This is a genomic window from Pseudomonas sp. H1_A03 (assembly GCF_054685145.1).
In genome coordinates this window covers 2635981-2693193 of the sequence record NZ_CP162829.1, presented here as the reverse complement: position 1 = coordinate 2693193, position 57213 = coordinate 2635981, and the positions used below count along the sequence as shown (strand labels likewise).

The 57213-nt window shown below is 60.0% G+C and carries 50 protein-coding genes and 1 pseudogene (2 of these 51 cut by a window edge); 17 read left to right on the top strand and 34 right to left on the bottom strand.

Annotation, left to right across the window (positions count from 1 at the left end; all coding sequences use genetic code 11):
- The 3 genes in view from ispF to AB4O35_RS12370 are tightly spaced (at most 54 nt apart) and all read right to left on the bottom strand, a layout consistent with a single transcriptional unit that may run on beyond the window.
- Nucleotides 1–143, bottom strand: partial view of a 2-C-methyl-D-erythritol 2,4-cyclodiphosphate synthase gene (ispF, locus tag AB4O35_RS12380; RefSeq protein ID WP_025855145.1) — the start only. It extends 331 nt beyond the left edge of the window; only the first 143 of its 474 coding nucleotides appear in the window; its start codon is at nucleotides 141–143; the stop codon falls past the left edge of the window.
- 54 nt (nucleotides 144–197) lie between these two features.
- Nucleotides 198–1043: an S-formylglutathione hydrolase gene (gene fghA, locus AB4O35_RS12375; RefSeq protein ID WP_065880065.1), complete on the bottom strand. Its 846-nt coding sequence runs from the start codon at nucleotides 1041–1043 to the stop codon at nucleotides 198–200.
- An 8-nt stretch (nucleotides 1044–1051) separates the two neighbouring features.
- A complete protein-coding gene (locus AB4O35_RS12370) occupies nucleotides 1052–2164 on the bottom strand; it encodes an S-(hydroxymethyl)glutathione dehydrogenase/class III alcohol dehydrogenase (protein ID WP_065945381.1) in 1113 nt (370 codons plus the stop codon).
- 109 nt (nucleotides 2165–2273) lie between these two features.
- Here AB4O35_RS12370 and AB4O35_RS12365 point away from each other — a divergent pair, with 109 nt between their 5' ends.
- Complete coding sequence (locus tag AB4O35_RS12365; protein WP_065880067.1) at nucleotides 2274–3170, top strand: LysR substrate-binding domain-containing protein; 897 nt, start codon at nucleotides 2274–2276, stop codon at nucleotides 3168–3170.
- A 129-nt stretch (nucleotides 3171–3299) separates the two neighbouring features.
- Here the strand turns inward: AB4O35_RS12365 and ispD are convergent, their stop codons facing one another.
- The 23 genes and pseudogenes from ispD to rpsB form a co-directional block, all read right to left on the bottom strand.
- Nucleotides 3300–4007, bottom strand: coding sequence for a 2-C-methyl-D-erythritol 4-phosphate cytidylyltransferase (ispD, locus tag AB4O35_RS12360; protein ID WP_065890107.1), 708 nt, complete (start codon nucleotides 4005–4007; stop codon nucleotides 3300–3302).
- Nucleotides 4004–4282, bottom strand: a complete 279-nt coding sequence (gene ftsB / locus AB4O35_RS12355; RefSeq protein WP_460149606.1) for a cell division protein FtsB — start codon at nucleotides 4280–4282, stop codon at nucleotides 4004–4006. The genes ispD and ftsB overlap by 4 nt, the downstream gene beginning before the upstream one ends.
- A gap of 183 nt (nucleotides 4283–4465) precedes the next feature.
- Nucleotides 4466–5755 (bottom strand): phosphopyruvate hydratase, encoded by a 1290-nt coding sequence (gene eno, locus AB4O35_RS12350; RefSeq protein ID WP_065880069.1) that lies wholly within the window; start codon nucleotides 5753–5755, stop codon nucleotides 4466–4468.
- Nucleotides 5756–5912: 157 nt separating this feature from the next.
- Entirely contained in the window at nucleotides 5913–6758 is an 846-nt protein-coding gene (gene kdsA, locus AB4O35_RS12345) for a 3-deoxy-8-phosphooctulonate synthase (RefSeq protein WP_065945380.1), read from the bottom strand.
- Between the two features lie 5 nt (nucleotides 6759–6763).
- Complete coding sequence (locus AB4O35_RS12340; RefSeq protein WP_065880071.1) at nucleotides 6764–8395, bottom strand: CTP synthase; 1632 nt, start codon at nucleotides 8393–8395, stop codon at nucleotides 6764–6766.
- Between the two features lie 273 nt (nucleotides 8396–8668).
- Nucleotides 8669–9988, bottom strand: a complete 1320-nt coding sequence (gene tilS, locus AB4O35_RS12335) for a tRNA lysidine(34) synthetase TilS (protein WP_065945379.1) — start codon at nucleotides 9986–9988, stop codon at nucleotides 8669–8671.
- Between the two features lie 178 nt (nucleotides 9989–10166).
- On the bottom strand, nucleotides 10167–11114 hold the full coding sequence (locus tag AB4O35_RS12330; protein ID WP_065880073.1) for an acetyl-CoA carboxylase carboxyltransferase subunit alpha: 948 nt from the start codon (nucleotides 11112–11114) through the stop codon (nucleotides 10167–10169).
- Between the two features lie 138 nt (nucleotides 11115–11252).
- Entirely contained in the window at nucleotides 11253–14774 is a 3522-nt protein-coding gene (gene dnaE / locus AB4O35_RS12325) for a DNA polymerase III subunit alpha (protein WP_065872437.1), read from the bottom strand.
- Nucleotides 14775–14850: 76 nt separating this feature from the next.
- Nucleotides 14851–15483 carry a ribonuclease HII gene (gene rnhB / locus AB4O35_RS12320; RefSeq protein ID WP_065872438.1) on the bottom strand — a complete coding sequence of 211 codons (633 nt, stop codon included), beginning with the start codon at nucleotides 15481–15483 and terminating at the stop codon, nucleotides 14851–14853.
- Complete coding sequence (gene lpxB, locus AB4O35_RS12315; RefSeq protein WP_065945378.1) at nucleotides 15480–16619, bottom strand: lipid-A-disaccharide synthase; 1140 nt, start codon at nucleotides 16617–16619, stop codon at nucleotides 15480–15482. Before lpxB ends, rnhB begins: the two co-directional genes overlap by 4 nt.
- A gap of 2 nt (nucleotides 16620–16621) precedes the next feature.
- Nucleotides 16622–17398, bottom strand: a complete 777-nt coding sequence (gene lpxA, locus AB4O35_RS12310) for an acyl-ACP--UDP-N-acetylglucosamine O-acyltransferase (RefSeq protein WP_065872440.1) — start codon at nucleotides 17396–17398, stop codon at nucleotides 16622–16624.
- On the bottom strand, nucleotides 17395–17835 hold the full coding sequence (gene fabZ, locus AB4O35_RS12305; RefSeq protein ID WP_003172281.1) for a 3-hydroxyacyl-ACP dehydratase FabZ: 441 nt from the start codon (nucleotides 17833–17835) through the stop codon (nucleotides 17395–17397). The genes lpxA and fabZ overlap by 4 nt, the downstream gene beginning before the upstream one ends.
- Nucleotides 17836–17946: 111 nt before the next feature.
- Nucleotides 17947–19001: pseudogene (gene lpxD / locus AB4O35_RS12300) on the bottom strand (UDP-3-O-(3-hydroxymyristoyl)glucosamine N-acyltransferase).
- Nucleotides 19002–19004: 3 nt separating this feature from the next.
- The gene (locus AB4O35_RS12295) at nucleotides 19005–19508 is read right to left on the bottom strand and encodes an OmpH/Skp family outer membrane protein (RefSeq protein WP_033902788.1); all 504 of its coding nucleotides are present in this window, start codon (nucleotides 19506–19508) and stop codon (nucleotides 19005–19007) included.
- A gap of 45 nt (nucleotides 19509–19553) precedes the next feature.
- The gene (gene bamA, locus AB4O35_RS12290; RefSeq protein WP_049709662.1) at nucleotides 19554–21941 is read right to left on the bottom strand and encodes an outer membrane protein assembly factor BamA; all 2388 of its coding nucleotides are present in this window, start codon (nucleotides 21939–21941) and stop codon (nucleotides 19554–19556) included.
- Between the two features lie 74 nt (nucleotides 21942–22015).
- Nucleotides 22016–23368 carry a sigma E protease regulator RseP gene (rseP, locus tag AB4O35_RS12285; protein WP_065872442.1) on the bottom strand — a complete coding sequence of 451 codons (1353 nt, stop codon included), beginning with the start codon at nucleotides 23366–23368 and terminating at the stop codon, nucleotides 22016–22018.
- Nucleotides 23369–23421: 53 nt separating this feature from the next.
- The gene (gene ispC / locus AB4O35_RS12280; RefSeq protein WP_065872571.1) at nucleotides 23422–24612 is read right to left on the bottom strand and encodes a 1-deoxy-D-xylulose-5-phosphate reductoisomerase; all 1191 of its coding nucleotides are present in this window, start codon (nucleotides 24610–24612) and stop codon (nucleotides 23422–23424) included.
- Nucleotides 24609–25415 (bottom strand): phosphatidate cytidylyltransferase, encoded by an 807-nt coding sequence (locus AB4O35_RS12275; protein ID WP_065872443.1) that lies wholly within the window; start codon nucleotides 25413–25415, stop codon nucleotides 24609–24611. Before AB4O35_RS12275 ends, ispC begins: the two co-directional genes overlap by 4 nt.
- On the bottom strand, nucleotides 25416–26171 hold the full coding sequence (gene uppS / locus AB4O35_RS12270) for a polyprenyl diphosphate synthase (protein ID WP_065872444.1): 756 nt from the start codon (nucleotides 26169–26171) through the stop codon (nucleotides 25416–25418).
- Nucleotides 26172–26188: 17 nt separating this feature from the next.
- Nucleotides 26189–26746, bottom strand: a complete 558-nt coding sequence (frr, locus tag AB4O35_RS12265; RefSeq protein ID WP_049709667.1) for a ribosome recycling factor — start codon at nucleotides 26744–26746, stop codon at nucleotides 26189–26191.
- Nucleotides 26743–27486: a UMP kinase gene (gene pyrH / locus AB4O35_RS12260; protein ID WP_003172271.1), complete on the bottom strand. Its 744-nt coding sequence runs from the start codon at nucleotides 27484–27486 to the stop codon at nucleotides 26743–26745. The genes frr and pyrH overlap by 4 nt, the downstream gene beginning before the upstream one ends.
- Nucleotides 27487–27696: 210 nt before the next feature.
- Nucleotides 27697–28560, bottom strand: a complete 864-nt coding sequence (gene tsf / locus AB4O35_RS12255; RefSeq protein ID WP_065890112.1) for a translation elongation factor Ts — start codon at nucleotides 28558–28560, stop codon at nucleotides 27697–27699.
- Between the two features lie 192 nt (nucleotides 28561–28752).
- Complete coding sequence (gene rpsB, locus AB4O35_RS12250) at nucleotides 28753–29490, bottom strand: 30S ribosomal protein S2 (RefSeq protein WP_049709669.1); 738 nt, start codon at nucleotides 29488–29490, stop codon at nucleotides 28753–28755.
- A 387-nt stretch (nucleotides 29491–29877) separates the two neighbouring features.
- Between rpsB and map the strand changes: the two genes are divergently transcribed.
- From map to dapC, 3 genes are all read left to right on the top strand, one after another.
- On the top strand, nucleotides 29878–30672 hold the full coding sequence (gene map / locus AB4O35_RS12245; RefSeq protein ID WP_065872446.1) for a type I methionyl aminopeptidase: 795 nt from the start codon (nucleotides 29878–29880) through the stop codon (nucleotides 30670–30672).
- Nucleotides 30673–30736: 64 nt separating this feature from the next.
- The gene (locus AB4O35_RS12240; protein ID WP_065945377.1) at nucleotides 30737–33439 is read left to right on the top strand and encodes a [protein-PII] uridylyltransferase; all 2703 of its coding nucleotides are present in this window, start codon (nucleotides 30737–30739) and stop codon (nucleotides 33437–33439) included.
- Between the two features lie 143 nt (nucleotides 33440–33582).
- Nucleotides 33583–34782, top strand: a complete 1200-nt coding sequence (gene dapC / locus AB4O35_RS12235) for a succinyldiaminopimelate transaminase (protein ID WP_065872448.1) — start codon at nucleotides 33583–33585, stop codon at nucleotides 34780–34782.
- Nucleotides 34783–34794: 12 nt separating this feature from the next.
- On the opposite strand, the gene AB4O35_RS12230 is transcribed toward dapC, so the two are convergent.
- Complete coding sequence (locus AB4O35_RS12230; protein ID WP_065880076.1) at nucleotides 34795–36438, bottom strand: Na+/H+ antiporter; 1644 nt, start codon at nucleotides 36436–36438, stop codon at nucleotides 34795–34797.
- Nucleotides 36439–36691: 253 nt separating this feature from the next.
- On the opposite strand from AB4O35_RS12230, the gene AB4O35_RS12225 reads away from it, so the two are divergent.
- The 4 genes from AB4O35_RS12225 to AB4O35_RS12210 all read left to right on the top strand — a co-directional run bounded on the left by AB4O35_RS12225 (nucleotide 36692) and on the right by AB4O35_RS12210 (nucleotide 39747).
- Entirely contained in the window at nucleotides 36692–37000 is a 309-nt protein-coding gene (locus AB4O35_RS12225; protein ID WP_231984831.1) for an arsenate reductase, read from the top strand.
- A 32-nt stretch (nucleotides 37001–37032) separates the two neighbouring features.
- On the top strand, nucleotides 37033–38067 hold the full coding sequence (gene dapD, locus AB4O35_RS12220) for a 2,3,4,5-tetrahydropyridine-2,6-dicarboxylate N-succinyltransferase (RefSeq protein WP_065872450.1): 1035 nt from the start codon (nucleotides 37033–37035) through the stop codon (nucleotides 38065–38067).
- A 64-nt stretch (nucleotides 38068–38131) separates the two neighbouring features.
- Nucleotides 38132–39337: an aminotransferase class V-fold PLP-dependent enzyme gene (locus tag AB4O35_RS12215; protein ID WP_065880077.1), complete on the top strand. Its 1206-nt coding sequence runs from the start codon at nucleotides 38132–38134 to the stop codon at nucleotides 39335–39337.
- Complete coding sequence (locus tag AB4O35_RS12210) at nucleotides 39334–39747, top strand: SufE family protein (protein WP_065872452.1); 414 nt, start codon at nucleotides 39334–39336, stop codon at nucleotides 39745–39747. Before AB4O35_RS12215 ends, AB4O35_RS12210 begins: the two co-directional genes overlap by 4 nt.
- Nucleotides 39748–39791: 44 nt before the next feature.
- Here the strand turns inward: AB4O35_RS12210 and tcdA are convergent, their stop codons facing one another.
- Complete coding sequence (gene tcdA, locus AB4O35_RS12205; protein ID WP_371905336.1) at nucleotides 39792–40601, bottom strand: tRNA cyclic N6-threonylcarbamoyladenosine(37) synthase TcdA; 810 nt, start codon at nucleotides 40599–40601, stop codon at nucleotides 39792–39794.
- Between the two features lie 217 nt (nucleotides 40602–40818).
- On the opposite strand from tcdA, the gene AB4O35_RS12200 reads away from it, so the two are divergent.
- The 4 genes from AB4O35_RS12200 to AB4O35_RS12185 all read left to right on the top strand — a co-directional run bounded on the left by AB4O35_RS12200 (nucleotide 40819) and on the right by AB4O35_RS12185 (nucleotide 46044).
- Nucleotides 40819–43410, top strand: a complete 2592-nt coding sequence (locus AB4O35_RS12200) for a glycosyltransferase (protein WP_065872454.1) — start codon at nucleotides 40819–40821, stop codon at nucleotides 43408–43410.
- A 247-nt stretch (nucleotides 43411–43657) separates the two neighbouring features.
- Nucleotides 43658–44809: a succinyl-diaminopimelate desuccinylase gene (gene dapE, locus AB4O35_RS12195; RefSeq protein ID WP_065872455.1), complete on the top strand. Its 1152-nt coding sequence runs from the start codon at nucleotides 43658–43660 to the stop codon at nucleotides 44807–44809.
- Nucleotides 44809–45618, top strand: a complete 810-nt coding sequence (locus AB4O35_RS12190; RefSeq protein ID WP_065945376.1) for a putative RNA methyltransferase — start codon at nucleotides 44809–44811, stop codon at nucleotides 45616–45618. Before dapE ends, AB4O35_RS12190 begins: the two co-directional genes overlap by 1 nt.
- Nucleotides 45619–45666: 48 nt before the next feature.
- Nucleotides 45667–46044, top strand: a complete 378-nt coding sequence (locus tag AB4O35_RS12185; protein WP_065890114.1) for a hypothetical protein — start codon at nucleotides 45667–45669, stop codon at nucleotides 46042–46044.
- A gap of 144 nt (nucleotides 46045–46188) precedes the next feature.
- Here the strand turns inward: AB4O35_RS12185 and AB4O35_RS12180 are convergent, their stop codons facing one another.
- Entirely contained in the window at nucleotides 46189–46398 is a 210-nt protein-coding gene (locus AB4O35_RS12180) for a cold-shock protein (RefSeq protein WP_032891681.1), read from the bottom strand.
- Nucleotides 46399–46580: 182 nt separating this feature from the next.
- Here AB4O35_RS12180 and plsB point away from each other — a divergent pair, with 182 nt between their 5' ends.
- Genes plsB through AB4O35_RS12165 form a run of 3 tightly spaced genes read left to right on the top strand, consistent with a single transcriptional unit; the run spans nucleotide 46581 to nucleotide 50268 of the window.
- The gene (plsB, locus tag AB4O35_RS12175; protein ID WP_065945375.1) at nucleotides 46581–49100 is read left to right on the top strand and encodes a glycerol-3-phosphate 1-O-acyltransferase PlsB; all 2520 of its coding nucleotides are present in this window, start codon (nucleotides 46581–46583) and stop codon (nucleotides 49098–49100) included.
- A gap of 51 nt (nucleotides 49101–49151) precedes the next feature.
- The gene (locus AB4O35_RS12170; RefSeq protein ID WP_065872459.1) at nucleotides 49152–49553 is read left to right on the top strand and encodes a YbaY family lipoprotein; all 402 of its coding nucleotides are present in this window, start codon (nucleotides 49152–49154) and stop codon (nucleotides 49551–49553) included.
- Between the two features lie 25 nt (nucleotides 49554–49578).
- Entirely contained in the window at nucleotides 49579–50268 is a 690-nt protein-coding gene (locus AB4O35_RS12165; protein ID WP_065945406.1) for a DUF4197 domain-containing protein, read from the top strand.
- Between the two features lie 66 nt (nucleotides 50269–50334).
- On the opposite strand, the gene AB4O35_RS12160 is transcribed toward AB4O35_RS12165, so the two are convergent.
- The 3 genes from AB4O35_RS12160 to AB4O35_RS12150 all read right to left on the bottom strand — a co-directional run bounded on the left by AB4O35_RS12160 (nucleotide 50335) and on the right by AB4O35_RS12150 (nucleotide 54868).
- Nucleotides 50335–50541 (bottom strand): hypothetical protein, encoded by a 207-nt coding sequence (locus AB4O35_RS12160; RefSeq protein ID WP_049709685.1) that lies wholly within the window; start codon nucleotides 50539–50541, stop codon nucleotides 50335–50337.
- Nucleotides 50542–50695: 154 nt separating this feature from the next.
- Entirely contained in the window at nucleotides 50696–53761 is a 3066-nt protein-coding gene (locus AB4O35_RS12155) for an efflux RND transporter permease subunit (protein WP_065890118.1), read from the bottom strand.
- Nucleotides 53762–53767: 6 nt separating this feature from the next.
- On the bottom strand, nucleotides 53768–54868 hold the full coding sequence (locus tag AB4O35_RS12150; RefSeq protein WP_065880084.1) for an efflux RND transporter periplasmic adaptor subunit: 1101 nt from the start codon (nucleotides 54866–54868) through the stop codon (nucleotides 53768–53770).
- Nucleotides 54869–54961: 93 nt separating this feature from the next.
- Between AB4O35_RS12150 and AB4O35_RS12145 the strand changes: the two genes are divergently transcribed.
- Complete coding sequence (locus AB4O35_RS12145) at nucleotides 54962–55597, top strand: TetR/AcrR family transcriptional regulator (RefSeq protein WP_065872463.1); 636 nt, start codon at nucleotides 54962–54964, stop codon at nucleotides 55595–55597.
- 43 nt (nucleotides 55598–55640) lie between these two features.
- Here the strand turns inward: AB4O35_RS12145 and AB4O35_RS12140 are convergent, their stop codons facing one another.
- The gene (locus AB4O35_RS12140; RefSeq protein WP_065945374.1) at nucleotides 55641–56423 is read right to left on the bottom strand and encodes a class I SAM-dependent methyltransferase; all 783 of its coding nucleotides are present in this window, start codon (nucleotides 56421–56423) and stop codon (nucleotides 55641–55643) included.
- A 96-nt stretch (nucleotides 56424–56519) separates the two neighbouring features.
- Here AB4O35_RS12140 and AB4O35_RS12135 point away from each other — a divergent pair, with 96 nt between their 5' ends.
- Nucleotides 56520–57140 carry an energy transducer TonB gene (locus AB4O35_RS12135; protein WP_065872465.1) on the top strand — a complete coding sequence of 207 codons (621 nt, stop codon included), beginning with the start codon at nucleotides 56520–56522 and terminating at the stop codon, nucleotides 57138–57140.
- A 3-nt stretch (nucleotides 57141–57143) separates the two neighbouring features.
- On the opposite strand, the gene AB4O35_RS12130 is transcribed toward AB4O35_RS12135, so the two are convergent.
- Nucleotides 57144–57213: the final stretch of an extensin-like domain-containing protein gene (locus tag AB4O35_RS12130; protein WP_065945373.1), read on the bottom strand. Its footprint extends 629 nt past the window's final position; only the last 70 of its 699 coding nucleotides appear in the window; its start codon lies off the right edge, out of view; its stop codon occupies nucleotides 57144–57146.

Sequence of the window (57213 nt, the reverse complement as noted above, 5' to 3'; positions counted from 1 at the left end):
AAGGCATCGCTCAAGGCATGCAACACAACGTCGCCGTCGGAATGAGCCAGCAACCCATGGTGATGTGCAATGCGCACGCCGCCCAAGGTGATGAAATCGCCTTCAGCGAAACGGTGCACATCGTAGCCGTGGCCAATACGCATAAAAAAACGCCCCGATTTAATTCAGGGCGTGATTCTACCTACTTTTGCCTCACATTAACCGAGCAAAGCACGACCATGGTGTCGCAAATGGTCTTCGATGAAGCTGGCGATAAAGAAGTAGCTGTGGTCGTAGCCAGGTTGCAGCCGCAGTTCCAACGGATGGTTGGCCGCCTTCGCCGCTTGCTGCAAGGCTTCAGGCTTGAGTTGCACGGCAAGGAAATCGTCGCGGTCACCTTGGTCCACCAGCAGCGGCAGCTTTTCCGCGGCTTCGCTGATCAACACGCAGGCGTCCCACTCACGCCATTTCGAACGCTCTTCGCCCAGGTAGCGGGAAAAGGCCTTCTGACCCCATGGGCAGTCCATCGGGTTACTGATGGGCGAAAACGCCGACACCGACAGGTAACGCCCGGGATTGCGCAACGCACACACCAGTGCACCGTGGCCGCCCATGGAGTGACCGCTGATGCCACGTTTATCTGAAGCCGGGAAATGCGCTTCAACCAACGCAGGCAATTCCTTCACCACGTAGTCATGCATCCGATAGTGCTTGGCCCAGGGCTCCTGCGTGGCATTCAGATAGAAGCCGGCGCCAAGGCCAAAATCCCACGCGTTATCGGGATCACCCGGAACACCCGGCCCACGAGGGCTGGTGTCCGGCGCCACGATGATCAACCCCAGCTCGGCGGCCATGCGCTGCGCGCCGGCCTTCTGCATGAAGTTCTCATCAGTGCAGGTGAGACCGGACAGCCAGTACAACACCGGCAACTTGCCGCCCTGCTCCGCTTGCGGCGGCAGGTAGACGGCGAAGGTCATGTCGCAGCCGAGCACATCGGAGTGATGCTTGTAGCGTTTGTGCCAGCCGCCGAAGCTCTTCTGGCACGACAGGTTTTCCAGACTCATGGCCGACCTCAGAAGTGGATGACGGTACGAATGCTTTTGCCTTCATGCATCAGGTCAAACGCTTTGTTGATGTCTTCCAGGCCCATGGTATGGGTGATGAAGGTCTCCAGCGGGATCTCGCCGGTCTGGGCCATTTCCACGTAGCTTGGCAGCTCAGTACGACCGCGCACGCCACCGAAGGCCGAACCGCGCCAGACGCGACCGGTCACCAGTTGGAAGGGACGCGTGGCAATTTCCTGACCGGCACCGGCCACGCCGATGATCACCGACTCACCCCAACCTTTGTGGCAGCACTCGAGGGCAGCGCGCATCAGCTGAACGTTGCCGATGCATTCAAAAGAGAAGTCCACGCCGCCATCGGTCAGGTCGACAATCACGTCCTGGATCGGGCGGTCGTAGTCTTTCGGGTTGATGCAGTCAGTCGCACCCAGCTGCTTGGCGATTTCAAATTTGGCAGGGTTGATGTCGATGGCAATGATGCGCCCAGCCTTGGCCTTGACTGCACCGATGACGGCCGACAGGCCGATACCGCCGAGACCGAAGATGGCCACGGTGTCGCCCGGCTTGACCTTGGCAGTGTTGATCACTGCACCAATGCCGGTGGTGACGCCGCAACCCAACAGGCAGACTTTTTCCAGTGGCGCTTCTTTAGGAATCTTGGCCACGGAAATTTCCGGCAACACGGTGTATTCGGAGAAGGTCGAGGTGCCCATGTAGTGGAAAATTGGCTGGCCCTTGCAGGAAAACCGAGTGGTGCCATCCGGCATCAAGCCTTTGCCCTGAGTGGAGCGAATGGCCTGGCACAGGTTGGTCTTGCCCGACAGGCAGAATTTGCACTGGCCGCATTCCGGGGTGTACAGCGGGATCACATGATCGCCAACGGCGACCGAAGTCACGCCTTCGCCGATCGCTTCAACCACTGCACCGCCTTCATGGCCGAGGATCGACGGAAAGATACCTTCCGGGTCAGCGCCCGACAGCGTGTAAGCGTCGGTATGGCATACACCGGACGCGACCACGCGCAACAGCACCTCGCCAGCCTTGGGCATGGCGACATCCACTTCAACGATCTCAAGGGGCTTCTTGGCTTCGAAGGCTACGGCGGCGCGGGACTTGATCATCCGGGTTTCTCCAGGGAATTGAATACTGAGGCAGTGAGTGTAAAACATGGCTGATTGATTAATAATCCAAGCGAAAGCAAAACTTTATTGCTGTACAGGGACAATCACCGTGCTTGAAAACCGCTGGGAAGGCATTGATGAATTTGTCGCGGTGGCCGAATGCAGCCAATTCACTGCGGCAGCGGAACGCCTGGGCGTTTCTTCGTCGCATATCAGCCGGCAGGTGGCGCGCCTGGAAGAACGCCTGCAAACGCGGCTGCTGTATCGCAGCACGCGCAAGGTTACCTTGACGGAAGCCGGCCAGACCTTTCTGCAACATTGCCAACGTTTACAGGACGGTCGCGAAGAAGCCCTGCGTGCGGTGGGTGACCTCACCAGCGAACCCAAAGGCATGTTGCGCATGACCTGTGCCGTGGCCTACGGCGAGCGGTTTATCGTGCCGCTGGTAACGCGGTTCATGGGCCTCTACCCGCAGTTGCGCGTGGATATCGAGCTGAGCAACCGTCAACTGGACCTCGTGCACGAAGGCCTGGATCTGGCGATTCGCCTGGGGCGCTTACAGGATTCACGCATGGTCGCCAGCAGGCTGGCACCGAGGCGCATGTACCTGTGCGCGTCGCCGTCCTACCTGGCGCGGTATGGTCGGCCACATAGTTTGTCGGAGTTGAGCCGGCATAACTGCCTGATTGGTAGCTCGGATATCTGGCAACTGGCCCAGGACGGACGCGAGTTTTCCCAGCGGGTGCAGGGAAACTGGCGCTGCAACAGTGGGCAAGCGGTGCTGGATGCGGCGTTGCAGGGCGTCGGGTTGTGCCAGTTGCCGGATTATTACGTGCTGGAGCATTTGCACAGTGGCGCGCTGGTGTCGCTGCTGGAGGCGCATCAGCCGCCGAATACGGCGGTGTGGGCGCTGTATCCGCAGCAGCGGCACTTGTCGCCGAAGGTCAGGAAGTTGGTGGATTTTTTGAAGGTGGGGTTGGCTGAGAGGCCGGAGTACAGCCAGTAATTATTGGCTGTTTGTGCCGGCCTCTTCGCAGGCAAGCCAGCTCCCACCTTTAACCGCGTTTATCCTGTAGTAACGCGTTTAAAGGTGGGAGCTGGCTTGCTCGCGAAGGGGTCGACTCGGTGCAACTGACTACCGCCGATTCGCCCACCGCAACCTGAGCCACTCAAGATCCTCCGGCCGCGTCACCTTGATATTGTCCGACCGCCCTTCGATCAGCCGCGGCGCCTGGCCGGACCATTCCATGGCAGAAGCCTCATCAGTGATGACGGCGTCCGCCACCAGGCTGTCAGCCAAAGCACGATGCAGCGGACCCAGGCGGAACATCTGCGGCGTGTAGGCTTGCCAGATCAGGCTACGGTCGACGGTTTCGACGACACGCCCGTGCTTATCGACGCGCTTGAGGGTGTCGCGTGCCGGCACGGCCAGCAGACCGCCCACCGGGTCGTCCGCCAGTTCAGTCAGCAGTTTGTCGAGGTCATCGCGACTCAGGTTCGGCCGCGCCGCATCATGCACCAGTACCCAATCATCATCACTGGCCCCCAAAGCGTTCAGCTGCAACAGTGCGTTGAGCACCGACCCGGAACGTTCCGAACCGCCGTCCGCACGGTGAATGCGCGGGTCCATGGCACACGCCAAGTCAGGCCAATAAGGATCATCAGAAGCAAGGCTGACCACCAGGCCTTTAAGCGAGGGGTGGTCGAGAAAACAGCCAAGGCTGTGTTCGAGAATGGTGCGTCCGCCCAGTTGCAGGTATTGCTTGGGACGGTCCGCGGCCATGCGGGCACCAATGCCCGCGGCAGGAATCACGGCCCAGAAGGCCGGCAAGCTGTTGCTCATTGGGCCAACTGGTAGAGGGTTTCGCCCTTCTTGACCATGCCCAACTCATGCCGAGCCCGTTCTTCAACGGTCTCGGTACCCTTTTTCAGCTCAAGCACTTCCGCATCAAGGACTCGGTTGCGCTCCAGCAGGACCTCGTTTTCGGCGTGCTGTGCAGCGATTTGCTCGGTCAGGTCTTTTACCTGCGCAAAGCTGCCATTACCGACCCATAGGCGGTACTGCAGGCCAGCCAGCAACAAGAGCAAGACGAGAAACAACCAATTGGGACTGCGCATCGAAATCCGGGTATCCAGTGAAAAAAGACAGCCATGCGAAACTTTTAAAGTAACTGATAGCACGAAGCCTGGAAAAACCAGGCTTGTGCTTGATAGCCATCAGATTAGCGTCGAAACCCACACTATCGTGAGTTTTCCGACGCAATCCGTCGACTTTTTACCATGCCTTACCATCAAGAGCGATCAGCCGCGAAACTCGCCGCGACCGTTGTACTTGGCTTTGCCGGCCAGTTGCTCTTCGATACGCAGCAATTGGTTGTACTTGGAAACGCGGTCGGAACGGCACAGGGAACCGGTCTTGATCTGGCCAGCCGAAGTGCCCACGGCCAGGTCGGCAATGGTCGAATCTTCGGTTTCGCCGGAGCGGTGCGAGATCACGGCGGTGTAGCCCGCAGCCTTGGCCATCTGGATGGCTTCCAGGGTTTCGGTCAGGGTACCGATCTGGTTGAACTTGATCAGGATCGAGTTGGCGATCTTTTTATCGATGCCTTCTTTCAGGATCTTGGTGTTGGTGACGAACAGGTCGTCGCCCACCAGCTGGATTTTCTCGCCGATCTTGTCGGTGAGGATTTTCCAGCCATCCCAGTCGGACTCGTCCAGGCCGTCTTCGATCGAGATGATCGGGTAACGCTCGGTCAAGCCTTTGAGGTAGTCAGCAAAACCTTCGGAGTTGAACACTTGGCCTTCGCCGGACAGGTTGTATTTACCGTCCTCGTAGAACTCGCTGGCCGCGCAGTCCAGGGCCAGGGTCACGTCGGTGCCCAGCTTGTAGCCAGCGTTGGCTACGGCTTCGGAGATCACTTTGAGTGCATCTTCGTTGGACGCCAGGTTCGGTGCGAAACCACCTTCGTCACCCACCGCAGTGCTCAGGCCACGGGCCTTCAGCACAGCCTTGAGGTGATGGAAAATCTCGGTGCCCATGCGCAGGCCTTCGGAGAAGGTCTTGGCGCCGACCGGCTGTACCATGAATTCCTGGATGTCGACGTTGTTATCGGCGTGCTCGCCACCGTTGATGATGTTCATCATCGGGACCGGCATCGAGTACACACCCGGGGTGCCGTTCAGGTTGGCAATGTGTGCGTACAGCGGCAGGTCCTGATCCTGGGCAGCAGCCTTGGCAGCAGCCAGGGACACGGCGAGGATGGCGTTGGCGCCCAGGCTGCCTTTGTTTTCGGTGCCGTCGAGCTTGATCATCGCGTGGTCCAGGGCTTTCTGGTCCAGCGGGTCTTTGCCCAGCAACAGGTCACGGATCGGGCCGTTGATGTTGGCTACAGCCTTGAGTACACCCTTGCCCAGGTAACGGCTCTTGTCGCCATCACGCAGTTCCAGCGCTTCGCGCGAACCTGTGGAAGCACCGGACGGCGCACAGGCGCTGCCGATGATGCCGTTATCGAGAAGCACGTCGGCTTCGACGGTGGGGTTGCCACGGGAGTCGAGAACTTCACGACCTTTGATGTCGACGATTTTTGCCATTGTTGTAAACACTCCAAAGTTGACGAAAACGACGCAGCTGAAGGAAATCTTTTGACCGACCGCAAGGGTGGAACAACGGGGCAGGCTTGCAGGCGACATGGCTCAGGCCCGTAGGCCTGAGCGTAAAGCGTGGGAAAGTCTACCGGAGAAATGGCGCTTACGCGGTCTCTACCGTCGGAAAACTCTTGACCAGTTCGTCCAACTGCTTGAGCTGGGCCAGGAATGGCTCCAGTTTGTCCAGGCGCAGGGCGCACGGACCGTCGCATTTGGCGTTGTCCGGGTCCGGGTGGGCTTCGAGGAACAGGCCCGCCAAAGACTGGCTGATGCCGGCCTTGGCCAGGTCCAGCACCTGGGCACGCCGCCCGCCCGCGGAATCGGCGCGACCACCGGGCATTTGCAGCGCGTGGGTCACGTCGAAGAACACCGGGTATTCGAACTGTTTCATGATGCCGAAACCGAGCATGTCCACCACGAGGTTGTTATAGCCGAAGCTCGAACCGCGCTCGCAGAGGATCAACTGGTCGTTACCCGCTTCCACGCACTTGTTCAGGATGTGTTTCATCTCCTGGGGCGCGAGGAACTGGGCTTTCTTGATATTGATCACAGCGCCGGTCTTGGCCATCGCGACAACCAGGTCGGTCTGGCGCGACAGGAAGGCCGGCAACTGGATGATGTCGCACACCTCGGCGACCACGGCAGCCTGTTCAGGCTCGTGGACGTCGGTGATGATCGGCACGCCGAAGGCTTGCTTGATGTCCTGGAAGATCCGCATGCCGTCTTCAAGGCCCGGGCCGCGATAGGAGGTCACGGACGAACGGTTGGCCTTGTCGAAGCTGGCCTTGAACACGTAAGGGATACCCAGTTTCTGGGTCACCTTCACGTACGCTTCACAGACCTGCATCGCCATGTCGCGGCTTTCCAGCACGTTCATGCCGCCAAACAGCACCATGGGCTTGTCGTTGGCAATCTCGATGTCGCCTACGCGAATGATCTTCTGGGCCATCAGGGTTACGCCTTCTTCTGATGTTGCGTCAGTGCTGCTTTAACGAAACCGCTGAACAACGGGTGACCGTCGCGCGGCGTCGAGGTGAACTCAGGGTGGAACTGGCACGCCACGAACCATGGATGATCCGGTGCCTCGACCACTTCAACCAGCGCGCCATCACCGGAGCGACCGGAGATTTTCAGGCCGGCCTCTTTGATTTGCGGCAGCAGGTTGTTGTTCACTTCGTAGCGGTGACGGTGACGCTCGACGATCACATCCTTGCCGTAGCAATCGTGGACCAGCGAACCCGGCTCCAGCAGGCAGTCCTGCGCGCCAAGGCGCATGGTGCCGCCAAGGTCGGAGGCTTCGGTACGGGTCTCGACGGCACCAGTGGCATCTTCCCACTCGGTGATCAGGCCCACGACCGGGTGACCGCTCTTGCCGTCGAACTCGGTGGAGTTGGCGTCTTTCCAGCCCAGCACGTTACGGGCGAACTCGATAACGGCCACTTGCATGCCCAGGCAGATACCCAAGTACGGAACCTTGTTCTCGCGAGCGTATTGCACGGCCGTGATCTTGCCTTCCACGCCACGCAGGCCGAAACCGCCCGGTACGAGGATCGCGTCGACACCTTCGAGCAGCGCAGTGCCCTGGTTCTCGATGTCTTCGGAATCGATGTAGCGCAGGTTGACCTTGGTACGGTTGCTGATGCCGGCGTGACTCATCGCTTCGATCAGCGACTTGTACGCGTCCAGCAGCTCCATGTACTTGCCGACCATGGCGATGGTGACTTCGTGCTCAGGGTTGAGCTTGGCGTCGACCACGGCTTCCCACTCGGACAGGTCCGCGCCGTTGCATTGCAGGCCGAAACGCTCGACCACAAAATCGTCCAGGCCTTGCGAGTGCAGGATGCCCGGGATCTTGTAGATGGTGTCGGCGTCTTCCAGCGCGATCACCGCACGTTCTTCAACGTTGGTGAATTGCGCGATCTTGCGACGCGAGGAAATGTCGATCGGGTGATCGGAGCGGCACACCAGCACATCCGGCTGCAGGCCGATGGAACGCAGTTCCTTGACCGAGTGCTGGGTAGGCTTGGTTTTGGTTTCGCCGGCGGTGGCGATGTACGGCACCAGGGTCAGGTGCATCAGCATCGCACGCTTGGCGCCGACTTCGAAACGCAGCTGGCGGATGGCTTCGAGGAACGGTTGGGACTCGATGTCACCGACGGTGCCACCAATCTCGACCATCGCCACGTCGGCATCGCCTGCACCCTTGATGATGCGGCGCTTGATTTCGTCGGTGATGTGCGGGATCACCTGGATGGTTGCACCCAGGTAGTCACCACGGCGCTCCTTGCGCAGCACGTGTTCGTAGACACGGCCGGTGGTGAAGTTGTTGTTCTGGGTCATGGTCGTGCGGATGAACCGCTCGTAGTGGCCCAGGTCCAGGTCGGTCTCGGCGCCGTCGTGAGTGACGAACACTTCACCGTGCTGGAACGGGCTCATGGTGCCCGGGTCGACGTTGATGTACGGGTCCAGCTTGAGCATGGTGACCTTAAGTCCCCGCGCCTCCAGGATGGCCGCCAATGAAGCGGAGGCAATGCCTTTCCCCAATGAAGAAACAACACCGCCCGTGACGAATATGTAGCGCGTCATGAAAAACCCTAGAAGTCTGCGTTAAAGCGGTCCGAGCCGCCGGGGAGAGCGAAGAGAGGCCGAAGCCCCCGATCACCTGCATTAATCACAGTGCACCTTTCAAAAAAACCGCCGCGTGATGACAGACCGGCACTGAAACACCAGTACGTTGATCGCTACACATTTTTTGGAATCGCCCAGCAAAGACTGCTTGGTAATCGGCAACTGCTGCGATTCAGGCGAATCCACAGAAGTTGTATCAAGAAGGGAGCGTAGTCTACCGGAAAGGCGCTATCAGCTCAAACCTTGATCGCAGGTCTGTGGCATCCAATCTAATTGCCAGTCGCCCGGCCCTGTGTTCCACAGTCCCGCCAGGCTAGGCACCCCCAGCAATTGCTCACCCTGATACAGCAGCGGCAATCTGCCACGGACGAAGCTCGGAAGCCCGCTTTCATTAAGCAGGCGCTTCAAGTCACGCCGTCCGCGACCTGGCACTTCGACGATTTCACCGCCCTTGCGGTAACGGATCACCAACGGGCCTGCAGGCGCTTTGCCAGTGAGTTTCAACCGACCATTGCCGGGTAACTCTAGTGGATTTTGCGGATCGGACCAGCTCAGCGATGCGTCAGAAAATTCTGACCATGTGGAGGGCAGCCACCAAAGGCGATCGCCGCTACGGTGCAGGTCGCCGTCGGCCAGGCGCCATAAGGGCTGTGCGTCGCCCTTGGCATCACGCAGGGCATGCCAACTGGCCCAGTGGTCGCTGTCGGGTAGACGGGTCAGTGGGGCCAGCCAATGGCGCAGGGCGTTACGCTGGCGTGCGTCGGAAAGTTCGCGCAGCGGCGCGAGAGCCAAGGACGGCAGGTGCAGCCAGGGAAAAGGTGCAGGCTGATCGGCGGCTTGCAGGTCCATTTGCGCCAATTCATCGAGCAGGCCCTGGGCTTCACTCAGGTGCTCGGCAGTGCGGGCAAGGCTCGTGACAGCTTGAGGCCAGCGCTCCGTGAGCGCTGGGAACACGTGATGGCGCAGGTAATTGCGTGAGAACCTTGGGTCGGCGTTGGACGGGTCTTCGATCCACGTGAGCTGATGCTCGTGGGCGTAGGCTTCCAACTCACCCCTCGTTACATCCAATAACGGCCGAACCAGATAACCAGCCGCCAACGGGCGCTGTGCAGGCATTGCCGACAGCCCGCGCACGCCTGCGCCACGTAACAGGCGGAATAACAGGGTTTCGGCCTGATCGTCGCGATGCTGGCCTGTCAGCAGCACCTCCCCTGCTCCGATCACCTCGGTGAACGCCTGGTAACGCGCGTCACGGGCAGCCCGCTCAAGACTGGCGCCGGGTTGTACCCGCACGCGCATGACGCGCAGGGGGATGCCCAAGCTGTCGCATATCGACTGGCAATGGCTTGGCCAGGCGTCGGCGGCGGCTTGCAGGCCATGGTGGACATGGATTGCGCCGAGGGGTGGGAGCGTTTCGGTTTCTGGCAGGGAGGCCAGGAGATGGAGCAGGACGGTGGAATCCAGTCCGCCAGAGAAAGCGATATGCCAGGCCGGGGCATTTTGCCACGGACTCAGGGCTTGCAGCAGTTTGGCGGTCAGCGTTCGTTTCATCACACATTGTCGCCGCATACTTGGAACACGATAGACCAGCATACACAAAGCAAATGTGGGAGCGGGCTTGCTCGCGAAAGCGTGGTGTCAGTCACTGAATATATTGACTGATTCACCGCTTTCGCGAGCAAGCCCGCTCCCACACTAGTACAGCATTGTCTGCCAGATCAGTATTTGATCAGAGACCGTAGCTCATCAAACGCTCATAACGACGGGCCAACAGCGTTTCGTTATCCAGCTTCTTGAGCATCGCCAGTTGCGAACCCAGCTCGGCACGAATAGTCGCGGCAGCAGCCGCCGGATCACGGTGGGCGCCGCCCAATGGCTCGGCAATCACTTTGTCGACAATGCCCAGGCCCTTGAGGCGATCAGCAGTGATACCCATCGCTTCAGCGGCGTCCGGCGCTTTTTCGGCGGTTTTCCACAGAATCGAAGCGCAACCTTCCGGCGAGATCACCGCGTAGGTCGAGTATTGCAGCATGTTCAGCTGATCGCACACGCCAATGGCCAGTGCACCACCGGACCCACCTTCACCAATCACGGTAGCGATGATCGGGGTTTTCAGGCGCGACATGACGCGCAGGTTCCAGGCGATGGCTTCGCTCTGGTTGCGCTCTTCAGCGTCGATACCCGGGTAGGCGCCCGGCGTGTCGATGAAGGTCAGGATCGGCATCTTGAAGCGCTCGGCCATTTCCATCAGGCGGCACGCCTTGCGGTAGCCTTCCGGACGCGGCATGCCGAAGTTGCGGCGCACTTTCTCGCGCACTTCACGGCCTTTCTGGTGACCGATCACCATCACCGGCTGGTCGTCCAGGCGAGCGATACCGCCCACGATGGCCGCGTCGTCGGAGAAATGGCGGTCGCCGTGCAGCTCGTCGAACTCGGTGAAGATGTGCTGAATGTAGTCCAGGGTGTACGGACGGCGCGGGTGGCGGGCCAGGCGCGCGATCTGCCAGCTGGTCAGCTTGCCGAAGATGTCTTCGGTGAGCGTACTGCTCTTGTCTTGCAGGCGAGCGATCTCATCGCCGATATTCAGCGAATTGTCATTGCCGACCAGGCGCAGCTCTTCGATCTTGGCTTGCAGGTCAGCGATCGGCTGTTCGAAATCAAGAAAATTCGGGTTCATAAGCGTCCGTCTTGGGTCGACGGCCAAGGAGTGCCTGGCCAGCCGGTTGTCTATTCGCGCCCTACCTTAAGGGAGAGGCGCGTCTAGGTCGAGATTAAATGTTTCGCCGAGATCAGGCTAAGTATTACTGCCTGACCGTCAACGGTATTGGAGAAAGACGTTGTCACGGCCGAACTGGTCACGCAATGCTTGAATCAAGCCATCAGCAGGATCAATTCGCCAGGTCTCGCCAAACTGCAACATGGCCTTGGCGTCATTGCCGGTGTACTCCATGGTCACCGGGCACGCGCCACGGTGGCGTTTGAGCAGGTCGCCCAACCAGCGTAGCTGATCGCCCTTGAGCGCTTCGGTTTTCACCTTCAAGCGCAGGCTCTCGGCCAAATTGGTGCGCGCATCTTCCATGCTCATCACACGCTTGATCCGCAGGCGCAGGCCGCCGGAGAAGTCGTCGTTGCTGACCTCCCCTTCCACCACCACCATGGCGTCAGTCTGCAGCAGCGACTGCGCGGAGTGGAACGCATCGGCAAACAGTGAGGCTTCGATGCGGCCCGAGCGGTCGTCGAGGGTGATAAAGCCCATCTTGTCGCCCTTTTTATTTTTCATCACCCGCAGGGCGATGATCATGCCGGCGACGGTCTGCGTATCCCGCGCCGGTTTCAGGTCGATGATGCGCTGGCGGGCGAACCGCCGGATTTCACCTTCGTATTCATCAATCGGGTGACCGGTCAGGTACAGGCCCAAGGTGTCTTTCTCACCCTTGAGGCGCTCCTTCAGGGTCAGGTCCTTGGCCTTGCGGTGGTTGGCGTACACATCCGCGTCTTCCTCGACGAACAATCCGCCAAATAGGTCGGCATGGCCACTGTCGTGGGTGCGCGCGGTCTGTTCGGCAGCCTTGATCGCTTCTTCCATCGCGGTAAGCAACACGGCGCGGTTACGGTCGATATTCGCCTGGTAAGCCTTCGGCTCATCATGGAAATACGGACCGAGACGGTCGAGTGCACCACTACGGATCAGCCCATCGAGGGTTCGCTTGTTGATGCGCTTGAGGTCAACCCGTGCGCAGAAGTCGAACAAGTCCTTGAAAGGCCCGTCCTGGCGCGCTTCGGTGATGGCTTCCACCGGGCCTTCGCCCACGCCCTTGATCGCGCCCAGGCCATAGATGATGCGACCTTCGTCGTTCACCGTGAACTTGAACTCCGAGGCGTTCACGTCCGGTGCGTCGAGGCGCAGTTTCATGGTGCGCACTTCCTCGATCAAGGTCACGACCTTGTCGGTGTTGTGCATATCCGCCGACAGTACCGCAGCCATGAACGGCGCCGGGTAGTGAGCCTTCAGCCAGGCGGTCTGGTACGACACCAGGCCGTAGGCAGCGGAGTGGGATTTGTTAAAGCCGTAACCGGCGAATTTCTCTACCAGGTCGAAAATGTTACCGGCCAGGTCAGCGTCAATATTGTTGGTGGCGCAACCTTCAATGAAACCGCCGCGCTGCTTGGCCATTTCCTCGGGTTTTTTCTTACCCATGGCGCGCCGCAGCATGTCCGCACCACCGAGGGTATAACCGGCCATCACCTGGGCGATCTGCATCACCTGTTCCTGATACAGGATGATGCCGTAGGTCGGCGCCAATACCGGCTTGAGGCCTTCGTATTGGTAGTCGGAGTGCGGGTATGCCAGCTCGGCGCGACCGTGCTTACGGTTGATGAAGTCGTCCACCATGCCCGATTGCAGCGGGCCCGGACGGAACAGCGCCACCAATGCGATCAAGTCTTCCAGGCAGTCGGGCTTGAGCTTTTTGATCAGCTCTTTCATACCGCGCGACTCAAGCTGGAACACCGCCGTGGTTTCGGCTTTTTGCAGCAACTGGTAGGTCGGCTTGTCGTCCAACGGGATAAACGCAATATCCAGCGGCTCTTCGTTGACCTTGGCACGCTCACGGTTGATCGTCTTGAGCGCCCAATCGATGATCGTCAGCGTGCGCAGGCCGAGGAAGTCGAACTTCACCAGGCCGGCCGCCTCCACGTCGTCCTTGTCGAACTGGGTGACCAGGCCGCCGCCTTCTTCATCGCAATAGATCGGCGAAAAGTCGGTGAGCTTTGTAGGCGCGATAACCACACCACCGGCGTGTTTACCGACGTTACGCACCACGCCTTCGAGCTTGCGCGCCATGTCCCAGATTTCGGCGGCTTCTTCATCGATTTTGATGAAGTCACGCAGGATCTCTTCCTGCTCGTAGGCCTTTTCCAGGGTCATGCCGACTTCAAACGGAATCATCTTCGACAGGCGATCAGCCAGGCCGTAGGACTTGCCCTGCACCCGCGCAACGTCGCGGATTACCGCTTTCGCGGCCATGGAACCGAAGGTGATGATCTGGCTTACCGCGTTACGGCCGTATTTCTCAGCCACGTATTCAATGACGCGGTCGCGCCCGTCCATGCAGAAGTCGACGTCGAAGTCGGGCATGGAAACCCGTTCCGGGTTCAGGAACCGTTCGAACAGCAGGTCATATTCCAGCGGGTCGAGATCGGTAATCTTCTGTACGTAAGCAACCAGCGAGCCAGCACCCGACCCCCGGCCCGGGCCTACCGGCACGCCGTTGCTTTTGGCCCACTGGATAAAGTCCATTACGATCAGGAAGTAACCGGGGAACCCCATCTGGATGATGATATCCAGTTCGAAATTCAGCCGGTCGACATAGACCTGGCGCTTGGCGTCGTAATCCTCAGTGGTGTCCTTGGGCAACAGCACGCTGAGGCGCTCTTCCAAGCCGTCGAACGACACCTTGCGGAAGTACTCATCGATGGTCATGCCATCGGGAATCGGGAAGTTGGGCAGGAAGTGCTTGCCCAGCTTCACTTCAATGTTACAACGCTTGGCAATTTCGACAGAGTTTTCCAGGGCCTCGGGCAGGTCGCTGAACAGCTCGGCCATCTCGTCGGCACTTTTGAGGTATTGCTCCTCGCTGTAGTTCTTCGAGCGACGCGGGTCATCCAGGGCCCGGCCTTCGCCGATGCACACGCGGGTTTCGTGGGCTTCGAAATCTTCTTTCTTGATAAAGCGCACATCGTTGGTCGCGACCAGCGGCGCGCCCAGCTTGTCGGCCAGGGCCACGGCGGCGTGCAGGTGCTCTTCGTCGTTGGGGCGGTTGGTGCGCTGGACTTCCAGGTAGAAACGGTCGGGGAAAACCTGCATCCACTCGCGGGCCAGCCCTTCAGCCTCTTGAGGATTGCCGCCGAGTAGCGCAAGACCGATCTCACCCTCTTTAGCGGCGGACAGCATGATCAGCCCTTCGCTGGCCTCGGCGACCCACTCGCGCTCGATGATGATCGAGCCGTTGCGCTGGCCGTCGATAAAGCCACGGGAAATCAGTTCGGTGAGGTTGCGATAACCCACGCCGTTCATCGCCAGCAGACTGATACGGCTAAGGGCGTTATCCGGATCTTTGTTGGACAACCACAGGTCGGCGCCGCAAATCGGCTTGATGCCGGCGCCCATGGCGTTTTTATAGAATTTGACCAGGGAACACATGTTGTTCTGATCGGTAACCGCCACGGCAGGCATGTTCATGCCCACCAGGGTTTTGACCAGCGGTTTGATCCGTACCAGGCCGTCAACCAGGGAGTATTCAGTGTGCAGGCGCAGGTGAACGAATGAAGCCGGCATAGTGATCCTGTCTTAAACGTAGAAACAACAAGGCCCGGGATTGTACCGGGCCTTGGCAAAAACATCAGCCTCGCGACTACACCTCGCTGAGACTCTCGCGCAGCTCATAAGCCTGGCGTACGGGGGCGAACGAGCGGCGGTGGATCGGCGTCGGGCCGAGGCGAGCCAGGGCTTCCAGATGAACGGGCGTCGGGTAGCCTTTATGGCCGCCGATCCCGTAGCCGGGGTAGATCAATTCGAAAGCAGCCATTTCACGATCGCGGCTGACCTTAGCCAGGATTGAAGCTGCCGCAATCGCAGGCACCTTGCTATCGCCCTTCACCACCGCTTCCGCCGGCATGGCCAATTTTGGGCAGCGGTTGCCGTCGATCATGGCCATTTTTGGCGTGATGTGCAGGCCTTCTACTGCACGCTGCATGGCAAGCATGGTGGCGTGGAGGATGTTCAACGCGTCGATTTCCTCGACTTCGGCCCGAGCAATATGCCAGCTGAGGGCCTTCTCAATAATCTCGTCGTAGAGCTTTTCGCGCCGCGCTTCGGTGAGTTTTTTCGAGTCGTTGAGGCCGAGAATCGGGCGGCTCGGGTCGAGAATCACCGCCGCCGTGACGACAGCGCCGCACAAAGGCCCGCGCCCGACTTCGTCAACACCGGCCACCAGTTCGTGGGCTTCGGCAACCAGGCTGAAATCCAGGCCCATTTGCTTGATCATAAAGTTTCCTGTTTCTTGCCGATCAAGGTCAACACGGCGTCCGCCGCCTGGTTCGAGGCATCACGGCGCAAGGTGCGGTGAATGTCGTCAAAACCGCGAGTCTGCTCTTCGCCGCCGTCGATCAAGGGTAGTAGAGTTTGCGCCAAGGCCTCAGGCGTTGCATCGTCCTGCAACAACTCCGGCACCAACAGGCGCTGGGCCAGCAGGTTGGGCAGGGAGATGTAAGGGCTTTTGACCATGCGCTTGAGAATCCAGAAGGTCAGCGGCGCCAGGCGATAGGCCACGACCATCGGACGCTTGTACAGCAAGGCCTCCAGGGTGGCCGTACCCGAGGCGATCAGCACCGCATCACAGGCCGCCAGGGCCAGGTGCGATTGGCCGTCGAGCAAGGTCACCGGCAGGTTCCGACCGGCCAACAGGGTTTCGATCTGCGCACGACGCTGCGGGCTCGCGCAGGGCAGCACGAAACGTACGCCTGGCTTCAACGCTTGCAGGCGCTCGGCAGCATCGAAGAACACCGCAGCCAGGCGGCCGACTTCGCCGCCACGGCTGCCCGGCATCAACGCCACCAGCGGACCGTCAGGCAAGCCCAACTCGGCACGCGCGGCTGCGCGGTCAGCCTGCAAAGGGATGGTGTCGGCCAGGGTGTGCCCGACAAACCGCACCGGCACGCCCTTTTCTTCGTAGAACCTGGCTTCGAACGGTAGCAGGGTCAGCATCAAGTCACAGCCTTCGCGGATCTTCAATACGCGCTTCTGGCGCCATGCCCACACGGAGGGGCTGACGTAGTGCACGGTCTTGATCCCGGCCTGACGCAACTTGAGTTCGATATTAAGGGTGAAGTCCGGTGCGTCGATCCCGATGAAAACATCGGGCTTCTCTTCGATCAGGGTCTGGATCAGCAGCTTGCGGCGAGCCAACAGCTCACGCAGACGGCCCAGCACTTCCACCAACCCCATGACCGATAGCCGCTCCATGGGGAAGTAGGACGTGAGCCCTTCGGCCTGCATCAGCGGGCCGCCGACCCCAATAAATTCCACCGCAGGGTGCTGGGCCTTGAGGGCCCGCATAAGACCTGCGCCCAGAATGTCACCGGAAGCTTCTCCGGCCACCAGCGCAATACGCAGATTAGCCATGATCAGCGGGTGATGCCGCGAGTCGACGCCTGGATCGAGTCACGGAACACCGCGACTTCCGGGAACAACGCCGACGGCTCGGCCAATTGGGTCAACGCCTGGTCCACCGTAAGCCCCTGGCGATAAACCACCTTGTAGGCACGGCGCAGGGCGTGGATGGCCTCTTCGCTGAAACCACGACGGCGCATGCCTTCGAAGTTCATGCTGCGGGCTTCGGCCGGGTTACCGAATACTGTGACGAACGCCGGAACATCCTTGCCGATGGCGGTACCCATGCCGGAAAAGCTGTGGGCGCCGATATGGCAGTACTGATGCACCAGGGTGAATCCGGAGAGGATCGCCCAATCGTCGACGTGCACATGGCCGGCCAACGCGGTGTTGTTGACCAGAATGCAGTGGTTGCCGATGACGCTGTCGTGGCCGATGTGCGCGTAGGCCATGACCAGGTTGTGATCACCCAGCGTGGTCTCGGCCCGATCTTGCACGGTGCCACGGTGAATGGTCACGCCTTCACGAATGATGTTGTGATCACCGATTACCAGGCGTGTTTCTTCACCCTTGTACTTCATGTCCGGGGTGTCTTCGCCTACCGAGGAAAACTGGTAGATACGATTGTGTTTGCCAATACGGGTCGGACCTTTAAGGATCACGTGCGGCCCGATGACAGTTCCCTCGCCGATTTCCACACCTGCGCCGATGATCGACCAGGGGCCGACCTCAACGTCGGCGGCCAGTACGGCCGACGGATCGATGATTGCGCGAGGGTCAATCAAACTCATAGTTTGCGTTCCGCACAGATGATTTCGGCGGAGCACACAGGCTTGCCGTCCACCGAAGCCTGGCATTCGAACTTCCAGATCTGGCGTTTGCAGCTGATGAACTTGGCTTCCAGGATCAACTGGTCACCCGGGGTGACCGGGTTGCGGAAACGCAACTTATCGGAGCCCACGAAATAGTAGAGCGTGCCGTCGGCAGGCTTGAGGTCGAGCATTTTGAAGCCAAGGATACCGGCAGCCTGGGCCATCGCTTCGATGATCAACACGCCCGGCATGATTGGATGCGCGGGAAAGTGACCGTTGAAGAACGGTTCGTTGATGCTGACATTCTTGTAGGCACGAATGCGCTTTTCCTCGACGTTGAGGTCCACTACGCGGTCCACCAGCAGGAACGGGTAACGGTGAGGCAGGTATTCGCGAATCTCGTTGATGTCCATCATTTCGGGGGGAAGCCTGTAATAAAGATTGGGGGCGGGCGAACTAAAAGCACGCCCCGCTAGCAAATCAAGGAGGCAGTCTAGCGGCTGTGCACACTTGATATGGAAATGGTATCAGCCTTCTGATGAAGCATTACCGCCAGGGGTCACGTCCCCAACACGCTTTTCCAGCTGTTTGAGACGTCGAGCCATGTCGTCGAGCTGCCTCAACCGTGCTGCGCTCTTGCGCCATTCAGCTGCAGGCTGCATGGCGGTACCGGATGAGTAGGCCCCTGGCTCGGTAATCGAGTGGGTAACCATGGTCATGCCGGTGATGAAGACGTTGTCGCAAATATCGATATGCCCCACCAGCCCTACGCCACCGGCGAGCATGCAATGCTTGCCGATCCTGGTGCTGCCGGAAATACCCACACACGCCGCCATGGCGGTGTGATCACCAATCTGCACGTTGTGGGCGATCTGAATCTGGTTGTCGAGCTTCACGCCGTTGCCGATCACGGTATCGGCCAAGGCCCCGCGATCAACAGCCGTGTTGACGCCAATTTCCACGTCGTCGCCGATCAATACGCCGCCGACCTGGGCAATCTTGTTCCAGATGCCCTTGGCGTTGGCGAAGCCGAAGCCTTCCCCCCGATCACCGCACCCGATTGGATGACCACACGCTCACCGATACGCACATCGTGGTACAGGGTTACGCGCGGTGCGAGCCAACCGTCAGCGCCAATCTCGCAGCGCGCACCGATAAAGCAATGAGCACCAACGGTCACACCTGCCGCAATGCGCGCACCGCTCTCGATCACCGCAAAGGCGCCAATGCTGGCCGCAGGATCAACCTGGGCATCATCGGCGATGACCGCAGACGGATGAATACCGGCTGCGGCCTTGGGTTTCGGATCGAACAGGTGCGACACCCGGGCATAAGCCAGGTACGGGTCGGCCACCACCAGCGAATCCCCGGCAAACCCTTCGGCGTCAGCAGCTTTCAGCAACACGGCGGCGGCTTGGCTGTCGACCAGGTATTTACGGTATTGAGGGTTTGCGAGGAAGCTCAACTGAGCTGGGCCAGCCTCCTGCAAGGTGGCTAGCCCAGTGATTTCTTTCTCCGGGGAGCCATTTAAGGTGGCCCCCAGGAACTCGGCCAACTCGCCGAGCTTGATAGTCGCGGTCATGGCTTACTTCAGCTGGTTCATGCGCTCGATCACCTGGCGGGTGATGTCGTATTGAGGCTTGACGTCGATAACCGCGCCACGCTCGAACACCAGGTCAAAGGCACCTTTCTTGATGACTTCTTCCACGGCGCTGTCGAGTTTCGGCTTCAGCTGTTTAAGCATTTCACGGTCAGCAACCGCTTTGGCTTCGTTCAGCTCTTTGGACTGGAACTGGTAGTCACGGGCCTTTTGCTTGAATTCAAGCTCCAGACGCTCGCGCTCGCCTTGCTGCATCTTGTCGCCACCGGCTACCAGACGATCCTGGATGCCCTTGGCGCTGCTTTCCAGCGTCTTGAGTTTGGTCAGTTGCGGACCGAATTTTTTCTCGGCATCCACGGCATAACGCTTGGCCGCATCGGATTCCAGCAGGGCCATCTGATAGTTCAGCACGGCAATTTTCATTTCGGCAAAGGCCGGGGTCGCTACCAGCACGGTTGCCAGCAGAACCAATTGAGTCAACTTACGCACGATGCACTCCTACAGAATCCGTTGTCGTTATCTTGGGTCAGACGCTTAGAACGTCTGGCCGAGGGAGAATTGGAAAATCTGGGTTTCAGCGTTATCCGGTTTCTTGATCGGCATGGCCAGAGCAAAGCTCAATGGGCCAAGCGCAGTTACCCAAGTCACACCCACACCCACGGAGCTTGCCAGGTTGCTCAGGCTCACGTCGTTGCACTGGGTGTCGGACTTCACGCCACTCGGGTTACGGATCTGCTCGCACTTGGAGTCGAACACGTTACCCACGTCCCAGAATACAGAGGTACGCAGGGAACGCTGATCTTTTACGAACGGCAGCGGGAACAGGATTTCCGCACCACCTTGGATCAACACGTTACCACCGAACGGCAGCGGGTCGTTGTCGGAGTCAGCCACAGTGCCTTGGTTACCGGTTACGCCAACACCACGGCTTGGGGTACCACGTGGGCCCAAGGTGCTGTCTTTGAAACCACGTACGGAGTTGAAGCCACCCGCGTAGTAGTTCTCGTAGAACGGTAGACCGTTGGTGGAGCCATAACCATCGCCATAACCCAATTCAGTGTGCAGGCGCATGGTGTAGTTGTCGCTCAACGGCGTGAACAGTTGGCCACGGTAGTCAAGCTTGAAGAACGACAGGTCGCTGCCCGGCGTGGTGGTTTCCAGGGTCAAGCTCTGGGAGTGACCACGGGTCGCCAGTACACCTTTGTTCAGGGTCGACTCGGACCAGCCGGCAGACGCCTTGAAGTTCAGGAACTTGTCACCTTCACGACGGGTGAAGTCAAAGATCTCATCCACGGTGTAGACACCGGTCTTGATCTCATCTTGTTGCGCAGTCAGGCCAAAGGTCAGGCGCGACGTCTCGCTGATCGGGTAACCAACGTTGACACCGGCACCGAGGCTGTCGATTGCATAGCTTGCAACGTCAACGTCGAGGTCTTTGTAGTCGGTGGTGCGGTAGAAGGCGTTGTAGCCCAGGCTCACACCATCAGCAGTCCAGTAGGGGTCGGTATAACCGAAGTTATATCGGCTCTGGTATTCGCTTCGGGTCAGGCCGATAGACACGCGGTTACCGGTACCCAGGAAGTTGTTCTGGGTGATGGAGCCACCAAGGATCAGACCGGCACTTTGTGCGAAGCCGACACTGGCGGTGATCGAGCCCGAGGCTTGTTCTTCCACGGCGTAGTTCACGTCAACCTGGTCATCCACACCCGGTACGGCCGGGGTTTCGACGTTGACTTCCTTGAAAAAGCCCAGGCGCTCAAGACGGGTCTTAGACTGGTCGATCAGGTAAGTCGACGCCCAGCCACCTTCCATCTGACGCATTTCACGACGCAGTACTTCGTCCGCCGACTTGGTGTTGCCACGGAAGTTGATGCGGTTCACGTAGGCACGCTTGCCGGGATCGACGACGAAAGTGATGTCCACGGTGTGGTCATCATCATGCGGGGTCGGCACGCCGTTGACGTTGGCGAAGGTATAGCCTTCGTTACCCAGGCGGCGAGTGATCAGTTCTGACGTGGTGGTCATCAGCTTGCGCGAGAACACCTGGTCTTTCTGCACCAGCAGCAGCGCCTTGACCTGGTCTTCAGGCACTTTCAGGTCGCCGCTCAGCTTAACGTCACGAACCTTGTACTTCTCGCCTTCGTTGACGTTGACTGTGATGTAGACGTGTTTCTTGTCCGGGGTGATGGACACCTGGGTCGAGGCGATATCCATGTTGATATAGCCACGGTCCAGGTAGTAGGAGCGCAGGCGTTCCAGGTCACCAGACAGTTTTTCGCGGGCGTACTTGTCATCGTTCTTGAAGAACGACAGCCAGTTGGTGGTCTTGAGTTCGAACAGGTCGATCAGGTCTTCATCAGCGAACTTGGTATTACCCACCACGTTGATGTGCTGGATCGCCGCCACGGTGCCTTCGTTGATGTTGACCTTGAGGCCCACACGGTTGCGCGGCTGCGGCACCACTTCCGTTTCCACGGTCGCGGAGTAGCGGCCCTGGGCAACGTACTGGCGTTGCAGTTCGTTACGCACACCTTCAAGGGTGGCGCGTTGGAAGATCTCGCCTTCGGCCAGGCCGGATTGCTTCAGACCTTTCATCAAGTCTTCAGTAGAGATCGCCTTGTTGCCTTCGATCTCGATACTGGCGACGGAAGGTCGCTCGACAACGGTGATGACCAGGACGTTGCCTTCACGCCCCAGTTGGATGTCTTGAAAGAAACCGGTTTTGAACAGCGCACGAGTGGACTCCACCAGGCGACGGTCATCAGCCTGTTCACCGACGTTCAACGGTAATGCACCAAAGACGCTACCGGCGGAAACCCGCTGGAGGCCGTTGACGCGAATATCGGAGATGGTGAAGGACTCGGCGTGAACTTCGGCGATCATCAATACGGTGAGAACCGCAGTTAGCAGCAGACGTTTCATGAAGTCCTTTCTTATTCCAACTGGCAATAAACAAACTGCCGCAAAATGCGGCAGATTCGCAATTCAGCGAAGCGTTACAGTCGACCCAGATCGTTGACCAAGGCTAATAACATCACCCCGACCACCAAACTGATACCGATCTGTATCCCCCAACCCTGCACCCGATCCGACAAGGGGCGACCACGCACCCACTCGACCAGATAAAACAACAGATGCCCCCCATCCAATACTGGAATGGGCAACAAATTCAGAACACCCAGGCTAATACTCAGATAAGCCAGGAAATTCAGGAAATCCGCGACACCCGACTGGGCAGAAGCGCCCGCCACTTTAGCAATGGTTATCGGTCCACTCAAGTTTTTTACCGAGAGCTCGCCGAACAACATTTTCTTGAGGGATTCCAGGGTCAGCACGCTCATGGTCCAAGTGCGTTTTGCACCCTCGCCAATTGCTGCCAACGGCCCGAAGCTGACCTCACGCACCATCGACGGCGGCCATTCGACACCTTTGACCCCGGCACCGAGGTAACCCCCGGCCGCCTTGGCTTCCCCGCGAACCGACAAGGTCACTGGGACGTCGATTTGAGCACCGTCGCGCTCAACTTTCAGCAGAATTTTAGTATCAGGACGTACACGAACCAGGTCGACCACCTGCTGCCAGTCGCCCAGCGCCTGTCCATCGAGGGCCAACAGCCGATCGCCGGTTTTCAGGCCAGCGGCCTGGGCCGGACCTTTCGGATCGAGCTCCGCCAGGACCGGCGGCAAGGCCGGACGCCATGGACGTATGCCCAGGGACTTGATCGGATCAGGTTCATCAGCGCCCTTGAGCCAGTGGTCGAGGGTCAGATCACGCGGGGTTTCGGTAGTCGAGTCCTGTTCACGCACCACCACATTGACGATGCCGCTTTCGCCCAGGCGGCGCACCAACTGCAGATTGACCGCGCCCCAACCTGTGGTGGGCTCGCCATCAATGGAAACAATTTCCTGCCCGGCAACCAGGCCGGCCTTGGCGGCAATACTGTCCGACTCGACCGCTCCGATGACCGGACGCACCTGCTGGCTGCCCAGCATGGCCAGGACCCAGAAGAACACCATCGCCAACAGGAAGTTGGCGATCGGGCCAGCGGCAACAATGGCGATACGCTGACGAACGGTCTTGCGATTGAAGGATTGGTCCAATTGATCTGCAGGCACTTCGCCTTCGCGCTCATCGAGCATCTTGACGTAGCCACCCAGCGGGATGGCCGCAATCACGAATTCGGTGCCTTGGCGGTCATGCCAGCGCAACAGCGGCATGCCGAAACCGACGGAAAAGCGCAGTACCTTGACGCCGCAACGACGCGCGACCCAGAAATGGCCAAATTCGTGGAAGGTAACCAGCACACCCAGAGCAACCAGGGTGCCGACGATCATGTAAAGCGCACTCATCTAATTTCTCCGCATTCCAATCCAGCGCCTAGAGGCTCAAACCCGCCCAAAGACTAACGCGCGTTCCGGCTCAACCATTGCCCAGCCAGGGCTCGAGCCTTGGTATCAGCCTCGAATACCGCCCCCAGATCATTCACCGCCACGACAGGTTCAAGCGCCAGGACGTCCTCGATGATACTCGCGATCTGCGGAAAGCGGATGCGCCGTTCGAGAAACGCTGCCACAGCCACTTCGTTGGCTGCATTAAGCATCGCCGGCGCGCTGTTACCCGCTTCGGCAGCTTGCCGCGCCAGGCGCAGGCAAGGAAAGCGCTGCTCGTCCGGCGCTTCGAAGTCCAGGCGGGCCACGGCAAACAGGTCCAGAGGCGCCACACCGGAATCAATCCGCTCCGGCCAGGCCAGGGCATTGGCGATAGGGGTGCGCATATCGGGATTGCCCAACTGCGCCAACACCGAACCGTCCACGTAATCAACCAGCGAATGAATCACACTTTGCGGGTGAATCACCACCTCGACCTGATCCGGGCGCGCATCGAACAGCCAGCACGCCTCGATCAACTCAAGGCCCTTGTTCATCATGCTCGCCGAATCCACCGAGATCTTTCGCCCCATGGACCAGTTCGGATGAGCGCACGCCTGATCGGGCGAGACATGCTCCAGCTCAGCCAACGGAGTTTGCCGGAACGGACCACCAGAGGCCGTCAGCAGGATCCGGCGCACGCCAACCTGGCTCAAGCCGCGCGCATAGTCACCGGGCATGCACTGGAAGATTGCATTGTGCTCACTGTCCAGGGGTAGCAATACGGCGCCGCTTTTGCGCACCGCCTGCATAAACAGTGCGCCGGACATCACCAGCGCTTCTTTATTGGCCAGCAGGATCTTCTTGCCGGCATCGACGGCAGCCAGGGTCGGACGCAAACCGGCTGCACCGACAATAGCGGCGACTACGGTATCCACGTCAGCGTCAGCCGAGACCTGGCACAACCCCTCCTCCCCCACCAACACCTGAGTGGCAAGCCCGGCAGCCCGCAGGTCATCCTGCAGCCCCCGAGCCAGAGCGGCTTCGGGCACTACGGCAAAGCGCGGCGAATGACGCACGCACAAGGCCAGCAGCTCGCTCAAGCGGGTAAACCCGGTGAGGGCGAAGACTTGATAGCGATCAGGATGACGCGCAATCACGTCAAGGGTACTCAGCCCTACCGAGCCGGTTGCACCCAGCACGGTTACTTGTTGCAGGCGGCTCACGAAGCCGTCATCCACAACAGCACGGCGAAGATTGGAATGGCCGCGGTCAAGCTGTCGATGCGGTCCAGCACGCCGCCATGGCCCGGCAGCAGGTTGCTGCTGTCCTTGATCCCGGCCTGGCGCTTGAACATGCTTTCAGTGAGGTCGCCCACCACCGAAATGAACACCACGATGGCCGTGGCCACCAGCGCCAGCAAAATTTCCTTCACCGACCAGCCACGCACAACGCCGACGACCAGCGCGATCACCAGCGTCAACGCGAGACCACCATAAACGCCTTCCCAGCTTTTGCCAGGGCTGACTGCCGGCGCCAACTTGCGCTTGCCGAAGGCCCGGCCCGAGAAGTAGGCACCGATATCCGCCCCCCAGACCAGCACCATCACGGCCAGGATCAGCCAGTTACCCATAGGGTAACGCTTGATTTCAACCAGCCCTTGCCACGCCGGTAAGAGGATCAACACGCCAATCACCAGCTTGCAGGCAACGCTGGACCACTTGCCGCTGGTACGCGGGTAAGTCAACACAAGGAACGTCGCCAGCGCCCACCACAGCACCGCCGCCCCCAACACCCAGGGCGCAATGTCCGGCAGGATGTACAAGAGAAACGCCAAGGCAGCCACGACAGCGGCATACACCACACGCGGCAACTGCGCGCTGAAACCCGCCAGGCGCGCCCATTCCCAGGCACCCAGCGTCACGACCAGGCCGATAAACAGCGCAAAGCCGGAACCCTCGAGCAGGAAAAACCCACACAAGGCGATCGGCAACAGGATCAGTGCTGTGATGATTCGTTGTTTAAGCATTTAAACCCGGGCTCCAGCTTCGATCTGCTCGCTCGTTTTACCGAAGCGACGTTGACGGGAAGCGAAATCAGCCAGTGCTTTACGCATGGCATCGTGTTTGAAGTCCGGCCAGAACAGGTCGGAGAAGTACAGCTCGGTATAGGCCAGCTGCCACAACAGGAAATTGCTGATGCGGTGCTCACCACCGGTACGGATGCACAAGTCAGGCAACGGCAGGTCGCCGGTAACCAGGCAGGTTTGCAACAGTTCGGGCGTGATGTCGTCGGGACGCAGATGACCGGCCTGCACTTCGCGGGCGAGCCGCTGTGCAGCCTGGGCGATGTCCCACTGGCCACCGTAGTTGGCTGCGATCTGCAGCACAAAACGGTCGGCGCCGGCGGTAATAGCCTCGGCTTCGCGCATGGCGGCTTGCAGCTCCGGGTGGAAGCGCGAGCGATCACCGATGATACGCAGGCTGATATTGTTGTCGTTGAGGCGCTTGGCCTCACGACGCAAGGCCTTGAAGAACAGATCCATCAAGGCACTGACTTCTTCGGCGGGCCGCTGCCAGTTCTCACTGGAGAAGGCGAACAAGGTCAACACTTCGACCTTGGCCTCGGCACACACCTCAATTACAGCCCGTACCGCATCGACACCCGCTTTATGCCCGGCGACACCCGGCATAAAGCGTTTCTTCGCCCAGCGATTATTCCCATCCATGATGATCGCGACATGGCGCGGCACCACGGAGGGTACAGTCTGCTTGGTCTTTTCCATGAAGGCGTCCTGACCCCTTATACGGCCATCAGGTCCTTTTCTTTTTCTTCCGTGGCCTTAGTGATCTGGGCCTCGGCATCTTTGGTCAGCTTGTCGATATCGGCAACGGCACGGCGCTCTTCGTCTTCGCTGATTTCCTTGTCCTTGACCAGCTTCTTCAGATCACCCAAGGCATCACGACGAATGTTGCGCACGGCAACCCGCGCATCTTCAGCTGCGCTGCGCGCCTGCTTGGTGAAGCCCTTGCGGGTTTCTTCAGTCAGGGCTGGCATGGAGATCAGCAGCAACTCGCCCAGGTTGGTCGGGTTGAGGTTCAGACCGGCGCTCTGGATGGCCTTGTCGACGGCGCCGAGCATGTTGCGCTCAAAGGCGACGACTTGCAGGGTGCGCGAGTCTTTTACAGTGATGTTGGCCACTTGGGTGATGGAGGTATCTGCGCCGTAATACGGCACCATCACGCTGCCCAGAATGCTTGGGTGAGCCTTGCCTGTACGAATCTGACCAAATGCATGGTTCAGGGAGTCCAGGGATTTCTGCATACGCTCTTGAGCGTCTTTCTTGATTTCGTTGATCATTGTTGGCCTTCCTCGATCAGAGTCCCTTCTGCGCCGCCGTGTACGATATTCAGCAGGGCACCGGGTTTGTTCATGTTAAATACGCGTAGTGGCATCTTGTGGTCGCGGCACAGGCAAATAGCCGTCAGGTCCATCACGCCCAGTTTGCGATCCAGCACTTCATCGTAGGTCAGATGATCGAACTTCTCGGCATGCGGGTCTTTGAATGGATCTGCGGTGTAAACGCCGTCTACCTTGGTCGCCTTGAGCACCACGTCAGCATCGATTTCGATGGCGCGCAGGCACGCTGCCGAGTCGGTGGTGAAGAACGGGTTACCTGTGCCAGCGGCGAAGATCACCACTTCCTTGGCGTTCAGGTGGCGCATGGCTTTGCGGCGGTCATAGTGATCGGTCACGCCGACCATGGAAATAGCCGACATCACGATAGCCGAGATATTGGCGCGCTCCAGGGCGTCGCGCATAGCCAAGGCGTTCATCACAGTGGCCAGCATGCCCATGTGGTCGCCCGTGACCCGATCCATGCCGGCCGCACTCAGTGCCGCGCCGCGGAACAGGTTACCGCCGCCGATCACCAGGCCGACCTGAACGCCGATACCGACCAGTTGGCCGACTTCCAGCGCCATGCGGTCGAGCACTTTGGGATCGATCCCGAACTCTTCCGAGCCCATGAGGGCCTCGCCGCTAAGCTTGAGTAGAATGCGTTTATAGCGAGCCTGATAACCACTGCCCTGCTGAGCCATTGCGAATCTCTCCTGCGGCGTATTTTTAAAAATTCTTGGCGAGCCGTTTACGGCTTGCGTTCACTCTAGCTGGACGCTGCTACAGCGCCATCGGAACACGGCTTTGTAAGCCAGTTCCGAAGGGATGCCAATCAAAATCGGCCTTCCCATTTGAAAAGAGGCTGCGCGCGTGAGCGGGCAGCCTCTTTCGGGCGACAGTTGAAAACTGTCTTATTGCTTGGCGGCAGCCAGCTGGGCAGCAACTTCTTCAGCGAAGTTGTCGACCGGCTTCTCGATGCCTTCGCCTACTTTGAAGTAGGTGAAGGAAACGATTTCAGCACCGGCTTTCTTAGCCAGCTCGCCAACCTTGATTTCAGGGTTCTTGACGAACGCCTGCTCAACCAGGCTCGCTTCAGCCAGGAACTTGCTGATACGGCCTTTGACCATGTTCTCAACAATGTTTTCTGGCTTGCCTTTGATTTTTTCTTCGTTCAGCTGCAGGAAAACAGCCTTTTCACGCTCGATGGCTTCGGCAGAAACTTCCGAAGGCAGCAGGAACTCAGGGTTGCTGGCCGCTACGTGCATAGCGATGTCTTTGGCCAGCTCAACGTCGCCGCCTTTGAGGACAACAGCAACGCCGATTTTGTTACCGTGCAGGTAACCACCAACCACATCACCTTCAACGCGGGTCAGGCGACGGATGTTGACGTTTTCGCCAACCTTGCCGACCAGTACCAGGCGATCAGCTTCCTGAGCAGCGATCAGCGGAGCGACGTCAGTCAGTTTGTCGGCGAACGCTTTATCAACGCTGGCGGCAACAAATGCCTTGAAGTCGTCCTGCAGGGCCAGGAAGTCGGTCTGCGAGTTCACTTCCAGCAGAACAGCAGATTTGCCGTCTTCTTTCAGAGCGATAGCGCCTTCAGCAGCCACGTTGCCTGCTTTCTTGGCAGCCTTGATGGCGCCGGAAGCACGCATGTCATCAATGGCTTTTTCGATGTCGCCGTCAGCCTTTTCCAGGGCTTTCTTGCAATCCATCATGCCTTCGCCGGTACGCTCACGCAGTTCTTTAACCAACGCTGCAGTAATTGCTGCCATTTTCAAATTCCTCTTGGATAGGTTTTCAACCACTCCACCCGATCGAACGGGGGATCAATTCTTCCCGAACCACCCTTGTTAGCCGCTGCACGTTACAGATGTTGTAGCTGCGCTGCCGACAAATGGTTTTCGAGGTGGCAAAAAGGGGGCCAAGCCCCCTTTTTGCTTACTGAGTCAACGCCAGGGCGTCAATTACTCAGCTGCGGCTACCGGAGCTTCTTCAACGAACTGCTCGGCACCACCAGCAACGTGGTTGCGACCACGGATTACAGCGTCAGCCATCGAACCCATGTACAGCTGGATAGCGCGGATTGCGTCATCGTTGCCTGGGATGATGTAGTCAACGCCTTCCGGGCTGCTGTTGGTATCGACTACGCCGATAACAGGGATGCCCAGCTTGTTGGCTTCGGTGATCGCGATGCGCTCGTGATCAACGTCGATAACGAACAGTGCGTCAGGCAGACCGCCCATGTCCTTGATACCACCCAGGGAACGATCGAGCTTTTCCAGGTCGCGAGTGCGCATCAGCGCCTCTTTCTTGGTCAGCTTGGCGAAAGTACCGTCTTCGGCTTGCACTTCAAGGTCACGCAGACGCTTGATGGAAGCACGGATGGTTTTGAAGTTGGTGAGCATGCCGCCCAACCAGCGGTGATCGACGTACGGCGAACCGCAACGTGCTGCTTCTTCAGCAACGATCTTGCCAGCGGAACGCTTGGTGCCGACGAACAGAATCTTGTTTTTTCCCTGGGCCAGGCGCTCTACGAAAGTCAAAGCTTCGTTGAACATTGGCAGGGTTTTTTCAAGGTTGATAATGTGGATCTTGTTACGCGCGCCGAAAATGTATTTACCCATTTTCGGGTTCCAGTAACGGGTCTGGTGACCGAAGTGCACACCGGCCTTCAGCATATCGCGCATGTTGACTTGGGACATGATAGTTCCTTAATAAGTCGGGTTTGGCCTCCACGTATCCCAATGACCAACCAGCGGCTTCAAGGCCTCCGGCACCCAGGTCATCGTGTCGACACGTGTGTGGATTTAAGCTCTGCGGGGTATCCCCGGAAAGCGGCGCATTTTATACCACAGCATCGGCAAAAACGGAACACGCAATCACATTTGCCGCCGGGCGCTTTCGTGCAACCCCTTGAATAGAGCTCACATAGCCCTACCTTATATAGAGAAGCGATCATCAGAGGCTCATGATTTGACGCCATCGTCTGTTAGAATCGCGTTTTTTGTGGCTTGTGCGAATTCTGTAACCTTTTGTCGCACGCCCGTAAACCGTATTGATTTCAGCGCGTCGCGCTAGAGAGAGCCTGTATGACCGTTAGTTTGAAAACCGCCGAAGACATCGCCGGCATGCGCATCGCCGGCAAACTGGCTGCCGACGTGCTGGAAATGATCGCCGAGCACGTCAAGCCCGGCGTGACCACCGAGACCCTGAACCAGATCTGCCATGACTATATCGTCAACGTGCAGGGCGCTATCCCTGCGCCGTTGAACTACAAGGGCTTCCCCAAGTCGATCTGCACCTCGGTCAACCACGTGGTCTGCCACGGGATTCCGGGTGACAAACCGTTGAAGGACGGCGACACCCTGAACATCGACGTTACCGTGATCAAGGACCGCTACTTCGGCGACACCAGCCGCATGTTCCACGTCGGCACTGTGCCGGTCTGGGCCGAGCGCCTGTCCCAGGTGACCCAGGAATGCATGTACAAGGCCATCGAAATCGTCAAACCCGGTTGCCGCCTGGGCGACATCGGCGAAGTGATCCAGAAGCACGCTGAAAAGAACGGCTTCTCGGTGGTGCGCGAATTCTGCGGCCACGGTATCGGCACCGTGTTCCACGAAGAGCCACAGATCCTGCACTACGGCCGCGCCGGCACTGGCATGGAACTCAAGGCAGGCATGACCTTCACCATCGAGCCGATGATCAACCAAGGCAAGGCCGATACCAAAGTGCTGGGCGACGGCTGGACCGCCATCACCAAGGACCGCAAGCTCTCGGCCCAGTGGGAACACACCCTGCTGGTCACCGAAACCGGCTACGAGATCTTCACCCTGCGCGCCGACGACACAATCCCGCGCACTTCCGGTGCTGCGTCGGCGTAACGGTTGCTCAGGTTTTCCCCCACTGTGTTGTGACTGACTGATAGATAGAAAGGAAAGCCGATCGATGCCCCAGGTGGATCCCGAACTCTTCGACCGTGGCCAGTTCCAGGCCGAACTGGCCCTGAAGGCGAGCCCCATCGCCGCGTTCAAGAAAGCTATCCGCCAGGCCCGCGAGGTGCTCGATGTGCGCTTTCGCAGCGGCCGGGACATCCGTCGGTTGATCGAGGACCGCGCCTGGTTTGTCGATAACATCCTGCAAAAGGCATGGGAACAGTTCAACTGGAGCGAAGACGCCGACATCGCCCTGGTGGCGGTCGGCGGCTACGGACGTGGCGAGTTGCACCCCTACTCCGACATTGACCTGCTGATCCTGCTGGACAGCGCCGACCATGAGATCTTTCGCGATTCCATCGAGCGTTTTCTGACGCTGTTGTGGGACATAGGCTTGGAAGTCGGCCAGAGCGTGCGCTCGGTCGACGAATGCGCCGAAGAGGCCCGCGCCGACCTCACGGTGATCACCAACCTGATGGAAAGCCGCACCATTGCCGGCCCCGAGCGCCTGCGCCAGCGCATGCTCGAAGTCACCAGCACCGCGCACATGTGGCCGAGCAAGGACTTCTTCCTGGCCAAGCGCGCCGAGCAAAAGGCCCGGCATCACAAGTACAACGACACCGAATACAACCTGGAACCCAACGTCAAAGGCTCACCGGGCGGGCTGCGGGATATCCAGACGATTTTGTGGGTTGCCCGCCGCCAATACGGCACCTTGAACCTGCGGGCACTGGCCGGCGAAGGTTTCCTGGTGGAGAGCGAAAACGCCCTGCTGGCCTCCTCCCAGGAGTTCCTGTGGAAGGTGCGCTACGCCCTGCACATGCTCGCGGGGCGCTCCGAAGACCGCCTGCTGTTCGATCATCAGCGCTCCATCGCCACCTTGCTGGGGTTTGAAGGCGAGGACGCAAAGACCAGCATCGAAAGCTTCATGCAGCAGTATTACCGGGTGGTCATGAGCATTGCCCAGCTCAGCGACCTGATCATCCAGCACTTCGAAGAGGTGATCCTGGCCCCTGAAGACGAAGCGCCGCCGCAACCGATCAACTCGCGTTTCCAACTGCACGACGGCTATATCGAAGCGCGCAACGACAATGTGTTCCGCCGCACGCCGTTCGCCATGCTGGAAATCTTCGTGCTGATGGCCCAGCAGCCGGAGATAAAAGGCGTGCGCGCCGACACCATTCGCCTGCTGCGGGAAAACCGTCACCTGATCGACGACGATTTCCGTAACGATATCCGCAATACCAGCCTGTTTATCGAGCTGTTCAAGTGCAAGATCGGCATCCACCGCAACCTGCGCCGGATGAACCGTTACGGCATCCTTGGGCGCTATCTGCCTGAGTTCGGCTTTATCGTCGGGCAAATGCAGCACGACCTGTTCCACATTTATACCGTGGATGCGCACACCCTGAACCTAATCAAGCACCTGCGTAAATTGCAGTACACCCAGGTATCAGAGAAATTCCCGCTGGCCAGTAAGCTGATGGCCAAGTTGCCCAAGCCCGAGCTGATCTACCTGGCCGGCTTGTACCATGACATTGGCAAGGGCCGGCATGGCGACCATTCCGAGATTGGTGCGGTGGATGCCGAGGCGTTCTGCCAGCGCCACCAGTTGCCGCTGTGGGACAGCCGCCTGATCGTGTGGCTGGTGCAGAACCATTTGGTGATGTCGACCACCGCCCAACGCAAGGACCTGTCCGACCCGCAGGTGATCCACGACTTCGCACAGACCGTCGGCGATGAAACCCACCTCGACTACCTGTACGTCTTGACCGTCTCCGACATCAACGCCACCAACCCGACGCTGTGGAACTCCTGGCGCGCCAGCCTGCTGCGCCAGCTGTACACCGAGACCAAGCGCGCCCTGCGCCGCGGCCTGGAAAACCCGGTGGACCGCGAAGAGCAGATCCGCCGCACCCAAAGCGCGGCGCTGGACATATTGGTGCGCGGCGGCAACGACCCGGACGACGTCGAGCAGCTGTGGTCGCAACTGGGTGACGATTATTTCCTGCGCCACACCGCTGGCGACGTGGCCTGGCACACTGACGCGATCCTGCAGCAGCCGGCCGATGGCGGCCCGCTGGTGCTGATCAAGGAAACCACCCAGCGCGAATTCGAGGGCGGTACGCAGATCTTCATTTATGCGCCGGACCAGCATGACTTCTTCGCCGTGACGGTGGCCGCCATGGACCAGCTCAACCTGAACATCCATGACGCCCGCGTGATTACCTCCAGCAGTCAGTTCACCCTTGACACTTATATCGTGCTCGACACCGATGGCGACTCCATTGGTGACAACCCAGCACGCGTGAAAAAGATCCGCGAAGGCCTTACCGAGGCCCTGCGCAACCCTGACGACTACCCGACCATCATCCAGCGCCGGGTGCCGCGCCAGCTCAAGCATTTTGCGTTTGCGCCCCAGGTGACCATCTCCAACGACGCCCAGCGCCCGGTGACGGTGCTGGAACTCAGCGCCCCGGATCGCCCGGGCCTGCTGGCGCGGATCGGTGGGATTTTCCTGGAGTTCGACCTGTCGTTGCAGAATGCCAAGATTGCAACCCTCGGCGAGCGCGTGGAAGACGTGTTCTTCATCACCGACGCCGACAACCAGCCGCTGTCCGACCCGGAGCTGTGCCGCCGCTTGCAGGAAGCCATCGAGCAGCAATTAAGCGTGACCCAGGAACCAAACGTCGAGCTGACGCGCCTGACTATTTGAATTTTTAACTTTGTAAACACGATCCCTGTGGGAGCTGGCTTGCCTGCGATGGCATCGCTGCGGAGTCTCTGGTGTACCGCGGCGTCCCCATCGCAGGCAAGCCAGCTCCCACAAAGTCCGTGTTCACCGTGATAGAGGCTTACATGAACAACGCCCTGAACCAGCTGCAGCCCTACCCGTTCGAGAAACTGCGCGCCCTGCTGGGCAGTGTTACGCCGACCCCGGATAAGCGCCCGATAGCGCTGTCCATCGGCGAGCCGAAGCACAAATCCCCGACCTTCGTGGCCGAAGCGCTGAGCAATAACCTTGACCAGATGGCCGTGTACCCGACCACCCTGGGCATCCCCGCGCTGCGCGAGGCCATCGGCGCCTGGTGCGAGCGCCGCTTCGATGTGCCCGAGGGCTGGCTCGACCCGGCGCGCAACATCTTGCCGGTCAACGGCACGCGTGAAGCGCTGTTCGCCTTCACCCAAACCGTGGTCAATCGCGGCGACGACGCGCTGGTGGTGAGCCCGAACCCGTTCTACCAGATCTACGAAGGCGCCGCGTTCCTGGCCGGCGCCAAGCCGCACTACCTGCCGTGCCTGGACGCCAATGGCTTCAACCCGGATTTCGACGCCGTGACGCCGGACGTCTGGAAACGCTGCCAGATCCTGTTCCTGTGCTCCCCCGGCAACCCGACCGGCGCGCTGATACCGGTCGACACCCTGAAAAAACTCATCGCCCTGGCCGACGAATACGACTTCGTGATCGCTGCCGACGAATGCTACAGCGAACTCTACTTCGACGAGCACACCCCGCCGCCGGGCCTGTTGAGTGCCTGCGTCGAGCTGGGTCGCCAGGACTTCAAGCGTTGCGTGGTGTTCCACAGCCTGTCCAAGCGCTCCAACCTGCCGGGCCTGCGCTCCGGTTTTGTGGCCGGCGACGCCGACATCCTCAAGGCTTTCCTGCTGTACCGCACCTACCACGGTTGCGCGATGCCGGTGCAAACCCAACTGGCGAGCATTGCTGCCTGGCAGGACGAAGCCCACGTGCAGGCCAACCGTGATCTGTACCGCGAGAAATTCGATGCGGTGCTGGCGATCCTCAAGCCAGTACTGGACGTGCAAAACCCCGACGGCGGTTTCTACCTGTGGCCGAATGTCGAAGGTGATGACGCCGCTTTCTGCCGGGATCTGTTCGTAGAGGAACATGTCACTGTGGTGCCAGGTTCGTACCTGTCGCGGGAAGTCGACGGCTTCAACCCCGGCGCCGGGCGTGTGCGCATGGCGTTGGTTGCCCCCTTGGCGGAGTGTGTGGAAGCGGCGGAGCGGATTCGCGATTTTATTCAGCGTCGCCGCTAATGGACTTATGGGTCATTTCACATGACCCAGATTAGCCTCACTCATATCCAGCTCGGCCAACACCTCCCTCAAGACGTCGTCACCAATCTGGCGATGACGGCTCAAGCTATACAACTCCAAGCGCTGCGCGCGCAGGGCCTTCAGACGCAATTTGCGCTCAAGCAGGTCCATCTGCCGCGCCAGCGCCTGGGCTTCAGCTGAATCATTGAACACCTCCAACTGATGGCGGTATTCCGACATCAGGCGAGCCTTGAGTTCGGTCGCCAGCGCAGCCTGGGCGGCGTCCTGGGTTTCGCTTTGCGCCGAGTCTTCGGCCTCCAGCGCGTGGATTGCAGCCACTGCGGTCTTTTTCCAGGCCTCGCGCACTTCGTTGTGGCGCTTTTCATCGGGGCTTTTTTCGATGCCGCGCAACAACAGGGGCAAGGCGATGCACGCGGCGATCAGCGACAGCAGGATCACTCCGGCAGCAATAAAGATCAGCAAGTCGCGCTCGGGGAAATCCTGGCCCGGCGCCAGCAGCAACGGCACTGACATCACACCCGCCAGCGTCACCGCACCGCGCACACCACCGACGGTCAGCAGCCAGCAGGAGCGCGCCGTCGGCACCAGCGTCAATTCACTTTTCCCACGAATCCGGCGCAATAAACCCGACAGCCGCCAGATGCTCTGCACCCAGATGAAACGCAACACCACCAGCACCAAAAAGATCGCGACCACATCCAGGCAGCGATAAAACAATGTGGGCCACAGCGTCGGTTCGTGACTCACCACGGCCTTAATGATGTCCGGCAGTTGCAGGCCTAGCAGCAGGAAAATCAAGCCGTTGAAGGCAAACTCCAGCAACGACCACACACTGCGATTGAGCAAGCGGGTGCTGGTCTGGCGGGGTAGCAGGTCGAGCCAGCTTTGCATCATGCCCGCCGCTACCGCCGACAAAATGCCCGATGCGCCCAAGCGCTCAGCCAGCACATAGGCGGCGAACGGTAGCAGCAGCATAAACACCACGTGAGTCGCCGGGTCGTCCCAGCCTCGCGCGATCATCCACGCACGCAGTCGCCCGACCAGCCAGCTCAACGCCACCCCCACGGCCAGGCCGCCTACGGCGACCAACACAAATGTCAGGCTGGCATCCGCCAGGGAAAACACGCCAGTCAACGCCGCCGCCAGGGCAAATTTGAAGGTCACCAGGCCCGACGCATCGTTCATCAGGGCCTCGCCCTGGAGCATATGCATCAGCGGCGTGGGCAGGCGGTTCTGGGAAATGGCCGACACCGCCACGGCGTCCGTCGGTGACAACACAGCCGCCAGGGCGAAGGCCACGGGCAACGGGATCGTAGGTAAAATCCAGTGAATGAAGTAACCGGCACCCACCACGGTGAACAGCACCAGCCCCACCGCCAACGTCAGGATCGGCCCACGCAGGCGCCACAACTCACGCTTGGGCATGCGCCAGCCATCCGAGAACAGCAGCGGCGGCAGGAACAGAAACAGGAACAGCTCCGGGTCCAGCGCCACGTGCAACCCCAACGTGGGCCAGGCCAACAAGGCGCCCGCTGCGATCTGCACCAAGGGTAACGGCAGGGGGATGACACGCCCGACCAGGCGCGAAACGCTGACCAACATCAGTAGGATAAGAACGGTGTAAGCGGTTTGCATAACGCGGGTTTCCCGGACAATCGACTCGCAACGACACATGAGGCAACAACTCGCCGTTGAAGTGCCATATTACGCACCTATGCTGCCGGCTGGCATTTGCACATAAGTCGCACGCCAGCATGACGAGGGGCACCAGAGGCCGCTGGTCGTGGCATAATCCGTAACCTTTCCATTTCATTCGCTCAAAGGGGGCAATTCCTTGACCGCTTCAAGCAAAACGTTGCACCTTTTCGGCATCAAGGCCTGCGACACCATGAAAAAGGCCCGCACCTGGCTCGATGAGCACGCTGTGAGCTATGAGTTCCACGACTATAAAACGGCCGGTATCGACCGCGAGCACTTGACCCAATGGTGCAACGAGCACGGTTGGCAGGTGGTTTTGAACCGTGCGGGCACCACCTTTCGCAAACTCGAAGACGAACGCAAAGCCGATCTCGATCAGTCGAAAGCCATTGAATTGATGCTCGCACAACCCTCGATGATCAAGCGCCCGGTGCTCGATCTCGGTGACAGAACCCTGATTGGCTTCAAGCCAGAAAGTTATTCGGCGGCCCTCAAGTAGGCCAGCCTTCCATTTTTTGTAGAGGTAACACCATGTCCCATTCCCTGTTCAGCCTGGGCTTCGGCGTCGGCACTCAGAACCGCCAAGGTGCTTGGCTGGAAGTGTTTTACGCACAACCGTTGCTCAACCCATCGGCTGAAATCGTCGCGGCCATCGCGCCGATCCTGGGTTACACCGAAGGCAATCAAGCGATCACGTTCACCATCAGCCAAGCACTGCAACTGGCTGATGCGCTCAAAAATGTCGATGCGACCCAAGCCGCGCTGCTCAATCGGCTCGCCGAGAGCCACACCCCGCTGGTCGCCACGTTGCTGGCCGAAGACACCGCACTGACCTCCACGCCGGAGGCTTACCTCAAGCTGCACCTGCTGTCTCACCGCCTGGTCAAGCCACACGGCCTGAGCCTGGCCGGTGTGTTCCCGCAGTTGCCGAACGTAGCCTGGACCAGCCAAGGTGCGATCGACATCAATGAGCTGGCCGAACGCCAGCTGGAAGCCCGCCTGCGCGGCGAACTGCTGGAAGTGTTCTCGGTGGACAAGTTCCCGAAAATGACCGACTACGTGGTGCCGAGCGGTGTGCGTATCGCTGATGCGGCGCGTATCCGCCTGGGCGCCTACGTGGGCGAAGGCACCACCGTGATGCACGAAGGTTTTGTCAACTTCAACGCCGGCACCGAAGGCCCGGGTATGATCGAAGGCCGGGTATCAGCGGGCGTGTTCGTCGGCAAAGGTTCTGACCTGGGCGGCGGTTGCTCCACCATGGGCACCCTGTCAGGTGGCGGCAACATTGTGATCAAGGTCGGCGAAGGCTGCCTGATCGGCGCCAACGCCGGTATTGGTATCCCGTTGGGCGACCGCAACACCGTGGAATCGGGCCTGTACGTGACGGCCGGGACCAAGGTTGCGCTGCTGGACGAGCAGAACCAATTGGTCAAAGTGGTCAAGGCGCGCGAGCTGGCCGGCCAGCCAGACCTGCTGTTCCGCCGTAACTCCGAGACCGGTGCCGTGGAGTGCAAAACCCACAAATCGGCTATCGAACTGAACGAAGCGCTGCACGCTCACAACTAAGCAGCCACTCGATGCCACTAGCGGGCCCCTCCCCTGGGGCTCGCTTATACGAGTCTTGATCACCATGCTTGTGCCCTCCCCCTGGCGCGCCGATTTCCCAGCCATCGCCACCCTGCAACGGCAAGACCAGACTTACCTGGACAACGCCGCCACCACGCAAAAACCCCAGGCCTTGTTGGATGCCATCAGCCATTACTACACCAAAGGCGCAGCCAATGTGCACCGCGCCCAGCATTTGCCGGGGGCCCATGCGACACAGGCGTTCGAAGACAGTCGCAGCAAGGTCGCGCAATGGTTGAATGCAGGTGACAGCGGGCAGATTGTGTTTACCCACGGCGCGACCTCTGCGCTGAACCTCCTGGCTTATGGCCTGGAGCATTTATTCAATGCGGGCGATGAGATTGTCATCAGCGCCCTCGAGCACCACGCCAACCTGTTGCCGTGGCAGCAATTGGCCAAACGTCGCGCGCTGACGCTGGTGGTATTGCCACTTGGCGAGGACGGCGTGATCGACCTGCAAGCCGCCGCCGAGCTGATCGGCCCGCGCACACGCCTGCTGGCGGTGAGCCAGCTGTCCAACGTACTCGGCGCCTGGCAGCCGCTGGAGGCCCTGCTGGCACTGGCCCAGCCACACGGCGCCCTGACCGTCGTGGACGGCGCCCAAGGCATCGTCCATGGCCGCCACGACGTGCAGGCCCTGGGTTGCGACTTCTACGTATTCTCCAGCCACAAACTGTACGGCCCGGACGGCGTCGGCGTGCTGTTTGGGCGCAATGACGCCCTGCATCACCTGCGCCACTGGCAGTTTGGAGGAGAAATGGTGCAACAAGCCGACTACCACAGCGCCAGTTTCCGTCCCGCGCCGCTGGGTTTCGAGGCCGGCACACCGCCGATTGCCAGCGTGATTGGCCTGGGCGCCAGCCTGGATTACTTGAGTTCGCTGGATCAACAAGCGGTCATCGCCCATGAAGCAGCCCTGCATGACTACCTGTTGCGTGGGCTCAAGGCACGCAATGGCGTGCGCGTGCTGGGTTCGCCGCAGGTGGCGTTGGTCAGTTTTGTGGTCGACGGCGTGCATAACGCCGACCTTGCGCACCTGCTGACCGAACAAGGCATTGCCGTGCGCGCGGGTCATCACTGCGCGATGCCGTTGCTCAAGGCCATGCATCTGTCGGGGGCGATCCGCGTGTCCCTGGCGCTGTATAACGATTCCGATGACCTGGAACGCTTTTTTGAAGCGCTGGACCAGGCCCTGGATATGTTGCGATGAGTGTGCCGGTGGATGCGGTCAGCGCGCTTGAAGCCTTTCAAGCCGTCGGTAGCTGGGAGCAACGCGCGCGGATGTTGATGCAGTGGGGCGAGCGTATGCCGGCCCTGGCGGATGAGGACAAGGTCGACGCCAACCTGGTGCAGGGCTGCGAAAGCCTGGTGTGGTTGGTGGGGCGTTTGCAGGATGGGCATTGGCAGTTTGCGGCGAGCAGCGATGCGCGGATGATTCGCGGGCTGGTGGCGTTGCTGCTGGCGCGGGTCAATGGGTTGTCGGCGGCCGAGTTGCAGGCGGTGGATCTGCCTGACTGGTTCAACCAGTTGGGCCTTTCCCGTCAACTGTCACCGTCGCGCAGCAATGGCCTCAATGCGGTATTGCAGCGCATGCGAGCGTTGAGCCGTACACAAAACTAGCTGTGGGAGCGGGCTTGTGTGGGAGCGGTGCACGGCATTAAGGTTTAAGCAGGCTTGACCCGCTCCGACGGCCGCCGCACCCCAGCCACAATCTTGTCCACTGCCTTGGTCGCCGCCACCATGCCGAACGTGGCCGTGACCATCATCACCGCGCCAAACCCACCGGCGCAATCCAGCTTCACGCCATCCCCGACAAAACTCTTCTGCAAACAAATACTGCCATCCGGCTTGGGATAGCGCAGTTGCTCGGTGGAAAACACGCACGGCACGCTGTAATGGCGGGTCACGGTGCGTGAGAAACCATAGTCGCGACGCAACGTGGAGCGCACTTTCGACGCCAGCGGGTCATTGAAGGTGCGGTTCAGGTCGCAGACCTGGATCAGCGTCGGGTCGATCTGCCCGCCGGCGCCGCCAGTGGTGATGATCTGGATCTTGCGGCGCTTGCACCAGGCAATCAATGCCGCCTTGGCGTTAACGGCGTCAATGCAGTCGATCACGCAGTCGATATCCGGCGTGATGTACTCGGCCATAGTGTCGCGGGTCACAAAGTCCGCCACCGCATGCACGGTGCAATCCGGGTTGATGCCCTTCAGGCGCTCGGCCATCACCTCGACCTTGGGCTTGCCCACGGTGCTGTCCAGCGCGTGCAACTGGCGGTTGCTGTTGCTGACGCAGACATCGTCCAGATCAAACAGCGAAATCTCGCCCACCCCGCAACGGGCCATGGCTTCCGCCGCCCACGAGCCCACGCCGCCGACGCCGACGATTGCCACATGGGCCGCTTTCAAGCGTTCCAGGCCTTCAATGCCATACAAGCGGGCGACGCCTGCAAACCGTGGATCTTCTGTGCTCATGACCATTACCCCAAAAACCGGCGCGCATTATGGACTACGCAGCGACAAGTTCGAAGCGACAAGCTACAAGTAAAGAACTTAGATGGCCTTTCGCTGACTAATGTCCGGTTTTTCTCTGCTTGCTGTACGGTCAGGGAAGGGCCGGTGTAGGATGCGCGCCGTTCGGCGCAGGCCGACACCTCTTTTCGTTCCACACCTTTTGGAACCTGACATAACCATGGCATCGCGTAAATTTGGACTCAACCTGGTGATCGTGCTGGCAATTGCCGCGCTGTTCACCGGTTTCTGGGCGCTGATCAACCGCCCGGTCACTGCTCCCAACTGGCCTGAGCAGATCTCCGGTTTTTCTTACTCGCCGTTCCAGCAAGGCCAGTACCCACAGAAAAACCAGTTCCCGACCGACGATCAGATGCGTCGCGACCTTGAGATCATGAGCAAGCTGACGGACAACATCCGTACCTACTCGGTCGACGGCACCCTGGGCGACATCCCCAAGTTGGCGGAAGAATTCGGCCTGCGCGTGACGTTGGGGATCTGGATCAGCCCGGACCTTGAACGTAACGAGCGGGAAATCCAGCGCGCCATCGAAATCGCCAACACCTCGCGCAGCGTGGTGCGGGTGGTGGTCGGTAACGAGGCGGTGTTCCGTAAGGACATCACGCCAGAAGCGCTGATCGTGCTGCTGGATCGGGTGCGCGCCGCTGTGAAAGTGCCGGTGACGACATCCGAGCAATGGGACATCTGGGAGAAGAACCCACAACTGGCCAAGCACGTCGACCTGATCGCCGCGCACATCCTGCCGTTCTGGGAGTACATTCCGATGGACAAGGCCGGCCAGTACGTACTCGACCGCGCCAAGGATCTGAAGAAACTGTTCCCGAAAAAGCCGCTGCTGCTGTCGGAGGTTGGCTGGCCGAGCAACGGGCGCATGCGCGGCGGCAATGAAACGTCGCCGGCCGACCAGGCGATTTACCTGCGTACGCTGGTGAACAAGCTGAACCGTCAGGGCTACAACTACTTCGTGATCGAGGCGTTCGATCAGCCGTGGAAAGTCAGCGACGAAGGCTCGGCCGGCGCTTACTGGGGTGTGTTCAACGGCGCACGCCAGCAGAAATTCAACTTTGAAGGGCCGGTGGTCGCGATCCCGCAATGGCGCGTACTGGCCATCGGCTCGGTCGTACTCGCGCTGCTGTCCTTGACCCTGTTGATGATCGACGGCTCCGCCCTGCGCCAACGTGGCCGGACCTTCCTGACGTTCATCGCGTTCTTGTGCGGTTCGGTGCTGGTGTGGATCGGTTACGACTACAGCCAGCAATACAGCACCTGGTTCAGTGTCACCGTAGGCATCCTCTTGGCCCTCGGCGCCCTGGGCGTGTTTATCGTATTGCTGACCGAAGCGCACGAACTGGCGGAAGCGGTATGGACTCACAAGCGCCGGCGTGAATTCCTGCCGGTGGAGGGGGAGTCGGACTACCGCCCGAAAGTGTCGATCCATGTGCCGTGCTACAACGAGCCTCCGGAGATGGTCAAACAGACCCTCGACGCCCTGGCCGCCCTCGATTACCCGGACTACGAAGTCCTGATCATCGACAACAACACCAAGGACCCGGCCGTTTGGGAGCCGGTGCGCGACTACTGCGAAACCCTGGGCCCGCGCTTCAAGTTCTTCCACGTCGCGCCCCTGGCTGGTTTCAAGGGCGGCGCACTGAACTACCTGATCCCGCACACCGCCAAGGATGCCGAAGTGATCGCGGTGATCGACTCGGACTACTGCGTGTCGCCAAACTGGCTCAAGCACATGGTGCCGCATTTCGCCGACCCGAAAATCGCCGTCGTGCAGTCGCCGCAGGATTACCGCGACCAGAACGAAAGCACCTTCAAGAAGCTCTGCTACGCGGAATACAAGGGCTTCTTCCATATCGGCATGGTCACCCGCAACGACCGCGACGCGATCATCCAGCACGGCACCATGACCATGACCCGTCGCTCGGTGCTTGAAGAACTGGGCTGGGCCGACTGGTGCATCTGCGAAGACGCCGAACTAGGCCTACGTGTATTCGAGAAAGGCCTGTCGGCGGCGTATTACCACGACAGCTACGGCAAGGGCCTGATGCCGGATACCTTTATCGACTTCAAGAAACAGCGTTTCCGCTGGGCCTACGGTGCGATCCAGATCATCAAGCGTCACACCGCAAGCCTGTTGCGCGGCAAAGGCACCGAGCTGACCCGTGGCCAGCGCTACCACTTCCTCGCGGGCTGGTTGCCGTGGGTGGCGGACGGCATGAACATCTTCTTCACCGTTGGCGCGCTGTTGTGGTCGGCGGCGATGATCATCGTGCCGACGCGGGTCGACCCGCCGTTGCTGATTTTCGCGATCCCGCCGTTGGCGCTGTTTGTGTTCAAAGTCGGCAAGATCATCTTCCTGTACCGCCGCGCCGTAGGTGTGAACCTCAAGGATGCGTTCTGTGCAGCCCTGGCCGGTCTGGCGTTGTCGCACACCATCGCCAAAGCGGTTTTGTATGGTTTCTTCACCACCAGTATTCCGTTCTTTCGTACACCGAAAAACGCGGATAACCACGGCTTCTGGGTAGCGATTTCCGAAGCCCGTGAAGAGATGTTCATCATGCTGCTGTTGTGGGGCGCGGCGCTGGGGATTTACTTGGTGCAGGGCCTGCCAAGCAATGACATCCGCTTCTGGGTGGTGATGCTGCTGGTGCAGTCGCTGCCGTATGTGGCGGCGCTGATCATGGCGTTCCTGTCTTCGCTGCCGAAACCTTCGGCGAAGGCTGAGCCTGTCACAGCCGTGTAAAAACTTGCGCAATGCACTAAACGGCGGCCTCTGGCCGCCGTTTTGCTATAAGATAACGGCCGTTTTGCAAGACTTGGCCTAGACCCTGCTCTCTGTGGGAGCTGGCTTGCCTGCGATGCAGACGCCACGGTCTGGCAGGTACACCGTGGCGATGCTATCGCAGGCAAACCAGCTCCCACATTGGATCTGCGCTGCTTCAAGTCCACATTCGTCCAGCGCCTATTACACGCTTTCCGGAGTTTCCCCCATGACGGCCCATGCCGACCTTTCGCCGACCCTTCAACTTGCCATCGACCTGATCCGTCGCCCCTCGGTGACGCCGATCGACGCCGATTGCCAGAAGCTGATGATGCAGCGCCTGGGCGACGCCGGTTTTGCGCTGGAACCGATGCGCATCGAAGACGTGGACAATTTCTGGGCCACTCACGGCAAGCATGACGGCCCGGTGCTGTGCTTTGCCGGCCATACCGACGTGGTGCCGACCGGCCCGGTGCAGGCGTGGCAGAACGACCCGTTCGACGCGCTGATCGACGAAAACGGCATGCTCTGCGGGCGTGGCGCGGCGGACATGAAAGGCAGCCTGGCAGCCATGTTGGTGGCGGCTGAACGTTTCGTCACCGATTACCCGGACCACAAGGGTTCGGTCGCTTTCCTGATCACCAGCGATGAAGAAGGCCCCGCGCACCACGGCACCAAGGCGGTAATCGAACGCCTGGCCGCGCGCAAGGAGCGCCTGGACTGGTGCATCGTCGGTGAACCGTCAAGCACCACACTGGTGGGCGATGTGGTCAAGAACGGCCGTCGTGGCTCCCTCGGCGCCACCCTGACCGTACGCGGTGTGCAAGGTCACGTGGCCTACCCGCACCTGGCGAAAAACCCGATCCATCTGGCCGCTCCGGCACTGGCCGAACTGGCCGCCGAGCATTGGGATGACGGCAACACGTTCTTCCCGCCGACCAGCTTCCAGATCTCCAACCTCAACTCGGGCACTGGCGCGACCAACGTGATCCCCGGTGAGCTGACAGCGGTGTTCAACTTCCGCTTCTCCACCGAATCCACCGTGGAAGGCCTGCAGCAACGGGTTGCGGCGATTCTCGACAAGCATGGCCTGGACTGGCACGTGGAGTGGGCGCTGTCGGGCCTGCCGTTCCTGACCGAACCGGGTGCGTTGCTGGATGCGGTCTCCGCGAGCATCAAGGCAATCACCGGCCGTGAGACCAAGGCGTCCACCAGTGGCGGCACCTCCGACGGGCGCTTCATTGCGACCCTCGGCACTCAAGTGGTAGAGCTGGGCCCGGTCAACGCAACGATCCACCAGGTCAACGAACGCATCCTCGCCAGCGACCTCGATGTGCTGACCGAAATCTATTACCAGACCCTGATCAAGTTGCTCGCCTGATGCTCGCGTGCCCCATTTGCAGCGCACCGCTGAACGCGGTCGACAATGGCGTGGCTTGCCCGGCCGGGCACCGTTTCGACCGTGCCCGCCAGGGTTACTTGAACCTGTTGCCAGTGCAGCACAAGAACAGCCGCGACCCGGGCGATAACCTGGCGATGGTGGAAGCGCGCCGCGACTTCCTCAACGCCGGGCACTACGCTCCCGTGGCCAAACGCCTGGCCGATCTGGCCGCTGAACGTGCCCCGGCGCGCTGGGTCGACATCGGTTGTGGCGAGGGTTACTACACCGCGCAAATTGCCGACGCCCTGCCCCACGCCGATGGCTACGCGCTGGATATCTCCAAAGAAGCGGTCAAGCGCGCGTGCAAGCGCAACCCGGCGCTGACCTGGTTGATCGCCAGCATGGCCCGTGTGCCCTTGGCCGATGCCAGTTGCCAGTTCCTCGCCAGCGTGTTCAGCCCATTGGACTGGCAGGAGGCCAAGCGCCTGCTCAGCCCTGGCGGCGGCTTGATGAAGGTCGGTCCTACCAGCGGCCACCTGATGGAACTGCGCGAACGCCTGTACGACGAAGTGCGCGAATACACCGACGACAAGCATCTGGCCCTGGTGCCGGACGGCATGAGCCTGGCGCACAGCGAGACGCTGGCATTCACGCTGAGCCTGGCCGAGCCCCAGGACCGCGCCAACCTGCTGGCCATGACACCCCACGGCTGGCGCGCCAGTGCCGAGCGCCGCGCGCAAGTGATCGAGGCGGCCGAGCCGCTGCTGGTCAGTGTGTCGATGCGCTACGATTATTTCGTGCTTAACTAACTGACTTTTCCGCGAATGGATTTTCGAATCCCGCAACGAGGAACATCCATGCGCCAACCCGATATCGAGATTTACCTGAAGGACGCTGACGTCGACCACAAGGCCATTGCCGCCTGGCTGGGCGCCGCCCTGGGCCCGTGCACCGACTGGGTCCAACGGGGTCAGACCTACAAGTGCAAGGCCGGCGATGTGCCGGTAACGTGGCTACCGAAAGCCGTAGGCAAATGGAACAGCCTGTTCCTGGAAAGCGACCAGACCCCGTGGGATGACGACATCGCCTGCGCCCGCGCCGCGTTTGCCGCGCTGAACGTGGAAGTGCGCTGTGCACCGGGAACTTGGGTTGAAGAGGAAGGTGAGGAAAGCGCTGATCGCTGGATGCGCATCAGTGTGGACGGTGAAGAAGAGATCACCTGGAAAACCGCCTGATCCTGAATTGTGAACCCAATCAAAATGTGGGAGCGGGCTTGCTCGCGAAAGCGGTAGATCAGTCAATATCCATAGTGACTGACAAACCGCTTTCGCGAGCAAGCCCGCTCCCACATGGGTTCAGCCGTGTTGCATAAATCTAGCTCAAAGACCCACCACATCCTCCGCCTGCAACCCCTTCTCGCCGGTCACCACGGCGTACTCCACCTGCTGGCCCTCGGCCAGAGAACGGTGACCATCACCGCGAATGGCGCGGTAGTGCACAAACACATCCTTGCCATCCTCGCGTTGAATAAACCCATAGCCCTTTGCATCGTTGAACCACTTCACATTGCCGGTTTCGCGCGTTGCCATCTGTCTTACTCCCACATGCATTTTTATTGTTGAGTCGCTCGCATTGAACTGCCGAGTATAAGACAGGCTCAAAAACGATCAACTCAAGTTTACATCGCTGCTTTTTTGCCGATTTTCGGCGAATACGGCACACTACCCGCCCGAGCGTCTGCTCGGGTTTTTCCACTCAAAGCAGAAGCCGTATGACCCGCTCCCCGTTTCGCCGTCTGGTATTTGGCACCTTGCGCCGGCTGTTGTACCTCTGGGTTCGCTCGGAGACGATCAACCAGTCGTCCCTAACCCTTAACCTGGACCGCAGCCGGCCGGTGTTCTACGTCCTGCAATCACCTTCCCTCAGCGAATTGGCCGTGGTCGACGCCGAGTGCACCAAGGCCGGCTTGCCGCGCCCGGTGCTGCCGGTAGCGGTCGGCCCGTTGATGGAAGCGGCGGCGTTCTTCTACCTCACGCCAGAGCCCGACTGGCTTGGCCGCCAGGACAAGCGCGGCGCGCCGCCGACCCTGACCCGCCTGGTCAACACCCTCAGCGAACACGCCGAAGAGAATGCACAAATCATTCCGGTCAGCGTGTTCTGGGGCCAATCCCCCGAGAGCGAGTCCAGCCCGTGGAAATTGTTATTTGCCGACAGCTGGGCGGTGACCGGGCGTCTGCGTCGGTTCTTGAGCATCCTGATCCTCGGTCGCAAGACCCGTGTGCAATTCTCTGCGCCAATCAACCTGCGTGAATTGATCGAGCACAATAAAGGCCACGAACGTACGGTGCGCATGGCCCAACGCATCCTGCGTGTGCACTTTCGTAACCTGAAGACCGCCGTGATCGGCCCTGACCTGTCCCACCGCCGCAATCTGGTGAAAGGCCTGGTCAACATGCCGCTGGTACGCCAAGCCATTGCCGACGAGGCTGAGCGGGAAAAAATCTCCCCGGAAAAAGCCAAGGCCCAGGCCCTGCGTTACGGCAACGAGATCGCCTCGGACTACACCTACACCGCGATCCGCTTCCTGGAAGTGGTACTGAGCTGGTTCTGGAACAAGATCTACGACGGCATCAAGGTCAATAACATCGAAGGTGTGCAAAAGGTTGCCCAGGGTTACGAGGTGATCTACGTACCTTGCCACCGCAGCCATATCGACTACCTGTTGCTGTCTTACCTGTTGTTCAAAAATGGCCTGACGCCGCCGCATATCGCCGCCGGGATCAACCTGAACATGCCCGTCATCGGCAGCCTGCTGCGCCGTGGCGGTGCGTTTTTCATGCGCCGCACCTTCAAGGGCAACCCGCTGTACACCTCGGTGTTCAACGAATACCTGCATACCCTGTTCACCAAGGGTTTCCCGGTGGAGTACTTCGTCGAAGGCGGGCGCTCGCGCACCGGTCGCATGCTGCAACCGAAGACCGGGATGCTGGCGATTACCCTGCGCAGTTTCTTGCGCTCCTCGCGTATGCCGATCGTGTTTGTGCCGGTGTACATCGGCTACGAACGCGTGCTCGAAGGCCGCACCTACCTCGGCGAGCTGCGCGGCGCGACCAAGAAGAAAGAATCGATCTTCGATATTTTCAAGGTGGTCGGCGCGCTCAAGCAGCGCTTTGGCCAAGTCGCGGTCAACTTCGGCGAGCCGATCAAGCTGACCGAGTTCCTCGACAGCGAACAGCCGGATTGGCGCTCCCAGGAACTGGGCCCGAACTACAAACCAGCCTGGCTCAACGAAACCACCCACCGTCTTGGCGAACAGGTGGCGCGCCACCTGAACGAAGCTGCGGCAGTGAACCCAGTGAACCTGGTAGCGCTGGCACTGCTGTCCACCACACGCCTGGCGCTCGACGAACAAGCCATGGCGCGCCAGTTGGACCTGTACCTGGCGCTGCTGCGCCGCGTGCCCTACTCGCCTCACACCACGTTGCCCGAAGGCGATGGCCTGGCACTGATCAAGCACGTCAAGGACATGGACCTGCTGTCGGAACAGAGCGACGCCCTCGGTAAGATTCTGTACCTGGACGAGCAAAACGCCGTCCTGATGACGTACTACCGCAACAACGTTTTGCACATCTTTGCCCTGCCGGCGCTGCTGGCGAGTTTCTTCCAGAGCAGCTCGCGCATGAGCCGCGACCAGATCCTGCGTTACACCCACGCGCTGTATCCGTACCTGCAATCGGAGCTGTTTATCCGCTGGTCGCTGGAAGAGCTGGACACGGTGGTTGACCAATGGCTGGAGGCTTTTGTCGAACAGGGCCTGCTGCGTTTCGAGAAAGACGTGTTCCTGCGCCCGGCCCCGAGTTCGCGGCACTTCGTACTGCTGACGCTGCTGTCCAAGAGCATCGCCCAGACCTTGCAACGCTTCTACATGGCGATTTCGCTGCTGCTCAACAGTGGCCAGAGCAGCATCAGCGCCGAAGAGCTGGAAGACCTGTGCACGATCATGGCCCAGCGCCTGTCGATCCTGCATGGCCTCAACGCCCCGGAATTCTTCGACAAGAGCCTTTTCCGACATTTCATCCAGACCTTGTTGGAGCAAGATGTGCTGCATCGCGACGAAGCCGGCAAGCTGAGCTACCACGACCTGCTGGGTGAGCTGGCTGAAGGCGCAGCCAAGCGGGTGTTGCCGGCGGAGATTCGCCTGTCGATCCGTCAGGTGGCCCTGCATCGAGTGGATGGCGCTGCCGAAGCGTCCGTCGAACCCGAAGCCCCGACACCTGAAGAAACCCGCTAGATTTAAACAGGCGCCGGTTGGATGCCGGCGCCGTTGAAAAGGAGCTGTACCATGAAAAAGATCATTCTCCTGGGCCTCACCGCCCTGCTTGGAGCCTGCCAGTCCATGAGCCCCACCCCCAAGGCCAGCCTTGATGGCGAAGTGTTCTACCTGCAACGTATTGCCCTGCCGCCGACCGCGATCTTGAGCGTCAGCCTGCAAGACGTGTCGCTGATGGACGCCCCGGCCGTCACCCTGGCCGAACAGAAAGGCCCGGTCAAAGGCCAAGTGCCGCTGCCGTTTCACCTGAGCTACGACCCGGCGCACGTCAAACCTGGCCACAGTTACTCGGTGAGCGCTCGCATCGAGCTGGATGGCAAGCTACTGTTTATCACCACTGAACGGCATTCTGTGCAGCTCAACGGCCAGGACCCACAACCGTTGCGTCTGCGGGTTGATGCTGTCGCCCACTGAATTCGAACATCAAAAGGAAGCGTCCATGCTCCGTAACTCCCTTCGTTTTACTGCCCTGTGTGCCGGCTTGCTGCTCGGTGCCAACGCCATGGCCCTGGATCTTGGCAGCGTGTCCCAGGGCGACGCCGCCGGCGGCCTTAAGGATGCACTGACCCAAGGCGCGCAGATCGCCGTGAAGCAACTGGGCGTTCCCGGTGGTTTCAGCGATAACCCCGAAGTGAAGATCGGCCTGCCGGGCAAGTTGGGCAAAGTCGCCGACAAACTGAAAATGTTTGGCATGGGTGATCAAGTCACTCAGCTGGAAACCAGCATGAACAAGGCCGCCGAAACCGCCGTGACCCAGGCTCAGCCGATCCTGGTCAACGCCGTGAAAAACATGAGCGTGACTGACGCCAAGGGCATTCTCAGTGGGGGTCAGGACTCGGCAACCCAGTACCTGAACAAAAGCAGCCGCGAACAAATCCGCGCCAAGTTCCTGCCGATCGTCAAGGCGGCTACCGACAAGGTCGGCGTGGCTCAGCAATACAACGCCCTGGCCGGCAAGGCCGCAGCCTTTGGTGCGGTGGACGCCAAGAGCGCCAACGTCGAAAACTACGTGACCGAACAGGCGCTGGATGGGTTGTTCAAGATGATCGCGAAGCAGGAAGAAACCATTCGCGAGAACCCTGCAGCTGCCGCGACCAGCCTGGCGAAGAAAGTCTTCGGCGCGCTGTAAAGCCGCACATGAATCCGGGCAGGTGTGGGGGGCTCACCTGCCCGGAATCTAGAAGTCCTCGTCTGATTAGAAGATCTTCCCTAAACCAAGACCAAGACCGCCAAAAGCGAACGCGCCCAAGGGCACGAAGCCGATGCCTATCGCTAAACTCCTGTTGGGCTTGCAAGTGTCTTTGCAAGGGTCACTGGGCTTGGCAGGTTCAGGCTTGCCAGGCCCGCAAGGGTTGCTGCTGCAGGCGGGTTTGAAACCACTGACATTGATATCAATTTTCATAGACACTCCTTGAATCATCAGATTTAAGCTTCTACCGGCAGGTGTGAAGCCTGCTGGCAGAAGACCTGGCAATCAGGTAATTCATGTGTGGCCCCGCGTCTCTGAAACGTTCCCGCCTCCGTATTGCCTTTGTGAAAACCCCTACGACAAACTTTTACACGGCCGGTGGCTTGACCCGGAACCACGCCGCGTACAACGCCGGCAAAAACAGCAGCGTCAAGGCCGTCGCCACAATCAAGCCACCCATGATCGCCACGGCCATTGGCCCGAAGAACACGCTGCGTGACAGTGGAATCATGGCCAGCACGGCCGCCAGGGCTGTCAGCACAATCGGGCGGAAACGTCGCACGGTGGCTTCGATGATCGCCTGCCAGGGTGCCAGGCCCGCCTTGATGTCCTGTTCGATCTGATCGACCAGGATCACTGAGTTCCGCATGATCATCCCGGACAGTGCAATGGTCCCCAGCATGGCCACGAAGCCAAACGGCTGGCGGAATACCAGCAGGAATAACGTCACACCGATCAACCCCAGCGGCGCTGTCAGAAACACCATGGCCGTGCGCGAGAAGCTGCGCAGTTGCAGCATCAGCAGGGTCAGTACCACCACGATAAACAGCGGCACGCCGGCCTTGACCGAGTTCTGGCCACGGGCCGAGTCCTCGACCGTACCGCCGACGTCCAGCAGGTAGCCATCCGGCAGTTCGGCACGCACGCCTGCAAGGGTTGGCAAGATCTGTTGGACCAATGTCGCCGGCTGCTCCTTGCCATAGATGTCGGCGCGGATGGTCACCGTCGGCAGACGGTTGCGGTGCCAGATAATGCCTTCTTCGAAGCCGTATTCGAGGGTAGCGATTTGCGACAGCGCTACACTTTTACCGTTATCGGTGGGCACCGCCAGGCTTGGCAGCAATGACAGCTCGGTGCGTTCATGCACCGTGCCGCGCAGGAGGATCTCGATCAACTCGTTGTCCTCCCGGTATTGACTGACGCTGGAACCGGTCAACGAACTCTGCAGGAATTTCGACAAGTTGGCCGTGCTCACGCCAAGGGCACGGGCGCGGTCCTGGTCGATATTGAGGTAGACGATCTTGCTCGGCTCTTCCCAGTCCAGGTGCACGTTGACCACGTGGGTATTTTCGCGAACCTTGGCTGCGACTTTGCGTGCCAGGGCGCGGACTTCTTCGATGTGCTCGCCGGTCACGCGGAACTGTACCGGGTAGCCCACGGGCGGGCCGTTTTCCAGGCGTGTGACCCGTGAGCGCAGGTCCGGGAATTGTTCGTTGAGGGTTTCGATCAGCCAGGTGCGCAGGCTTTCACGTTCTTCAATGGTTCTGGCCAGCACCACAAACTGCGCGAAGCTGGCGGCCGGCAGTTGCTGATCCAGGGGCAAGTAAAAGCGCGGCGAACCGGTACCGACATAGGCCACGTAATTGTCGATGCTTTCGTGCTGCTTGAGCAGCGCCTCCAGGCGTTTGACCTGATCAGCGGTGTTGCTCAAAGAGGCACCTTCGGCCAGCTTCAGGTCGACCATCAGCTCCAGTCGGCCAGAGGCTGGGAAGAACTGTTGAGGCACAAAACGGAACAACGCCACCGAGCCGATAAACAACAACAGGGTCAGTACGATCACGGTCTTGCGCCGACGCACACACCATTCCACCAATCGCCTTACACGCTGATAGAACGGCGTGCCGTAGGGATCAGGGCCATCGGTGCCGTGCTTGGCTGCGTGAATCTTCGCCAGGTCCGGCAGGAGTTTTTCCCCCAGGTAGGGCACAAACACCACGGCAGCCACCCACGAGGCGAGCAACGCAATGGTCACCACCTGGAAAATCGAACGGGTGTATTCGCCGGTGCTCGATTGCGCCGTGGCGATCGGCAGGAAGCCCGCCGCCGTGATCAGCGTACCGGTGAGCATCGGGAATGCGGTGCTGGTCCAGGCAAAGCTGGCGGCCTTGAGCCGGTCATAACCCTGCTCCATTTTGATCGCCATCATTTCTACCGCGATGATCGCGTCATCCACCAGCAAACCCAAGGCCAGTACCAGGGCACCGAGGGAAATCTTGTGCAGGCCGATGCCGAGGTAATACATGGTGGCAAAGGTCATCGCCAGCACCAGCGGAATCGCCAGGGCCACCACCATGCCCGTACGCACACCAAGGGAAAAGAAGCTCACCAGCAACACGATGGCCAGCGCTTCGGCCAGCACCTGCACGAATTCGCCGACGCTGGTTTTCACCGCCGCCGGTTGGTCCGACACCTTGCGCAGCTCCATGCCTGCCGGAAGGTTCTTCTGCAGGCGTGAGAATTCGCTCTCCAAGGCTTTGCCCAGTACCAGAATATCGCCGCCGTCACGCATGGCCACGGCCAGGCCAATGGCATCTGCGCCCATGAAGCGCATACGCGGTGCCGGTGGGTCGTTGAAGCCGCGGTGGATGTCGGCTACATCGCCGATGCGGAAGGTGCGGTCACCCACGCGAATCGGGAAGTTACGGATCTCTTCCACGCTCTTGAAGTTGCCCGACACCCGCAGTTGCACGCGCTCGCTAGGGGTTTCAAAGAAGCCCGCAGTGGACACCGCATTTTGCTCCTGCAATGCCTGCTGCACCGCCGCCAATGGCAGGCCGAGCGTGGCCAGCTTGAGGTTGGACAGTTCGATCCAGATCTTTTCATCCTGCAGGCCGAGCAGCTCGACCTTGCCCACATCCGCCACCCGCTGCAGTTGAATCTGGATGCGGTCGGCATAGTCCTTAAGCACGGCGTAGTCAAAACCATCACCGGTCAGCGCGTAGATATTGCCAAAGGTGGTGCCGAACTCATCGTTGAAAAACGGCCCTTGGATATCCGGTGGCAAGGTCTGGCGGATGTCGCTGATCTTCTTGCGCACCTGGTACCACAGGTCGGGGATCTGCGCCGAATGCATGGAATCACGGGCAATGAAAGTGACCTGGGATTCGCCGGGCCGCGAGAAGGAGACGATGCGCTCGTACTCACCCGTCTCCATGAGTTTTTTCTCGATGCGCTCGGTGACTTGCCGCGAAACTTCCTGGGCCGTGGCCCCCGGCCAGTTGGTCTTGATCACCATGGCCTTGAAGGTGAACGGCGGGTCTTCACTTTGTCCCAGCTTGGAGTAGGACAAGGTGCCAACCACCGCCAGCAGGATCATCAGGAACAGTACGATCTGGCGATTACGCAGCGCCCATTCAGAAAGATTGAAACCCATCGGGGACTACTCCTTGGCCGCCAGATTCACCACACGGTTGGCACGATCCACCGGGCGCACTTGCTGGCCCTCGTGGAGCACATGGACTCCCGCGGCGATTACCCAATCGGTCGGGGTCAGGCCTTCCAGTACCGGGACGGTTTTTTCACCAAAGGCGCCGATGCGTACCGGCGTGCGCTTGAGCGTATTGTCGGGCTGCACACGCCAGACGTAGGACTCACCGTTCTCCGCACTGAGGGCCGACAGCGGCACCGACAACGGAATAACACCATCGGCCTGTATGAAAACCCGGGCGCTTTGGCCAAGCTCGGCCGGCACCTTGCCGCCAGTGAACGCCACGCGGGCCGCGAACGTACGCGACTTCGGATCGGCCGCCGGTGACAGCTCACGAATACGCCCGGTGAAGCGTTGATCGGGCTGGCTCCACAGCTCCACCGAGACCGGCTGGCCAAGCTTGAAACGGCCAAAACCCTGCTCCGGCAAGCTGATCAGCACTTCGCGCTCGCCATCGGTGGCGAGGGTGAACACGGTCTGGCCGGCGGACACCACTTGCCCAACTTCCACTGCGCGCTTGGCGACCACACCGTCCTGTGGCGCACGCAGCACGGCATAGCCGGCCTGGTTGCTGGCCACGTCGAACTCAGCCTTGATCTGCTTGAGGCGGGCAACACCGGAACGATAGAGGTTTTCGGAATTGTCGTACTGGGAACGGCTGACCATCTGACGGTCCATCAGGGTCTTGTAGCGGTCGCGCTCGGCACGTACCAGGCTCAGGTTGGCCTCGGCGGCGGCAACCTGGGCACGGGTGGCTTCCAGTTGCAGGCGCACGTCCTGTGGGTCGAGCTCTGCCAGCGGTTGGTTGGCCTTGACTCGCTCGCCCTCCTCCACCAGACGCTTGCTGATCTTGCCGCCGATGCGGAATGCCAGGTCTGGCTCATAGCGCGCGCGCACTTCGCCGGGGTAACTGTCCATCGACTGCGACGAAGGCAGTGGCTGCACCACCATGGCCGGGCGGATGGTGGTCTGGACCGCTTCTTCATGGCCGCAGGCAGCCAACAAGAACACCAGACTGACAGGCAACGCAAAGGGCAGGAAAGTGCTGCGCATGCTGTAGGACCTTTCGCAAATGAAGCTAAGAATAATTATACTGGCCGGTATGTTATTAATACCAAACTCGCCAGTCCAGTATTAAAGGTGAAAATGTCCGACAATCCTGTAAACACCAATAGCCCCGGGCGCCCCAAGGACATGGCAAAACGCCAGGCTATTCTCGAAGCAGCGAAATTCCTGTTTTTGAGTAATGGTTACGCCAGCACCAGCATGGATGCCGTGGCCCTCGAGGCCGGCGTTTCAAAACTGACCGTCTACAGCCACTTCAATGACAAAGAGACCCTGTTCACCGCCGCCGTGGTGGCCAAGTGCGAGGAACAGCTGCCGGTGATGTACTTCGAGCTGCCCGAAGGCGTGCCTGTGGAGACTGTGTTGTTGAACATCGCGCGGGGGTTCCATCGCCTGATCAACAGCGAAGAGTCGATAAACCTGCATCGCCTGATGATGACCACCGGCAGCCAGGACGTGAAACTCTCGCAGATCTTCTTCGAGGCCGGCCCCATGCGCATGCTGCAAGGCATGGAGCGCCTGCTCGGCAAGATCGACCAGGGCGGCGCCCTGAGCATCGATAAACCCTTCACGGCAGCCGAGCACTTTTTTTGCCTGCTCAAGGGCACGGCGAATTTTTGCCTGCTGTATGGCTGCGGCGGGCAACTGAGCGAAGAAGCCGCCGAAGCGCATGTGCAGGAAGTGGTGGGGTTGTTTATGCGGGCTTATCGACCCTGAAGCCTTGTGCTGCCGCGATGAGGCCCTAAGACTCAATGAAGAGTCAGGCCTTTAGCGCTTTCTTGGGGTAAATATCATACCGGCTGGACTTACCATCCAGCGCATGGCTCGGCTTCGGCCCTTCAATGCACGGCGCCTTGCGCGGACGCTTGACCACCACGCGGTGGCTGGCCAGGGCCAGGGCAGCGGCCAGTAGCGCCGGTGCGTCCGGATCATCGCCCACCAGCGGGCGGAACAGGCGCATTTCCTTCTTCACCAATGCCGTCTTCTCACGGTGCGGGAACATCGGGTCGAGGTAGATCACCTGGGGTGGCTCGCCTTCCCAGTTGCGCATCACGTCAATGGAGTTGCCCTTGAGCAACTTCATACGCGCCACGATCGGCGCCACCTCAAAATCATCCGCGCCGCGCGCCAGGCCATCTTCGAGCAGGGCGCCGATCAGCGGCTGGCGCTCGATCAGGCTCATTTCGCAGCCCAGGCTGGCAAGCACGAAGGCGTCCTTACCCAGGCCCGCCGTGGCGTCCAGCACCCGTGGGCGTATGCCTTGGGCGACCCCCACGGCCTTGGCAATCATCTGCCCGCTGCCACCGCCGTACAGCCGTCGATGCGCCGCGCCGCCCTCGACAAAGTCCACCCGCACCGGCCCAGGCGCGTCAGGCCCAAGTTGTTGTAGCTGTAGGCCATGCTCCCCGAACTGCAGGGCAAAGTCCGCATCCGCCAGGTGTAACGGCAAACCCAGCAGTGAAGCCCACTGCTCGGCACGGTCCTTGAAACCTTCGCCCAAGGCCTCGACCCTGATGCGGCTGGCCGCTGGTTGTTCGCTCATCAATCGCTACGCTCAAAAATATTAAGGATCGGCCAAAACCGGCCGATAAAAACAACAGTCAGGTATTTTGCCAGAGCTGAGCGTCGACCGAGAAAAATGTCAGACATTCTTCCCCTAACCATCGGTGTACTGCCGACCCATAACCACTACGGCCTGCGCAATACTCAAGCGCTGGCCGGGGTGAGTCATGTGTGGCAGGACTTCTTCGCCCGGGCATTGGCCGAGCAGCTCGGCGATACGCCTGGCGCGCTGGCGGTCCAGGCGCCTGCACCTGCGGACCCAGCGGTAGAACCCAACGCCGGCGCCGACCTGTTGTCGCAGATCCTCACCCAGCGTGAGTGTGACGTGAAAGACACCGAGATCGCCCCTCCTGAGCCGCTGTTCCTGCCGATCGCCGAGTTCGAAACCGAACTGCTGCCACCCGCCGCCGAGCCGTTCCCGGACGAAGAAATCGTCGCCCAGCAACGCCAGCAGAATTTCGAAAGTGGCTGGGTACGCCCGATAGTGCTGACCGCCGGCCAGCCGCTGCCGGAGCCAGGCCCTGCGCCGGAACCACGCCCACTGCACCTGCCCATTGCCGAATTCGAGCTGGACCTGCTGCCACCGGCCGCCACGCCGTACCCTACCGAAGAACTGGTCGCGCAACAAAAGGCCCTGGACTTCGATTACTACTGGGCACGCCCGCTGATCGCCAACAACCTGCGTCTGGCCGCTTAAACCCTAGCGACACACCCACCAACGCCCCATGTCCAGATGGAAATGGTTGCGGTGCGCGGCGTTGTAGTCCGGG

Excerpts from the sequence above, each read along its gene's own strand:
- AB4O35_RS12200 (WP_065872454.1), top strand. The coding sequence starts at position 40,819 with ATGGCATCGCGTAAATTTGGACTCAACCTGGTGATCGTGCTGGCAATT.
- AB4O35_RS12165 (WP_065945406.1), top strand. The coding sequence starts at position 49,579 with ATGCTCCGTAACTCCCTTCGTTTTACTGCCCTGTGTGCCGGCTTGCTG.
- AB4O35_RS12150 (WP_065880084.1), bottom strand. The coding sequence starts at position 54,868 with ATGCGCAGCACTTTCCTGCCCTTTGCGTTGCCTGTCAGTCTGGTGTTC.
- AB4O35_RS12230 (WP_065880076.1), bottom strand. The coding sequence starts at position 36,438 with ATGCAAACCGCTTACACCGTTCTTATCCTACTGATGTTGGTCAGCGTT.
- AB4O35_RS12145 (WP_065872463.1), top strand. The coding sequence starts at position 54,962 with ATGTCCGACAATCCTGTAAACACCAATAGCCCCGGGCGCCCCAAGGAC.
- kdsA (WP_065945380.1), bottom strand. The coding sequence starts at position 6,758 with ATGGCCCAGAAGATCATTCGCGTAGGCGACATCGAGATTGCCAACGAC.
- AB4O35_RS12330 (WP_065880073.1), bottom strand. The coding sequence starts at position 11,114 with ATGAACCCGAATTTTCTTGATTTCGAACAGCCGATCGCTGACCTGCAA.
- AB4O35_RS12170 (WP_065872459.1), top strand. The coding sequence starts at position 49,152 with ATGAAAAAGATCATTCTCCTGGGCCTCACCGCCCTGCTTGGAGCCTGC.
- bamA (WP_049709662.1), bottom strand. The coding sequence starts at position 21,941 with ATGAAACGTCTGCTGCTAACTGCGGTTCTCACCGTATTGATGATCGCC.
- map (WP_065872446.1), top strand. The coding sequence starts at position 29,878 with ATGACCGTTAGTTTGAAAACCGCCGAAGACATCGCCGGCATGCGCATC.
- AB4O35_RS12155 (WP_065890118.1), bottom strand. The coding sequence starts at position 53,761 with ATGGGTTTCAATCTTTCTGAATGGGCGCTGCGTAATCGCCAGATCGTA.
- tilS (WP_065945379.1), bottom strand. The coding sequence starts at position 9,988 with ATGAAACGAACGCTGACCGCCAAACTGCTGCAAGCCCTGAGTCCGTGG.
- tcdA (WP_371905336.1), bottom strand. The coding sequence starts at position 40,601 with ATGAGCACAGAAGATCCACGGTTTGCAGGCGTCGCCCGCTTGTATGGC.
- AB4O35_RS12215 (WP_065880077.1), top strand. The coding sequence starts at position 38,132 with ATGCTTGTGCCCTCCCCCTGGCGCGCCGATTTCCCAGCCATCGCCACC.
- AB4O35_RS12370 (WP_065945381.1), bottom strand. The coding sequence starts at position 2,164 with ATGATCAAGTCCCGCGCCGCCGTAGCCTTCGAAGCCAAGAAGCCCCTT.
- eno (WP_065880069.1), bottom strand. The coding sequence starts at position 5,755 with ATGGCAAAAATCGTCGACATCAAAGGTCGTGAAGTTCTCGACTCCCGT.
- AB4O35_RS12180 (WP_032891681.1), bottom strand. The coding sequence starts at position 46,398 with ATGGCAACGCGCGAAACCGGCAATGTGAAGTGGTTCAACGATGCAAAG.
- AB4O35_RS12210 (WP_065872452.1), top strand. The coding sequence starts at position 39,334 with ATGAGTGTGCCGGTGGATGCGGTCAGCGCGCTTGAAGCCTTTCAAGCC.
- AB4O35_RS12190 (WP_065945376.1), top strand. The coding sequence starts at position 44,809 with ATGCTCGCGTGCCCCATTTGCAGCGCACCGCTGAACGCGGTCGACAAT.
- lpxB (WP_065945378.1), bottom strand. The coding sequence starts at position 16,619 with ATGGCTAATCTGCGTATTGCGCTGGTGGCCGGAGAAGCTTCCGGTGAC.
- frr (WP_049709667.1), bottom strand. The coding sequence starts at position 26,746 with ATGATCAACGAAATCAAGAAAGACGCTCAAGAGCGTATGCAGAAATCC.
- AB4O35_RS12340 (WP_065880071.1), bottom strand. The coding sequence starts at position 8,395 with ATGACGCGCTACATATTCGTCACGGGCGGTGTTGTTTCTTCATTGGGG.
- AB4O35_RS12275 (WP_065872443.1), bottom strand. The coding sequence starts at position 25,415 with ATGCTTAAACAACGAATCATCACAGCACTGATCCTGTTGCCGATCGCC.
- AB4O35_RS12225 (WP_231984831.1), top strand. The coding sequence starts at position 36,692 with ATGAAAAAGGCCCGCACCTGGCTCGATGAGCACGCTGTGAGCTATGAG.
- fabZ (WP_003172281.1), bottom strand. The coding sequence starts at position 17,835 with ATGATGGACATCAACGAGATTCGCGAATACCTGCCTCACCGTTACCCG.
- AB4O35_RS12140 (WP_065945374.1), bottom strand. The coding sequence starts at position 56,423 with ATGAGCGAACAACCAGCGGCCAGCCGCATCAGGGTCGAGGCCTTGGGC.
- rpsB (WP_049709669.1), bottom strand. The coding sequence starts at position 29,490 with ATGTCCCAAGTCAACATGCGCGATATGCTGAAGGCCGGTGTGCACTTC.
- dapC (WP_065872448.1), top strand. The coding sequence starts at position 33,583 with ATGAACAACGCCCTGAACCAGCTGCAGCCCTACCCGTTCGAGAAACTG.
- uppS (WP_065872444.1), bottom strand. The coding sequence starts at position 26,171 with ATGGAAAAGACCAAGCAGACTGTACCCTCCGTGGTGCCGCGCCATGTC.
- tsf (WP_065890112.1), bottom strand. The coding sequence starts at position 28,560 with ATGGCAGCAATTACTGCAGCGTTGGTTAAAGAACTGCGTGAGCGTACC.
- dapE (WP_065872455.1), top strand. The coding sequence starts at position 43,658 with ATGACGGCCCATGCCGACCTTTCGCCGACCCTTCAACTTGCCATCGAC.
- pyrH (WP_003172271.1), bottom strand. The coding sequence starts at position 27,486 with ATGGCTCAGCAGGGCAGTGGTTATCAGGCTCGCTATAAACGCATTCTA.
- dnaE (WP_065872437.1), bottom strand. The coding sequence starts at position 14,774 with ATGCCGGCTTCATTCGTTCACCTGCGCCTGCACACTGAATACTCCCTG.
- dapD (WP_065872450.1), top strand. The coding sequence starts at position 37,033 with ATGTCCCATTCCCTGTTCAGCCTGGGCTTCGGCGTCGGCACTCAGAAC.
- AB4O35_RS12160 (WP_049709685.1), bottom strand. The coding sequence starts at position 50,541 with ATGAAAATTGATATCAATGTCAGTGGTTTCAAACCCGCCTGCAGCAGC.
- rnhB (WP_065872438.1), bottom strand. The coding sequence starts at position 15,483 with ATGATCAAGCAAATGGGCCTGGATTTCAGCCTGGTTGCCGAAGCCCAC.
- AB4O35_RS12185 (WP_065890114.1), top strand. The coding sequence starts at position 45,667 with ATGCGCCAACCCGATATCGAGATTTACCTGAAGGACGCTGACGTCGAC.
- plsB (WP_065945375.1), top strand. The coding sequence starts at position 46,581 with ATGACCCGCTCCCCGTTTCGCCGTCTGGTATTTGGCACCTTGCGCCGG.
- AB4O35_RS12240 (WP_065945377.1), top strand. The coding sequence starts at position 30,737 with ATGCCCCAGGTGGATCCCGAACTCTTCGACCGTGGCCAGTTCCAGGCC.
- rseP (WP_065872442.1), bottom strand. The coding sequence starts at position 23,368 with ATGAGTGCGCTTTACATGATCGTCGGCACCCTGGTTGCTCTGGGTGTG.
- lpxA (WP_065872440.1), bottom strand. The coding sequence starts at position 17,398 with ATGAGTTTGATTGACCCTCGCGCAATCATCGATCCGTCGGCCGTACTG.
- fghA (WP_065880065.1), bottom strand. The coding sequence starts at position 1,043 with ATGAGTCTGGAAAACCTGTCGTGCCAGAAGAGCTTCGGCGGCTGGCAC.
- AB4O35_RS12135 (WP_065872465.1), top strand. The coding sequence starts at position 56,520 with ATGTCAGACATTCTTCCCCTAACCATCGGTGTACTGCCGACCCATAAC.
- ftsB (WP_460149606.1), bottom strand. The coding sequence starts at position 4,282 with ATGCGCAGTCCCAATTGGTTGTTTCTCGTCTTGCTCTTGTTGCTGGCT.
- ispD (WP_065890107.1), bottom strand. The coding sequence starts at position 4,007 with ATGAGCAACAGCTTGCCGGCCTTCTGGGCCGTGATTCCTGCCGCGGGC.